Source organism: Roseivirga sp. AWQ4_251 (assembly GCF_056158225.1).
Genome location: NZ_JBSWSW010000001.1, coordinates 2,416,438 through 2,474,108, shown reverse-complemented (window position 1 = coordinate 2,474,108; position 57,671 = coordinate 2,416,438). Strand labels below are relative to the sequence as shown.

The following is a 57,671-nucleotide window of genomic DNA, read 5'->3' as shown; positions in this document are numbered from 1 at the left end:
AACGGTTTCGATGATGCGAGTTCTGCGGCAAACATTTCCTTTATTTCTAAGCAGGTATTCTAAAAGAGCAAATTCCTTTTTCGTGAGTTGAATTTCTTGCTCTCCTTTGAAAACCTGATAGGAGCGAGTGTCTAGGGTAATGGGGCCAAGTTGAAGTTTTAAGTGTTCTGTGTCGTCAGGCCTTAGTTGTACTTTTATGCGTTCCAGAAGTTCTTCAAAATGAAAGGGCTTTTTGATATAATCGTTAGCACCCGATTGAAGACCGAAAATGGTTTCCTGAACGGTGTCTTTAGCTGTGAGGAAAATGACTGGCGTTCTGCTGAACTTCTTTTTGAACTGCCTACAGATTTCAATTCCGCTAACACCCGGAACCATCCAATCGAGTAAAAGCAAATCGTAAACGCCTGAAAGCGCCATTTCAAGTCCATCGTTACCATTTTCAGCAACGTCTACAGAGAAAGTTTCTTCTTCTAAACCCTGCTTTACGAAATTGGCTATGCCAGGCTCATCTTCTACAATCAGAATCCTCATGCTCCAAATTTATGCTTTGTCTTCAGAGAGATTGAGTTTTAATGTCTTAAAGTTTGCTTAAAACTGAAACTAAACGGGTGTGTGCTAGTAGATTGGCACAACAATATCCATTACTGTGCCTTCAGAACTCGACTGAATATTCAGGCTTCCACCAGTAGAGCGAATGCGAGATTCTACGGATTTCAAACCAAAGGCTTTTTGTTTTCCGTCTTCCATTTCAACTTTAAAACCGACTCCATTATCGGTGATGGAAAGTGTGGCTAGTCCATCAAAACTATAAAGGGAGATTTGGGCTTCCGTAGCTTTTGAGTGTTTTATAATGTTATTGATGGCTTCTTGGCTGATTCTAAAAAGAATCAATTCAATATGTTGGGGCAAACGGTGATCGTCCAAATTATGTGTGAAAGTGAAGTCAATTACGCCATCGTATTGGTCGAGTAATTCGTTGATAGCCATCACATATCCTAAATCTTCAATGACTTTAGGCATTAACTCATGAGCAATACTTCGCGCTTGTTTTATGCCCATCTGAAGAATCTGAAAGCCTTTTTTAAAGCGGTTTTGATTTGATTCGTCAAGCTGGTGAAGGTTCTTTTGTAGCGAATCAAACTGCATAAATGAGGCTACAAGCGTTTGTTGCAAGCCATCATGAATATTTAAAGAAATGCGTTTTCTTTCTTGATCTTCTACCTTTTGGGTGATTATCATCAACTCTTGTTGGGCCTCCCTTTTTTCGGTAATGTCTAGCGCTAGAATGATTTTGGCTTTTCGCCCATTATGAAAGAAAGTGTTGCTTCTTAGGTCTACAAATATGATTTCGCCATTCTTCTTTCTGTGTCGAAATTCACCGTGGAATCGAGACGAATCCCTGTCGGGCCTGTTAATTACTTCCATCAGGCGTGGAACATCTTCTTCGGGGCGAATATCCTTTATCGTCATTGAAAGAAATTCTTCATTGCTATAACCATAATGAAGAATGGCAGCTTCATTTACATCTATGAATTTCAACGTTTCGGCATCATAAACCCACATGGGGTGCGGGCTCAAATGGAAAAGATCGGAATAACGTTGTTCAGACTGTTTGATGTCGATCAAACTCTTTTGACGCTCTATGCTGTAAACCAAGCTTTTATAGAGAATTAAAGCGTTTAGTTCATCTTTCAATAAATAATCCGAAGCTCCCATACTCAATGATCGAATCGAGAATTCAAGGTCGGTATGGCCAGTTAAAATGATTACAGGTAAGCTTTGCGCGTGTGCAATAGTTTCTTTGATCAGACTTTCACCTTCGAGATCAGGAAGGCTCAAATCCAGAAGAATAGCGTCAATTTCATGTCCATTACCCAAGATTTCCTGAGCCTCTTTAAAGCTTTTGGCACGCATGATATTTGGTGCCAAAATAAGCTCGTGCAAGTATTCTTGAATTAGAAAGAAATCTCCCGCATTATCTTCAACTACCAATAAGTTGTAAGGCTTTCTGTCTTTAATCATCAGGATATGGTGCTAGGCAACGAAACTACATTGACCCAAAAATTTTCTATTGAAGTTACAGCGCTAAGAAAACTGGCTACGTCTACTGGTTTGGTAATGTAGCAGTTGACATGATTTTTATAAGAGAGCATGATGTCGTCTTCAGAAGAAGAAGTGGTAAGCATGATCACAGGGATATGCTTGGTTTTTTCGTTCTTTTTTACGGTCTGAAGAACTTCATGACCATTTTTCAAAGGCAGATTTACATCCAATAAAATCAGATCCGGAGAAGTTTCATGCTCGTATTTATTTTTTTTGAAGAGGAAATCCAGAGCTTCTTTTCCATTTCTGGTTACAGAAATCTTATTCACTAGCTTGCTGTCTTCAAAAGCTTCCGTAGTTAGAATAATATCGCCCTCGTTATCTTCTACTAATAATATGTGGATTGATTTCATGCCCTGATTCCCTTGCCTACTTGTTTGGAAAGTTAAGGTTGTGCCGTTTTCTAAAACCAAACTTTCGATTTATACTGATAATATCGGTCTTTTTTATGAAAAACTTTAGTAAGTGTGAAGAGTTAAATTGATTATTTGAATAACCTCTGTTTTAATGAACTTATAACTAGTTTGGATTGACTTTTTTAATGGTAAAGACGAAGGTGCTGCCTTTTTGCACTTCTGATTCAACCCAAATTGTGCCCCCTAAACTCTCTGCGGTTTTCTTCGCAATGGATAGCCCCATTCCAGAACCCTTGTACTGGTCGCTTTGATTTAGCCTTTGGAATAACTGGAAGATTTTCTGCTGATATTCTTCTTCAATGCCCATTCCGTTATCTTTAACGGCTATTTGCCAAGAGTCTCCTTTATCCTCTGCCGTGATTTCTATTATCGGTTCTACATCTATTTTTCTATACCGAATTGCGTTGGCAATCAAATTTTGCAAAATCTGATTGAGAGGTGTGTGGTAAGTGTAAATGGTAGGTAAATCTTGATACAATATTTGGGTGGAAGTTTCTTCGATAAGTTTTTTCAGAAGCAGTTTGGTTTCGTCAATGGCCCTTTCTAAAGGAATTGGCTCTATGGGATATTCGTATTTTCCGACTTTCGAAAATTCTAAAACATCCAATATGATTTGTCTCATGCGTTTTGCGCCATCAACAGCAAAACCAATGTATAACAGCCCTTTTTCATCCAAAGCGTGGCTATACTTTCTTTCCAGTTGAGAAAGAAATGAAGTGACCATTCTCAGTGGTTCTTGAAGATCGTGAGAAGCAATTTGAGCAAACTGTTGAAGTTCTTGATTAGAGGCGGTGAGTTCTTTGGCCCGTTCTTCCAAAAGCTCGTTTAATTTTGCCAAATCTTTAGTCTTTTCATCTACCATTAGGCTTAGCTTTTGAGGCAACGCGGCTAAATGATAAGCTAGAAATGCTAGAGCCACAGCAAATAAAATTCCCAACAATGAAAACGGTAGCGTTTTAATGAGGTGTTCAGGTTCGGTAATTTTTACATAGACTTCCCAATCTCCTAAAGGAATAAACTCTTTGTAGTAAATGCCTGAATCATAGTTTTCTAAGTCAGGAAAGAACGCATTTGATTTTAGATTTTCACCATTGACTTTAATAAACTGGTATGTGAATTTGCTCTTATTGGCTTGTTCGGTAACCTGAATGGCATTCAGAAGGGTTTCTAATCGAATAAGTACTACTGAAAAACCCCAAAAATCGCCTTTTTTATAAATCGGAAATCTACCCACAATTCCTCTTCCGCCTTGAGTTAAGCTGAAAGGGCCTTCAAAATAAAGCTCTCTTCTTGCCAAAGCCTTTAGAGCCTCTTTTCTATGGACAGAATCCTTTAGAATATCTAAGCCAAGTGCGGCTTCATTTCCTTCTAAAGGGTAAATCTTTATAATGTGGCTACCTTTTACCAGTTCAAGAGCATCTATAAACTTATTACGTTGAATGAGGTCATGACTTATGCTGTCGAAGTTGTCGCCCATTAAGTCTTGCTCTTCCATAAAGGCGAGAACCCGAGTAGCAGTTATGCTGAAATCTAGTGAGTTTTCGAGTTGATTTTTAATGTGTTCTGCTTCATTACGAGCTTCCTGCAATTCATTGGCTTTTTCAACAGTATAAATTTTAAAAGCAATCAATTGCGTTATCAGCATCGCAATGATAAACACGCTCAAGCCGAGCCTTTTCGGCTTATACCAAGCGGACCTAGGTTGTGGTAGGTTCTGGTTCATGTTGTTTTAGCAGCGTAAAGTGAAAGGTGGAACCTTCCCCTGGTTGAGATTCAACCCAAAGTGTTCCTCCTAAATTTTCCACAATTTTTTTCACAATGGCAAGTCCCATACCGGTGCCGCTAAACTCGTCTCTATTATGGAGACGTTGGAATATCACAAAAATTCGGTCGAAATATTGCTTTTCAATCCCGATGCCATTGTCTTGTACTGAAATATGCCATTGAAGTGCATCTTCTTTAGCCTTAATTTGAATTCTAGGTTGAGTATCTTTTTTCTGATATTTCAACCCGTTGCCGATCAGGTTCTGTAATATTTGAACCATGGGCAACTTGTATGATATTACGGTTGGAAGATTTTCAAACTCAATAATGGCATCAGTTTCTTCAATTTTGCTCCATTGCAATTGACAAACCTCATCAACGATTTCATTCAGATTAATGAGAGAAAGTTTGTCGTCATGCTTTCCTACACGTGAGAATTCGAGCAGATCCAATATGATTTGTCTCATGCGAGAAGCTCCATCAACCGCAAAGTGAATGTATTGCTGTGCTCTTTCATCGAGATCAGCGCTGTATCTTTTTTCTAATTGGGTCAAAAATGAAGTCACCATTCTCAAAGGTTCCTGCAAGTCGTGGGATGCTACATAAGCAAATTGCTCCAATTCAGTATTGGAAATGGTGAGTTCTTTGGCCCGCTGTTCCAGCTCGTGATTCAATCGAGTTAAGGAAGCTTCGTGTTCTTTTCTTTGTGTAATGTCCTGAGTGGCTCCGATCATTCGAATCGCTTTGCCTCGTTTATCTCTTACAATGTGGCCACGGTCATATACATATGCATATTCTCCACTCTTTTTCAAGAAGCGATATTCATGTTCCCAGTAAAGAAGAGATTTGTCTTTTAGGGTAGAGAGTTGAGAAGCTGTAACTTCTTCAATGTCTTCTGGATGAACTCTTTCTCTCCAGAAAGCATCATTTTCATTGGCTTCGTTGTTGTCGTAGCCAAATAGATTGCAAAACCCTTGACCTGTTCGGTACACTTTGCCAGAAAGCATGTCCCAATCCCAAATGGCATCGTTGGTGGCAATGGCTACTTTTTCAAACCTTTCGTTGGATTCTTTCAGCTGTTCTTCCGCTAATTTTTTATCCGTAATATTTTTCAAATAGGCGGTTAGGCCACTTTGCGAAGGATATACATTGATTTCGAACCAAGTGTTTATTTGAGGGAAATAATCCTGAAACTGGATGGTTTTCATTTCATCCATTGCATTACTGAAATTGTAGAAAGAGAGTGGGAAATCCTCTTTTTTGAAAACATCCCATAAATTTTTACCCAGTATTTTGGAACGCGGCACCTTCGACATTCGCTCGGCCATTCTGTTCCAATAGGTAATTACAAAGCTTTTATCAACCGCAAAGAATGCATCATCTATACTTTCAAGAATCTGATTTTTTTCTGCAAAGGCCTCTTTCAGCGCAAATTGACTTTGTCGTCTTTCAATGGCAACGGAAAAATTAGAAATGACACTGTGTAGGAAAGAGGTTTCGTCTTTTTTCCATGTTCTTACTTGGGTTGAATCTTCCAAAGCTACAAATCCATAGAAATTGTCTTTAATATGAATCGGAATCAAAAGCATAGAATTGATTTGATTCTTCTTCAGCAACCTTTTTAGCTTGGCGTTTCTCAACTTATCTCTTTCCATGTCCACATGGTGTCCATCTAACATAGGAGAGAGCTCGTCTAAAAATGGCTTTAATGATTGCTTTGGAATGAATGGAAGCTGTTTAAAGCCATCCGATGTTGTCCAACGGTATTTCTGTTCAAAAATGAAATCGGTTTTGTTTTTAGGATCATCGATTTCGAAATAGGCAATTCTATTGACATTCAATGCACTACCAATAATTTCGAATGTTTCTTCCAGTGTCTCTTCCCAGCCACGATTCTGCAAGAAAATAGCAGTGATATCGGCAATTGAAACCAGATATTCAGATTTTCTGGCTAATTCAAGCTGTGCGATTTTTCTGAAATGAATGTTTTGAACACTTCCTACCAATCTCACGCATTGATCATTTTCCATTTCGGGAATTCCCATGGCGCGAACCCAACGCTCATTTCCTTTTTGAGTGATAATGGGGAATTCAATATCGAAAGAAGTACCTTCAGTTATTGAGTTTTCTACAATGCTGGCCATCTTCTCCTTGAAATGCTCGGGGAAGAAGTTGAATGCAGTGGAATAGCTTGGTAAATATTCTTGATCTACTTCGAATATCTCTTTGGCTATTTCCGACCAGGTTACCGAGTTGTTGATAACGTCATATTCCCAACCCCCAATGGCGGCAAGGCTGGATGCATTGTCTAATAATTGCTTAACTTTTCTTTGAACAGTAACATCGCGAATGGCTCCAATCATGCGGTACACTTCGCCATGTCTGTTTCGAATGGCAAAGCCTTTTTCTTCAACATAGGCATAAGTGGAATCAGATTTTCTAAGCCGATAATTGGCTTCCCAAACTTCTTGGTTTTTTGTGGCTAAAAACTTTTGTAGCTCTCGATCAACAACTTCTTGATCTTCAGGATGAATTAGGCTAAACCAGTCTTCAACTGTGAAATCTTCCCGATTTCCATCATGACCAAAAGCACGCTCAAAACCCGAGCCCCAATGCACTTCATTAATCATGGCATCCCAATCGTATATGGCATCGTTTGTGGCTTGATTCACAAAATCATAGCGTTCATTGCTAAGGGTAAGCTCTTTTCTTTTTTGATAGTTCTCTAAAATAATGCTCAGCAAAGGAGCGGATCTGCCAAAAGTTTCGAGTTCATTTTGGGTGGGTGATTTTGCATGTTTGTAGTAATTGGCAAATGTGGCAATCACTTCTCCTTCGGAATTGAAAATGGGTTCCGACCAACAGGCTTTTAAATCGAATTGATTAGCTAAACCCCGGTAGTTTACCCAGAAAGGATCGGTTTCGATATTAGAAACCACAATGCGTTTTTGCAAAAATGCTGCTGTTCCGCAACTGCCTGCCACAGGGCCTATTGGAGCTCCGTTTACTTGCCTTCTAAATTCGTTTGGCAAGCTAGGAGAGAGGTAATCCCAAACTTTTCCATCTCTTACTTTTAAAATTGAAGTAATAAGCCCTGAGTGAATGGTCTCTAAACCTTTGAGATACTTGTAAATCAGATTGTCTACATCTGAATCAGTTTTTATGGTTTCTTCCGTAAGTTCTTGTTCAAGTCTTTCTGTTTGTTGAATAATTACTGAATCACTAACGTTATGACAAACAACGATTACGCATTCTTCGCCTCTGTATATGGTTTTTTGAGCTGAAATATCCATATGCAATATTTCGCCAGCCTTATTCATGTGCCTATGTTCTCCAAATCTGAAGATGCCCGAGCCTCGTTTAATTTCTTCGTGGAGCTTTAATACTGTTGGGATTTCCTCTTCTGGCCGAATATCCAGAATAGTTAGCTCACTAAATTCCTCACGTGAATATCCGTATTGCTGAAGCGCCTGAACATTTACGTGCAGGATTTTCAGATCGTTTAACCGATAGATGACTTTTGAAAGTGGGCTCAGATTGAAAAGATCGCGGTAATTCTCCTCCGATTCTTTGAGCTTATCTTGAGATTTTACTCTGGCCGTAATGTCTCTGAAGTTGTAAACGATTCCCTCAATAATCGGGTCGTGAAACATATTCGTTACAGTAAACTCCATCCATCTCCATTCACCTTCTTTGTTTCTAACCCTAGTTAATGTTCCTGAAATCGGATTTCCTGGATTATTCAAAACCTCCATCATTTCTTTTTGAATGTGGGGGATGTCTTCAGGATGAGCCACATCAAAAAGGTTCATTTTATAGGCTTCTTCTTCGGTATAGCCCAAAACTGATTTTATTGAAGGAGAAACATATTTTGGACTTCCATCTTGTTTAAGGATCACTACTGAATCAGAACTGTTTTCTACCAGTGCTCTAAAATGGCGTTCGTTTTTCTTGAGTTTGTCTTCAATCCTTTTGCTTTCAGTAATGTCTACAGCAGTGACAAATGCACCCAGTATTTCCCCATTTTTATTGGTCATGGGGCTGTAATTTATCTTGATGTTTTTTTCTTCGCCTTCAAACGGAAATGATACAATGCTTTCGTGAGTTTTACCTTGGAAAACTTGTTCGTAAAGCGACTTTAAAACCTCTCTTTGTTGTGTTCGGGAATAGTTTAGAACACAATCCCCTTTGTTCACATCAATGCCAAAGTATTTCAAGTAAAGCTGCCCAAACTCTTTGTTGAAAGTTATGATATCTAGTGATTTGTCTACAATTAAGAAGGGTTCTTGGGTACTTCTGAATAATAGGTCAATTTCCTCTTTGAGTTCTTTCGATTTAGAAATATCCTGAATGATGCCGGTGGCAAAATCAGCTTCAAAAGTTAAGGCATGGCTTACCCAAGTATAGTTTCCATGGTTGGTTTTTAAACGGTATTCTAGCGTTTGGTCCTGCTTAGATTCTAGAGCACTTATGAAGCTGGCTTTGTCATCAGGGTGAATGATTTCGTTCCAAGAAATACCCAATAATTCTTCGGAAGAAACCTCCAATAATTTGTCCGCACTAGGGCTTATATATAAGAGATTAAGATCGAAATCCGATACCCAATATACTCCACCGAGTGCATTGGCGATTTTTTCAATCGATTTATTAGGCTCAAATTTCTGAATAGTTGAATGTTGCGTGTGGTCAACATCACCATTGTCATTCTTGGTTTTAGAAGTCATTCTAATACATTAGAAATATTATAATAATTAATAGCACGAGGTGCTAATCAGCAACAGCGGAACTTAGGAGGTTTATGGTAGAGGTGATCGGAATCGCAAAATAATATAAAAAATATTTTGGAAATCTTGTGAACCTAGAGTTCAGTTTAATTAAAATTTCAGGAAAAATAGATTTTTATTCTCATTGTAAAGAGAAGAGGGATTATGTAATCAGCGTCTCTTTAGGGGCGTTAGAAGCTCTTCTAGGCCATTTATTTTTATTTCGTAAATGGTGTGGAGTAGCATGCCCAATTTGCCATTCGGAAAACCTTCGTTATAAAACCATTCAAGGTAGCTTATTGGCAAATTGCAAAGAATAGTGCCCTTATATTTGCCAAAAGGCATTTTCATAGTCACCAATTCCAAAAGTAATTGCGGGTTCGCTTGCTCCATTTGCGCAAGGTACTAGTCGCTTTTTGATGTTTCTACAGAAGCTCAAAAAAATGACCATAAAAAAACCGATGACTCCTTAAAGTCATCGGTTTGAGTGTATATATGTATAGGGTGAATCAGGATTGGATTATTGACCCAATTCACCTCGTTTTGCCATTCTCTGCATTTTTTTGTTCGCATAAATTGCTACCTCAACTCTTCTATTGGCTTGACGACCAGTAGCAGAACCGTTATCAGCAATTGGTTGGCTTTCTCCATAACCTTGAATCTCTAATCGGGTAAAGTCTACACCAAGGCTTACAAGGTAATCTTGAACTGAAGAAGCTCTTTTCTTAGAAAGCTCTAAATTATACTCGTCAGAACCAGTGTTGTCTGTATGGCCTTCAATCAATACGTTTGTGTCATCGTATTTTTTGAGGGTTTCTGCCAATTCCTGAATGTTCTCTTTAGTTCTTACATTCAAATCAGATTGGTTTGTGGCGAACATTAAACCAGAATCGAAAGTGATTTTAATACCTTCTCCAACTCTTTCTACTTCCGCACCTTCCAAGTCAGCTTGAAGTTCTTCAGCCTGCTTGTCCATTCTTCTACCAATTAATGCACCGGCAGTACCACCCACTGTAGCCCCGATAATGGCTCCAACGGCAGTGTTATCTTTACCTGCGATTACTCCTCCCAAAACTCCACCAGCAGTTGCACCAATGGCTCCGCCTTTTGCTGTGTTACTGGCTTGGCAACCCATTAAAATTGAAACTGAAACTAATAAGGCTGTTATTACTTTAAGTGATGATTTCATATCTATTAAATATTTTGTTAGCTCAAATTTTAAGTTCAAATCGATTTGTTAATTCTTGTTTTTCGATTTCAAACTCTGAGCTCCAGATATTCAATAGCCGTACCAATGCCCTTTTTGAGAAGATAGAGCACTTTTTCGCTTGAAATTTCGTGGTGCTTTTTCCCAATTGTGTAAAAACTTACTCAAATTGAAAGCCAAGACATGAGAAGGAGTGGGGGAAAGGTGGTTGTGGGGTTGAAGCTTACTTTTTCTTTTTAGACTTGAATTTATCTTCATTTTCCTCAACTCTGAATTTCACGATTTCAGAAATTAGGGCATAAGGAATTGGCTGATCGAGCGGAAATTTAATGGTGCCTTTTGAGCGTTCGTATGGGGCAAGCTGCTCAGCAAAAGCATTGATGCCAGCAGAAGCAGGGTAAAGCCCAATGTGCGATTTCCATGCAGCATAATACACCAACATTCCGTGCTGTTTGAAAGCTGGCATTCCATAACTAATCACTTCTTGTGCATGGGGAGCTGCTTCACCAATGGTTTCTCTGATCTTATCTAAAATCTGCTTTACATCATCTGGAAAGGAATCGTGATATTCATCAATTGAAGTGAATTTTTTGGTTTCCATAATTTACTGCGTTTTAAGATTAGAGATAAGTTGATCTGTATTTATTACAGTAGCGAATTCTTGGTGGAGGCTGGCGAGTTCAGCTTCATGAATTGCTTCAGCCGAAATTCTTTTTCCTTCAAAATTTATTTTATCGAATGTGGCCGTGGCATCGGCTAATAATAACACTGTGAAGCCCAAATTGGCAGCCATTCGAACGGTTGATGACACACAGTGGTCTGTTGTGAGCCCTGCAATTACCAATTGGGAGATTGCTTTCTCTTCTAATTCTCTTTGAAAATGAGTGCCAATAAATGCGCTATTCACTGACTTTTCGATGATAAGTTCATCAGCAAAAGGCTTTACTATGTCTTTAATTTCGTTGCCTTGTTGACCGGCCACCAGCCTAGAATTAGGGTTGGTTGAATTGTGTTTGACATGATAAACAGGCCAGCTTCTATTTCTCCATAGTTTTAAAGCCTTGGCTGCATTTTGTTCCGCAAAAAGGTTGTTTCGGTGTCCGCCCCAATAGGCTACATCATCCATTCCTTTTTGAATGTCGATAAGCACCAAGGCCGTAGAAGAATCTAGTTGCATTTTGTCTTTTTGAATATTTCAAATTTATGGATTCCCTGATTTGAAATTAGAGGGCGATTGCGACAATCATGCGGGGTGTAAAAAAATGGGCTATCTCGAATTTGGATTTTAATCTATCGAGATAGCCCTTGAACTTTATCTTTTAATGGTGCGAGCAAAGAAGAATGGCCCCGCTCGATGGCCTGTATGAGGGGCAAATTTAACGGTCACTTTACTTTTTCCTTGAGTTAGATTTTCAGGAATATCGTATTGGACATCGATAAATGCCCCGTCTTTTTTTCCGCTGATATTTTCTGTGGCTATTTTTTCTCCGTCAATCAAAATGTCGAAAGTTTTTGAGCCTGTATAACCACCCCAATATTCAATCACTAAGGCCATTGGTTCATTCTTTTCTACCTTCATGTCGAAAGAAAGCCAGCCACCTCGTTCAGCTCCACGAGCATTTCTGCCTTGGAAATCTCGGGTTAAATTCAGTTTGTCTCCAGTGAAGTTGTGATTTCTTTCTGGCTGCATTTCTCCCGGTTGAAAAGCATCGAAAGTTTTCGCCTCAAGCTCTTTCTTACGGGCTAATTCTGCTTCGTATGCCGCTTGATGCTCGTCCCATTTTTTCTTATTGAACAAATCGAAATACACCGAATATCTTCTGTCGTTGGTTTGGTAGAAAGGTTTTAGCGTGATGTCGCGAGGTTTACCCAAATCTACTGTTTGGAAGGTGTTTGGCTGCCCAGAAACAGGTTTTACCCAGTCGGCTGGATTTCTCGATTCCGACATAAATACAGGTACATAATCCTTGTCATTTGCTTTTTCGTCATCCACTGGGCCAAGGTCCCCAGCCAACAAAACTGGCCCATTGAATACTGCGATACGATCAGAATCATCGGGCATGGATTCCATTCTAAGAGAGAAAGGGAAACGAACATCTACTTTGTCTCCATCGTGCCATTCTCTTGTAATTTCTAAGAAGCTCCCAGGTTTGCCAATCACTTTTTGCGTTTTGCCATTGATGTCAATTTCAATACCCTGATCTGCCCAATGTGGGTAGCGTACATAGAATGTGAATTCCTTAGGTTCTTTCAAATTGAAAGTAAAGTGAGAAGCTTCTTCTTCAGGGAAAGAAGTGTTTTGCGTCAATTCAAGTCCCATTTCTTTCCACGATAGGGTAGAAGCCATATACTGACTTGCATACAATTCGTGATCATTGTGGAAGTAAATATGACCAGCATGCTTGCTGTGTGTTTCCATGCCTGAACCCACGCAACAAGTAAAGCTGAAAGGGTATTGGTAATCTTTGTGGCCTCCCATTTCTAGGGAAAGATTATAAATTACTTTTCCGTTTTCAGGGTGTTGAGCAGAAAGAATGTGATTGAATAATGCCCTTTCGTAGTAATCGGCCACTTCTGCTCGGGGATTCCAAGCGAAGAGGTGCTTGGAAAGTTTAAGCATGTTGTAAACGTTACATGTTTCTGTTGTCTCATTGCTGAGTCGGTTTCTCAACTTGTCGGGTGCGCCAAAATACTCGTGATTTCCGTGCCCACCAGTAACATAAGTATGATGATTTACCACAGTAGACCAGAAGAACTCAGCTTCTTTTTGGCTATCTTCATTACCGGTGATTTCATATATCCTTGAAGCTGCTACCATTTTAGGGATTTGCGTATTGCCGTGTTTGTTGGGCAGAACATCTTTCCCTTCAGCCATATTATCATCAATCTCATCGTGATGAAAAACCTTGGCAATTTCCATGTATTGCTCCTCATTGGTGTCTTCATATAAGTCCATTAGTGTTTCTTGAATGCCCCCGAATTCACATTTTAGCATTTCCTGAGCTTGCTCGTGAGTAAGGGGAAGAACAATGGTACCTACCCAATCGGCAAAATTCTTTTCCACTTCTAATGCCTGTTCGTTGCCCAGTAATTCATAGGCGTCTCTTAGGCCAGCCAAAACTTTGTGGTGCGTATAAAATGGCGACCAAATTCCATTGAGATCGAAGCCTTGAGAACGGATGTTTCCTTTAGCAACTTCTTCTTCAAAAACCTTTTTGCCGTTAGTAAACGCGCCTAAATATTGTCCGCCATTCGCTTTTTGAATTTCAGCTAATTCAGAAACAATGTAATCGGCCCGATCTTTAAACTCTTTTTTTCCAGTGCTCTGATACATCAAAGCCAAGCCGCTAAGGTAGTGACCCAAGCTATGGCCAGCGAGTGATTCGCCTTCCCAACCTCCGTATGCTTCGGCTTTTGGTTTTAGCCCAGCCTCAGTTCTGAACCGCGATAGCAAGCGGTCGGGCTCATAGTTCAATAAGGTTTCTTCATTTAATTCAGTGGCATTTTTAAAAGGGCCATCCAAAAGCTTAACGGCCGTTAGGGGAAAGGGCTCAACGGATTCTGGATTCGCTTTTTGAACTGTGATGGGGTCGGAACCGCAGCTGAAAACTGCCAGACAAACCGCGGCCATTATGCCTAAAAATGATTTTCTGTTGCTCATAAGTAATGCTTTTCGCCTAAGGGTTTCGAACAACTTCCAAAGGTGTACAGGTAAATTGCTCTTTTAATTTCTCTTAAGATAACAAGATAAGTGTAAAAAATACACGTGTTTTGTTTCAATGGCTTATTTATTCATTGATAGTTGGTTAGAGATGAGCACAATGGTTTAGGGTTGGCATTATTATGCTTATGCCTTACCTTCAATTTTTGCCTCTCGGCAGAATTTTGCTTAAACACCTTATTTGGATATGAGAACTTCAACTATACTAGCGAGTCTAGTTTTACTTTTTTCAACCTTCTTTTTGCACGCACAACGTAGTGTTCAGCTTAAATCACCTAACGGGAAAATTAAGTTTGAACTTCAGTTTAAAGAAAAATACCCGCAATACACGGTTAGTTTTGATAAGCAGCCGCTCATTGCAAACTCTCCTCTGAGCCTTGAATTTGAAGATGGCTGGTTTGGTGAACATTTAAAAGTTGGAAAACCTGCTTTTCGCACCGTAAAGGAAAGCTACGACTTGGTAGTGGGGAAGGCTAGCCACATAGAAAGTGAGAGTAATGAAGTGGTTGTTACTTTGGAAGAAAAAAACGCACCTTTTAGAAAAGTCAATCTGGTGGTGCGTGCTTTTGACGATGGAGTGGCTTTTCGCTATGAATTTCTAAAACAGGAAAATAAAACTAGTTTCACGCTGATGGAAGAGAGAACAACTTTCAATGTTGTGGGAAATCCGACAGTGCAAACTTTGTTTTTGCCTTCTTACACAACTTCGCACGAAGGCTTTCATACCAGAGTTCCTTACAATGAGCTCAAAGAGCAGAACTTAATGGATATGCCCAATTTGTTCGAGTTCCCGAACCATGTTTTTATGGCCATTACCGAGGCTGCTATTCGTGATTATGCGGGCATGTATTTGTGGAAGGAAGATGGGATTTTGCGCGGAAAGTTGTCGCCAAAACCTGGGCAGGAGCGAATTAAGGTGGAAGGCGGTTTTCCTCACCGATCACCGTGGCGCGTGATGATTATTGCGGATAGAGTTGGCGGTTTGATCGAATCTAACATGCTCACCAACCTTAATGAGCCAAGTAAAATTGAAGATACTTCTTGGCTGAAACCCGGAAAAACCACCTTCACTTGGTGGAATGGCAATATGGTTCCTGACACTACTTTCGCGCCTGGCAATAACTTCAACACGAATAAATATTACATCGATTTTGCGGCAAAACACGGCATCCAATATCATTCAATTTATGGTTATGCCGAACAGCCTTGGTATTTGGATGACGGATTTGATTTTGGTACACCGGGCAAAAATGTAGATATAACCAAGTCGATCAAGCCTTTGGATATGAAATACATCAGCGATTATGCGCAAAGCCAAGGAGTTGATATTCATGTTTGGGTGAACTGGAAGGCGCTTTATGCCAAACTCGATGAGGCTTTTGCACAATTTGAGACTTGGGGAATTAAAGGCATGATGGTGGATTTTATGGATCGTAATGATCAGGAAATGATTCAGATTCAGGAAGAAATGTTGGCTAAAGCAGCGAAGCATCATTTGTTTATTCAGTTTCATGGTTCGAGCAAGCCATCAGGTTTGCACAGAACGTATCCTAATGAATTTACTCGCGAGGGAACCTTAAATTACGAGGTGTATAAGTGGGACAATACCATTAATGCCGATCATGATATTACCATGCCTTTTACCCGCATGTTGGCCGGTGCAACGGATTACCATTTGGGTGGTTTTCGGGCTGTAACTCCAGAGAATTTTGAGGTTCATTATACACATCCGCTTGTTACCAGTACGCGATGTCATATGCTGGCCATGTATGTGGTTTTGGAAAGTTACTTGAGTATGGTGGCCGACACACCGTATGTTTATGAAGGCCAACCAGGGTTTGAGTTTATAAAACAAGTTCCATCAACTTGGGATGAAACCTATGTTCCATTGGCTTCAGTTAATGAGTACGCTGTAATTGCCCGAAGAAAAAGGAAAGAATGGTATGTAGGTGCGCTCAATAACAGTTCTGCCAGAAACTTAGAACTGAAATTGGATTTTTTGGGAGAAGGTAATTTTGAAGCAACCATTTTTACCGATGCTAAGGACGTAGACCAAAATCCGAATCATTTAGAAAAGCAGGTTAGAAAGGTAACTTCCAACGATGTAATTGAACTTCCGTTGGCAGCTAGCGGAGGGGCAACCATTATGCTAAGGCCAGCAAACTAGAATTTTGAAATGGAAAAAAGAGCAAGGTTTAATAAAAAGCTTGCTCTTTTTTTATGCGTTACATTTGGGTTGAAACTGCCCAGAAGTTGCCATTAAAGTCTTTAAATGTACCTCTTTTATCGGGGTCATCATTTTTGTTTACAGGAGCTTCAACACCTTCGCAACCGTAGTCTAATGCGCGTTGGTAGGTTTCATCTACATTCGGAACATAGACATGCATCCATAGTGTGTAGCTCGGGTAATCTTTGGTAGCATCAGAAAACATAATGATTGTATCGTCAATCTGAACTTCCATATGCATAATAGAGCCATCAGGTCGCTCATATTTTCGCATCTCTTTGGCACCGAAAACCTGTTTTAGCATATCGGCCATTTTTTCAGCGCCATCTACCATTAAATAGGGTGAAGCTGAGTTATATCCTTCTGGTTTGTATTCTTTCATGGCGGCTTTAATATCTGGATTCAGTTTGGATCTTTTTATTCATTCTCAACATCCATTTTTTCATGATAAAGCCCCAAGCTAAACCAGCTAGAAGCCAGATCAAAGCCATAAAGAATAAGTTTTGAGGTATAATATCTTCCTTTAAAAGAAGAGGAAGAAGTATGCTAGTGAATAGGAACATAATAGCCCCGAAAACAATACCGTGTTTGATCCATTGGTTTATTTGTTTTTCAGCTTCAAGAGTATATTCAGGAATATCTTTGACATTATACCTTTTAGGTTGCTGGCTGAGCCATTTGGCTTTCCACGACTTTTTAAACCAACCCCAAATGGGGAATGTAATTGTGAGAATTAGCAATGAGAACAGATTTCTCTGAACTGGGATTATGCCTTTACATTCTGTACAATACAAACCGAACCAATTTTTAAATGCTAGTTTTTTAGAGTATTGTGTGCTAGGATGTAAGGTTCCGCAATGCGGACAAGGAATGATCGCTTTTTGAAGGGAAACTTTCGGATTACCACGTTCTACGAGCATAGTTTTCGGAATGGTTTGGCCCAAGACAAGTTCATTGAAAATGAGTCCAGGGTTGATTGCCCAGTGTAGAATCAGAGGGTTTTTCCAATTTATAATCTTGTATTTTTCCTTGTCGTATTCCATAATGGCTTCCGATTGTTTTATTGAAGCATTTTAAAGAAATATTCATAAATATTAAAGGTATTTTACTTTAAATGAACGAGTTTTATTTATTGCAAGTCTCTGATCGAGGAAGCTATTCTATAAGAAAGTGGTGTTGAAGTTCAAATGGATTACAATTTCTTTATTATAAATCACTGCCTGTAAGCCAGCTTAGCTGTTTTGTGATTTCTTCAATGGGCCAATCCCACCACTTTATTTTCAAAAGGTTGTCTATTTTTTCTTCTGAAAAACGTTTTCGAATTTCTTGAGCAGGATTGCCGCCCACTATAGTGTATGAGGCAACATTTTTTGTAACCGTGGCATTGGTGCCGATAATAGCTCCATCTCCAATGGTTATTCCCGGCAAAATTGTGGCGTTAAAACCAATCCATACATCGTTACCGATTATTGTATTACCCTTATTGGGATACTGTTTTCCTTCCATGGCCTTTTCCCAGCCTTCAAAAATCGCAAATGGATAAGATGAAACAGCATCAGTAAGGTGGTTTGCGCCATTCATGACAAACCTAACCCCAGAAGCAATCATGCAGAATTTGCCAATAATGAGTTTGTCGCCTGAATGATCGAACAAATACTTTACGTTCTTCTCAAAATTGTGAACATCCTCAAAATCATCGTAATAGGTGAAATCGCCAATTTGAATGTTTGGATTTTGAATGATGTTTTTGAGAAAGCAGAGCCTTTTGTAGTGTTTCAAAGGAAAGGTTGAATCTGGGTTTGCCATGTTGTTTTTGAGCAAAGAAATAGCTCAAAACTTTGGTTTTCGACCGAGATTATAAGATGCCACGCTAACCGTGAAATTTAGGACTCTTTGAGCCACTGCTTTGGGGTGAGACCTGTCTGTTTTTTGAAAAAATCGTTGAAAACTGACTTTGAATTGAAACCGCTTTCATAGGCAATGCCGAGCAAAGTCATATGCTTGTTAGCAGGATCTTTGGCCTTTTTCTTAAAGCTTTCAAGTCTGTAATGATTTACAAATTCGTTGAAATTCTTCCCAACTTTTTCATTCAAAAGCCATGATAACTTGTTGGCGTGAAGGTCTATTTTTTGTGCTAAAGATTTTAAAGAAAGTGAAGCATCCAGATAGATGAGCTCTTCGGTCATGATGGATTTCAATTGCTGAATGAAAGTTTCCGCTTCTTCATTACTCATCAGCGATTTTTCTTCCTGAATTGAGCTTGGGTAATTTAATAAAGGCTGAAGGTTTAGGGTTTTAAGTTGAGAACTCAGCGTTTTGAAGCGGTTCTCTTGCTGAATAGGAACTAAAAATGGATCGTGTTGAAAGCAGAAATATTGGCCGATTTGACTTTTGACTCCGTTTTCTAGAATGTCAAAAGCCGCATCAATATGGTTTGAGTAGATGCTAAAATAAAGTGTCCAAGGCTGGAACTCCTGAGCATAGTCTTCGTCCAAATCAAGTTCAACTTTTTGCCCTGCTACTAATTGCTGAAGTTTTATAAAAAGCTGACTGAATGACTGCTCAGGATATTTTTCAGCAAGTAGTTCTAGCTTCTGAGTTTCATTGGTCAAAATGCAACATGCCATTTTTACCTGAATAGCTAGCAAAAGATTTTCATCCAGTTCAAGGGCTTTGTCCATCCATTGATTAGCTAAATTATATTGCTTTGAAAAGTACAGAATATTACCCTTCATAAAATGATGATTGGCCGAAAGAGGATCGACCAGAAGGGCTTTATCTATAGCTTCCAAAGCTTGTTTGAAATGTCCGCTAACAATAAGTTGACCGGCCAAAGTGCTTAGGACTTCAGCATGATTTGGGCTTATTTCTAAGGCCTTTTGAAGTTCTGAATAGGCGAGTTCAAAATCCCAGTCGAATAGAATCGCAAAGTTGGAGAAGGAGAGGTGATACTCAGGTAAATTTGAATTTAGGCCCTTCACCATTTCTAAGAGCTGTTTTACCTTGGTTTTTGTAGCTTCTTTTTCCAGTGTTCCCCATGCAAACAAATAAGAATAGCAATGGGCCAATCCGCAATAAGGAAGTGCATAATTGGGGTCTAGCGAAATACTTTTATTGTAGAAATCAATGGCTTTTTCATAGTCCAATGGATTCCATTTTAATTGATGAAAGCGTCCTTTTAAATATAGAGTATAGGCTTCGGTGTTTTGTGTTGGCTGAAGAACCAGATGATCTTGAATGTTGAAGTGCCCAAAATTTTCACGGATTTGCTCAGCAATCAGTAAACTGATTTCATCTTGAATAGCAAAAATATCAGAGAGTTCTCGATCAAAGTTTTTTGAGAAAATATGGAATCCATCTTCTGCTTTAATCAATTGGGCTGTAATTCTAATGCGATTTCCCGATTGACGTATACTTCCTTCCAAAACGGTATTCACGCCCAGTGCTTTGGCAATTTCGCGTATGTCCCGATGCAGATTTTTGAAGGCAAAAGAAGAAGTTCTAGAAGTTACTTTTAAGCCTTCAACTTTGGTGAGCGCGTTGATGATTTCTTCGGTAATACCATCGCTGAAATATTCATTTTGCACATCACCGCTCATATTTGTGAAAGGCAAAACAGCAATTGACTTCAGTTCCATAATGGTGTTGAGGGGCTATTTGAAAATTAAAAAATCGTGGAGGAACTCCGTTCTGTGTAAAAATATCAAAATTCATGATATTCATTCGCCTCTACTTTGAATCCAATTAGAAATTCCTTTCCAAAATTCTCACCAGAGAATGTCCATCTAAGCATGAAAAGCTATCTTTGTAGCCTATGAGTAAGCAAAACTTCAAAAGACATACTGTTACGGCTGCTTTACCTTATGCGAATGGCCCAGTTCATATTGGGCATTTGGCTGGGGTTTATGTGCCGGCCGATATTTACGTTCGTTATCTCCGTTCAAAAAGAGAGGATGTTGCCTTTATTTGTGGTTCTGATGAGCATGGAATGGCCATTACCATGAGGGCTCGGAAAGAAGGTGTGAATCCGCAAGCAATCGTTGACAAATATCACGGTATGATTAAAGATAGCTTCGAACGACTTGGGGTTTCTTTTGATATTTACTCTAGAACTTCGAATCAAGTTCATCATGAAACAGCTCAGGAATTTTTCCGCACGATGTACGAGGCTGGAAAGTTCGAAGAAAGAACAAGTGAGCAATATTATGACGAAGAAGCCAAGCAGTTTTTGGCCGATCGATATATCATGGGTACATGCCCAAAATGTGGTAATCCTTCAGCTTATGGCGATCAGTGTGAGAATTGTGGTACTTCTTTAAACCCAACCGATTTAATTAATCCAAAGTCGACTTTAAGTGGAAATACTCCAATAATGAAGGAGACCAAGCACTGGTATTTGCCACTTCAGGATTATGAAAAATGGCTTACTGAATGGATTGTAGAAGGGCATAAAGACGATTGGAAATCTAACGTTTGGGGGCAATGTAAGTCATGGATTGATGGTGGTTTACAGCCAAGAGCTATGACCCGTGATTTAGATTGGGGCATAAAAGTGCCAGTAGAAGGCGCTGACGGAAAAGTGCTCTATGTTTGGTTCGATGCACCTATCGGTTACATTTCAGCAACCAGGGAATGGGCTGAGCAAGCGGGCAAAGATTGGGCTCCTTATTGGCAATCGGATGATACCAAACTGGTTCATTTTATTGGAAAGGATAACATCGTTTTCCATTGCATTATTTTTCCTGCAATTCTGAAAGCACATGGCGATTACATTTTGCCGGATAACGTGCCTGCCAATGAATTCCTAAACCTTGAAGGCGATAAAATTTCTACTTCTAGAAACTGGGCCGTTTGGCTTCATGAATATTTGGAAGAACTGCCCGAAAAGCAGGATGTATTGAGGTATGCATTGTGTGCCAATGCACCTGAAACCAAGGATAATGACTTCACTTGGAAGGATTTTCAAACCAGAAACAATAGTGAACTGGTAGCCATTCTTGGGAATTTTGTAAACCGAGCCGTTGTGCTTACTCATAAGTACTATGATGGGAAAATTCCAGCAAGAGGGGAGCTCTTCGATATAGATAATGAAGTGATTGAAGCGGTGAAAGCCATTCCTGCGAAAGTTGGGCAAGCGATAGAACGTTACCGTTTCAGAGAAGCATTAGCCGAAATGATGGAGTTGGCTCGTGTTGGAAATAAATATTTAGCCGATACTGAGCCTTGGAAACTGATTAAAACAGATGAAGAAAGGGTTGGTACTATTTTGAATATTGCGCTTCAAATTGCGGCAAACATTTCTATTGTGGCGGAGCCATTTATTCCTTTCAGTACTCAAAAATTAGGAGCATTCCTGAATTTTGAGAAACACGAATGGGAAAGTGCTGGCCGTTTGGATTTGTTAGCAGAAGGACATCAAATTGAAAAAGCACAGCTTCTATTCGAGAAAATCGAAGATGAGGTGATTGAACAACAGATACAAAAACTAGAGAATACAAAGAAACAGAACCAGATGGAGAATCAAACTGTAGAGCTTACCCCGATGAAAGACACAATTGTGTTTGATGATTTTATGAAGCTCGACTTGCGTATAGGGACAATTTTAGAAGCCAAGAAGGTAAAAAAATCGAATAAGCTTCTAGAGTTTCTTGTTGATACAGGTGTTGATAAACGAACCATTTTGAGTGGTATTGCAAAACATTATACACCTGAAGAAATGATTGGCAAGCAAGTTACAATTGTAGCTAATTTAGCGCCAAGACCAATGATGGGCACGGTTTCTCAAGGTATGATTCTTATGGCAGAAGATGCTGAAGGCAACCTAAGACTAATTCAGCCAAACGAGGCAGTTAATCCAGGTTCAACGGTAAGCTAATTGCTCAGCGGCATTCAAAATATCAAAACCTCCTTAATGGAGGTTTTTTTATGATCGTTGGAGATTGGTAGATATGTTAATTCCATGTTTTGAAAATCAAGCTAAAGGTAGCTCCATTGCCGGGTTCTGATTTCACGGTGAGGTCTCCTTTGTGCTTTTTCATGATTTGTTTGGAAAGGCTCAGGCCAATACCTGAACCATTTTCTTTGGTAGAAAAGAAAGGAATGAAGATTTGGTCCATTTTGCTTTCTTCAATGCCAATTCCATTATCCTTTACTTCAATAATAAACTGATTCCGAAGCGTATAAGCTTTTATTTCAACTAAGGCATTTTCCTGATTTTCTGTAGCATGGCGTGCATTGGTGAGCAAATTAATAAGCACCTGATCGACCAATTTTCTGTCCATGTTTATGTTCATGTAAGGCTCAGCTTTTACCTGAAGCCGCACATTTGATTTCTCAAACTCTTTACCCATCAGTATCGCGGTGTCATTTAAAAGCGCTGGAACATCAACTTTTTCGAGTTGAAGGGCTTTGATTCGAGTCAGTTTTCTGTAATCTTCTACAAAGTGTAAAAGGCCTTCACTTCGTTTTTGAATCGTTTTTAGCGAAAAACGAAGGTCTTCCAATGTTTCTTCAGAAAGATCTTCCAAAGGTTTAGGATGACCGTTTTCTTCCAGCAGCATAATCATGGTTTCGGAAAGGGAAGTTACGGGCGTAACCGAATTCATGATTTCATGGGTCAATATGCGGATCAGTTTGTGCCAAGCTTCAATTTCCTTTTGCTCAATCTCGCTCTTGATATCCTGAAAAGTGACAATGGTGTAGCGATAATTGAGAATCTTCAAGCGATTAATCTGTACCGAAACTTGCTGTTTTTCACCTTTTACAATCAGCTCAACCAACCTTCGTTCATTGTCTTCCATGTCTTCCAGCTGATGTGAAAATTGGGGAAGCAATTGCTGAAACTGTTTCCAATAATTGGGGGTAGAAATCTTTAGCGTTTCTTGAGCCGATTTGTTCATTAATTCAATGGAATAATCTTCCTTAATGGCCAAAACACCCACTTTAATGTTGTCTACAATAACTTTTAGAAACTTGAATTGAGCTTCTTTTTCAACAGAAACCCGTTTAAAGGCGTCAATAATTTCAACAAAAGCATCTTGAAGTTCCTGAAATGATTTCCCTCTCTTTTTTCCTTTAAATGAAATGGAAAAGTCAGAATAGCGAATGGCTAATAAAAGTTTGGCAACTTCTCGATTGGTATAGGTTATGAATCGAATCAGTTCGGCCACCTGAATGACGATGATGGAAAGCAGTATGATTTGGTTGAAGAACAGTTCAGTTTTAGCGAAAATGAAAGCGAGCGCAGTCATGGTAAGCATGAGCAGCACAATGCGAATGATAACCAGTAAGCTGAATCGTTTAGAGACCATAAAAATGCTGAAAGTTAAAGAATCGTTGATTTTAGAAGATTATAGTCCGTATTTCTGAAGCCTGCGATAAAGTGCTAATCTATCGATGCCCAAGTCTTTCGCGGCTCGGGTTACGTTTCCGTTGTTTTTGTCTAGGGCTTTTAAAATCAGGCGCTTTTCCATTTCGGAAAGGTCCAGTATGTCTTCTTCGTCTGCTTTTGGGTTTCTGTTGGGCTGAAGCAAAAAGTCATCTGCAGTCAGTTTATTGTCTTCTGCCAAAATTATGGCCCTTTCAATAGCATGTTGAAGTTCGCGGATGTTCCCTGGCCAACTATATTTTTTGAGCTTCCCAATCGTATTTTGGTCAATACGCATTTTAGACTTCTTGTATTTTTTGCCATACATATCCATGAAATGCTGAACCAAAAGATCGATGTCGTCTTGTCTTTCTGCTAGTGAAGGCATTCTGAGTTCCACGGTATTGATTCTATACAGTAAATCCTGTCTGAAAGAACCATCCTTTACCATCTCGTAAAGCGGCATATTGGTGGCGCAAACCAAACGAATATCGATCGGGATTTCTTTGCTAGAACCCACGCGGCTCACCCTTCTTTGCTGAAGCACAGTAAGCAGCTTTGCTTGAAGTGGGAGAGAAAGATTTCCGATCTCATCAAGGAAAAGAGTTCCGCCAGAAGCTAGCTCAAACCTTCCCGGTTTGTCTTCTTTCGCATCGGTAAAAGCCCCTCTTACGTGGCCGAAAAGTTCGCTTTCAAAAAGTGTTTCGCTAATAGAACCTAAATCAACATTGATAAAAACCTGATCTTTTCTTTCTGATTGGCGGTGAAGCGCTCTGGCTGCCAATTCTTTACCGGTTCCGTTTTCTCCCAAAATCAGAACATTGGCATCCGTTGGGCCAACTTTTTCAATAAGCGAAAAGACTTTTTGAATGGGTAATGACTCGCCTATAAAGTTCTCGAACTTTTGATCTATTTCACTCGAAAGGGTTTTTTGAGTGTTTTTAAGCCTGTCTACTTCCAGTTTACTTTGGCGCAATTGCAATGCAGATTGAATGGTGCCGAAGAGTTTTTCATTCTTCCAAGGCTTAGGTAAAAAGTCAGTGGCGCCAGATTTTACAGCTTTTACAGCAAGTTCAAATTCACCGTAAGCGGTGATTAAAATCACGATTACATTGGGGTCGATGGCTAGAATGTTGTTTAACCATTTCATGCCATCGGCACCGTCATTTTCGCCCTTTTTAAAGTTCATGTCCAGCAGAACTACATCAAACGCTTCTCGCTGAAAATGAAGTGGGATGTTTTCCGGATTGTTTTCAATTTGCACCAAAGTAAATTGCTGCTTGAGGTACATTCTAGCAGTATTTAGTACATCAATATCATCGTCAACTACCAGTATTTTAGCTTCAATTTTCGCCATAGAAAAAGTGTATCAAAAACAAACGGTTAAATGTATCAAAAACAAACGAATATATAAGGTTAATATTTTTAAATAGTAGGTAACTGTCACAAATTCAGTAATTTATAATTTTGGCATCAGGCTTGGTAAAGAGAGTTCGGAAAAGGTAAAAATATGCTCAAAAATTACATCATAACAGCGCTCAGAAATCTTATAAGAAACAAATCGTACACGGTGATAAACGTTTTTGGTTTGGCCCTAGGCATAAGTGCAGCTTTGGTACTTTTTAAAATAGTGCTTTACCAAAAGAGTTTTGATCAACACCATTCAAATCTGGATCATCTTTATCGCTTTGTAAAGAAGGTGGAAAGTGCGAATAAACTAGAATTGGAAGCTGGAATGCAAGATCCTGTGGCCAGATCATTCAAAAACGATTTCCCTGATTTGGGCTTGCCAGTTAGAAGCTTTGGTATCGGATCGAGCCAGTTGACAGTAGTTAGAGATGATGAAAGCTTTCAACATTTTGAGCAGAAGAACGGAATTGCATTTGTAGATTCTACCTTTTTTAAACTTTTCGATTACGAATTCAAATTAGGAAAACCAGAAACCGCTTTGACCAAACCGAAGTCGGTTGTGATTTCAGTGAATTTAGCCAAAAAGCTTTTTGGGGTTGATGAAGGTGGATTTGATCAAATCATTGGCAAGAAAATAAGACTCAACGATAAATTGGATGTTTTTGTAAGTGCTGTAGTTGCTAATCCGCTTAAAACCAGCTCTGTACCTTATGAAATGATGGTGGAATACGGTTCTGTTAGAGATGTTTTTGACTTTTATCAGCCCGACTCATGGAATTCAACTTCATCTAGTGCCAATGTTTATTTTCTTATGGCCGATGGTGTAAAGCCTGAGCAGGTGAATGACGCTTTGGCTACCATGGTGGCTAAATATATGGCCGATAGTGACGATAGAAACGTTTTTACGGTTCAACCTATGAGTGAAATACACTTTCACCCTGAATATAGCGGAAGTCCAGGGTCAGCGGTTTCTCCAGATTTCCTAACCATTCCAACTGCCATTGGCATATTCTTAATTCTTACGGCTTGTATCAATTTTGTGAATTTATCTACGGCCTTGGCTATTAAGCGATCTAAGGAAGTGGGTATTAGAAAAGTTCTGGGAGGACAGAAAAATCAGCTCGTTTTTCAGTTTCTAGGAGAGACATTTTTCATCACCTTCGTTTCAGTACTGATTTCATTGGGAGCTGCCGAGCTTATAATGACCAATATGGAATCTTTTGTAGGTTACAATTTGTCGCTCCAGCTTTTCGAAGATCAAAGTTTGGCGCTTATCATTTCAGGGATTGTTGTAGTGGTTACGCTTTTAGCGGGTCTTTATCCTTCTTTGATTTTAGCCAGATTGAAGCCCGTTAGTGCTTTGAAAAGTAAAGGTCAATCGGCACTTAGCGGCAATGTAAATACCAGAAGAGCCTTGGTAGTTTTTCAGTTTGTGATTTCTCAATTGTTGGTGGTTTGTACCCTGATTGTGATTTCTCAAATGAAATTTTTCGAAAATCAGGATATGGGTTTTCGAAAATCAGCCATCATCAACTTTCCGCTTCCTACCAATGAAAGTGAAAAACTGGAGCCTCTTAAAAATGATCTGTACAATTTTGCAGGTATAGAAAAAGTGAGCTTCAACTTCTCAAGTCCGCTTTCCGACAGCAATGTAGGTTCTACTTTTGGCTATGCACCTTTAGAAATGGAAGGCTTTTTCGAGGCTGCTTACAAAGTGATAGATGAAAACTATCTCGATTTATACGAAATCAACCTTTTAGCCGGACGTAATTTCACCAAGAATGATACGCTTGATGTGGCAATCATATCTAAGGCGGTAATGGAGCTTATGGAAATTGACAATCCTGAAGATGCCCTTGGAAAGAAAATCGATAGCGGGTTTGCTGGACCAAAAACAATTGTGGGCGTAGTGAATGACTTACACACGAGTTCACTGAAATATAAATTAGAGCCTGTCATTTTTGTGACCTACGGTAGGTATTTCTACGAAGGAGCAGTGAAATTTGAAGGTACTCAAGCCCAAATGAACGATTTAGTAAGTGTGATAGAAGAAGCTTGGACAAAGCAATACCCTAATGTGCTTTTCGATTATTCGCTGTTCTCAGAAAAGATCATGGAGAATTATGATAAAGAGGCGAGTATGATGAAGCTATTTAAGGTTTTTTCAGGTATTGCCATTTTGATTGGTTGCTTGGGACTTTATGGTTTGGTTTCATTTTTAGCCAATCAAAAGACCAAAGAAATTGGAATCAGAAAAGTATTGGGGGCTTCAGTAGGGCAAATCCTGAACATTTTCTCAAAGGAAATGATGCTCTTGATCATCATTGCTTTCCTAATCGCTACGCCTTTGGCTTACTATTTTATGAGCGCATGGCTTTCGGGCTTTGAGTATCGAATTAGCCTGAACATATGGGTTTTCTTAATCGCCATTGCTTTTACCTTAATCATTGGCGGAGTTACCACAGGGTTCAGGTCGCTAAGAGCAGCCCAAGCTAACCCAGTAGATTCGCTAAGAAGTGAGTAGTTATTGAGATAAACAGAAATAAGTTATATCGAAATATAGGGGAGAAGGAGGGCGAGCAAAAGCCTTCCGAAATAGACAGTACATTCAACAAAACGCCAGACACCAAAAGACATGTTAAAGAACCACCTCAAGTCCATTTTAAGAAGTTTAAGAAAGAATAAGGGTTATGCGGCCATCAATATTTCGGGATTGGCCATCGGCTTTGCGGCAGCTATTTTGATCGCTATTTATGTGAATCAGGAATTCACTTATGATAAGCATTACAAAGATCACGACCGCGTATTTCGTTTAAGCCACCCAACTTTTGCGCTGGCTTCTATCGCTCAGCTTAACTATTTGCAGAATCAAATGGCGGGAATGGAAGCATGGGTAAACATTATGCCGAATCCAACTTCTACCATTAAATATGAAGGAGCGGGTTTCATTCAGAAAGACACCTATTATACCACTCAAGATTACCTTAAGGTGTTTTCTCAAAACTTCATTTATGGAAATCCAAAGTCGGCTTTGAATGATGTGAATTCACTCGTTTTGACAAAGTCCATGTCGGATAAAATATTTGGTGATAAAAATCCATTGGGAGAAGTGTTGGAGGTTTCCACTCAAATTTCGACCGATAATTACAAGGTGACTGGTGTAATTGAAGATTTGCCTAACAATACTTCATTGAAGTTTGGTGTACTTGCTCGTTTGCCTAAATCGTTTGAGGATCAAGTCAAAAATAGCTTTTCATTCACCACAGGTTATTCCTTTTTTAAAATGGAGGGTGATGTTGAGGTTGAAGATTTGAAAGAACAAGCAGATCAAATCTTTGCAGAACAGCGTCACGAACAAGCTAATTCAGGTCAAGATTTTGCTAATTATCGCAAGCAGATTCAAAGTGAATTGCCAGTGGTAATGAGTTTGACTGATATTCATTTGCATTCTAATGCCCAGTTTGAAGCGTCTTCTCCTGGCGATATTAAATACCTCTATATTTTCTTGGGAATTGCTGTTTTTATCATCGTTTTGGCGGCTATCAATTATATCAATTTATCTACCGCTCAGGCTTCAAAAAGAGCGAAAGAGGTTGGTGTAAGAAAAGTATTGGGTTCTTTTAAGTCAGATTTGATCAGCCGCTTTTTGGCTGAGTCAATCATGTTCTCTTTAGGGGCTGTTCTTATCGGTTTGGGTCTTTCTGAGGCATCTTTAAAATTGATGTCGGCTTCTGGTTTTTCCAACTTCAGCGTAAGTATTTATGATTTCCCTCTTATTTTAATCGCAGTGGTTTTCGTAGCGGTAATTACAGGAGTGCTTGCCGGTATTTATCCCGCTTTGATTCTTACTTCTTTCAAGCCTTCCTCGGTTTTAAAAGGCGATTATCGTTCCGGAGATAGTAGCAAAACGTTTAGAAATGCTTTGGTGGTTTTTCAGTTCGTGGTTTCGCTCAGTCTGGCTGTGTTCTCTGTTTTCGTATATCAACAACTCAATTATGGCTTAACCAAAGATTTGGGATTTGATAAAGACGGAGTAATTGTTTTGGACAACTCTAAATTTCAGTTAGGAAGGAATGATGAGAACGTTGATGCCTTTAAAAATGAATTACTTCAAATCCCTGCTGTCACGAATTTTTCAGGAGGCCATTATAGCATGATTGGCACTTTGCCTTTTACAAGCGTGATGGAAATAGGGGGAGAGGAAACGCTCTACCGCGCTCAGCATAAATATACCGACAGCGAGTTTTTGCCTACTATGGGTTTTAATCTAATTGAAGGCAGAAATTTTGAGGAGTCGATCGATCAAGATCGTTCTGTGGCGATTGTAAATGAGACTTTTGCCAAAATGGTTGGCGATGGTTTGTTCGAAAAGCATTTCAATGCCGGCAACAATGGCCGCGATGTCAAAGTGGTGGGTGTAGTGGAGGATTTTCACTACGCAGATTTCACCAAAGAAATTGGTCCAACTGTTTTCTTCCTTAGAGATTATAAATCTCAGTTTAACGTTCGTATTCAAGGAAATGATGTGCAGAACACCTTGGCTCAAATCAAGTCCGTGTATGCTCAATTTACGGATGAGCCTTTAGATTATTACTTCTTCGATCAGAGCTTCGATAAGCTTTTCGATACCGAAAAACGCATAAGTCAGATCATTACCATTTTTACAGGTTTAAGTCTCTTTGTGGCTCTTTTAGGAATGATCGGTTTGATTAGCTACAAGCTAGACCAGAGAATCAAAGAAATTGGTGTGAGAAAGGTGCTCGGAGCTAGCGTGTTTCAGATTCTTAGACTTTTCTCACTAGAAATGGTCAAGCTGATTTTTATTGCTCTTTTAATTACCGTTCCTCTTGGGTTTTATGCTACCGAAAGCTGGCTCAACAGCTTTGCTTTTCATATTGAAATTGGCGTATTGCCGTTCGTGTTAGTTGCTTTCGTTGGCCTTGGAATCACACTACTGATTGTAAGCCTAAGAACCTTGAAAACAGCTTCTATGAATCCTGTAGATACTTTGAGAACGGAATAGCCTTATATGATTAGGTTGTTCAAGGCCTTAAATCGATCCAGGTACGACATAAAAAAATATTGATATGTTAAGAAACCATTTTTTATCAGTGTGGCGATCTCTCAAGAAAAGCCCAGTTTTTACAGTTGTTAATATTCTCGGATTATCGGTTGGAATTGCAGCCTTTATTTTGATAGCGGTTTTTGTTAGAGATGAAATTACATTTGATCGCTTTCACCAAAATCATGATCGGATATATAGAGTTCTAACGGTCAATAAGGAAGGAAATCCACAACCTTTCCCTACGGCAATGATGGATCTAATCCCTTTATCTGTTCCAGAAGTTGAGAGGATTGCCAGAGTTCAGGTTTTAGGAGAAACTCTTATGGATTATGAAGGGAGTAAGGTTTTTGAAAAGGAGGTTTATGGTGTGGATGGCGATTTCTTTAAGATTTTCGATTTCTCCTTGAAGTATGGTAATGAATCAGAGGCTTTAGTGGCTGAAAATAGCGTTGTCATCTCCCGTTATATGGCACTCAAATATTTTGGTGAGGAGGATGTAGTTGGTAAGCATTTTCAAATGGCCGATAACAATAGGGAGGGAATAATCACTGGGGTTTTGAATGATATTCCTCAAAATTCAAGATTTCAATTCAATATCATTGTGCCGATTAGAAATATAAATAGTGGAGGCTTTAAATGGGCTGGACAAGGAGAGTTGTATGCTTTGATGAAAAATCCCGTTGACGAACAAGAGTTTGAAAGTAGGCTGTTAGATATTTCTGTTCAGAATGGTTTCGAAAATAAGTTCGATTTAAAATTTAAAGCTGAGAATTTTTCAAAGATTTATTTGGAAAGCGAGTTTTCACAAACGGCTTCTGGTGTTAAAGGGAATAAGGACTTTGTTTACATATTTTCAATTATAGGTTTGTTTTTGCTCCTTTTGGCTGTAGTTAATTATATCAACTCTGCTACAGCAAAGTCGCTTGCCGCAGTTAAACAAATCGGGATTAAGAAAATTATTGGAGCGAGTAAAGCATACTTAAGTTTTCAATTGTTTTTAGAAACAATGGTTTTGGTAATTGTTTCTGTGGTAATCGCTGCTGCTATAGCTGAATACTTCCTTCCCACACTTAACACACTATCGGATAAGAATCTTGGATTGAACTATTTTTCAGATGGATTTATACTTTCCTTTTTGATCTTACTAATTCCTTTGGTTACTCTGCTTGCGGGACTTTATCCCTCTATTCTATTAAGTAGACCTAAGGTTTTACCTTTGATAAAGGGAGAAAATAGTATTGGTCGTGGAGCCCTCCGCAGGTACCTTGTAGTGTTTCAGTTTAGCATAACCTTAACTTTGCTTTTTGGAACTCAGTTGGTTAAAAAACAGATTGATTTCTTCTTAAAAGAAGATATTGGACTTGATTCTTCTGGGATTATTACTACACATATAGCAAGGGGAGTGCCTTACAGTCTTATAAAGAGCACTTTTGAAAATATCCCAGGAGTTCAGGCGGTTACCTCATCGCCTTTTCCTTCCAATGGAACAGTGAAAATGCCTTTGCAATGGACACTGAATAATGAAAATAAAATCGATGGAGTAGCCTATCAGGAAGTAGACGATAATGCACTTAAAGTTCTAGATGTTCATTTAATAGGCGGTCGAAATTTTATAGAAGGCAGCCAAGAGGACGAACTAGGAGCTATACTCATTAATGAGGCAATGATTGAGGTTTTGGGTTTTGAAAATCCAATTGGTGAGAAGGTGAAACTGCTGTCTCCCAACTATAAAATGGTAGAATATAATATTATTGGGATTACAGAAAACTTGAGGTTTAACCTTAAGCAAGAAGCTAATCCGGCTGTAATTATGCAGGCAAAAGGAAGGGTTTCTTCAGTTAACGTTAAACTAAATGAGGATGTCAAGGCCCAGACTATTCCTCTTTTGAGCAAAGCTTGGGACAAGATATCACCTAATACTCCGTTTGTTTATTCCGTAATGGCCGATGAGATCGAGGCAAACTATGAAAAGGAGCAAAAATTTGGTCTTGTGGTTCAGGTTTTTACTTGGATTGCCATGCTCATTGCAGGACTAGGTTTGTTTAGTTTGAGTGCTTTTATAATTCTTCAGAAGTATAAGGAAATCGGTGTAAGGAAGGTTTTAGGAGCTACTGTGTTGGGTTTATGCTTGCGTTTTCTTAGGTATTATTTCGGATTGGTGGGAGTCTCCTCAATTATTGCTATTCCCATTGCATATTATCTTCTCAATTCTTGGTTGGCGAATTTTGCTTATCGAATTTCAATTGGTGTAGATGCTTTTCTGATTGGAATTAGTGTTTCAATGCTTTTAGTGGTGTTTTCTGTTGGTTATCAATCTGTTAAAGCTGCTATTGCAAATCCTGTAGATACCTTGAGAACGGAATAGGATAGATACATCAACTTTGGTGGATTAGGTTTCTGCCAAGGTTGTAAACTCGTTTTTTCACTCTGTTTGTTCTACAAGTCGGCCTTCTTTGTTTGTTGCTTGAGCTTTGAGATTGGCATAAGCTTTTTTAATAAGGCTTGGCAAAACCCCAATTCCTAAAAGTGCCGAACCTAAAATAAGGAGTGTAGGAAGGTTGGCAAAAGTAGATCCAGTTGAAAGAATGCCTAAAATCAAGATGGTTGAAAAAGGTAGCGAACAGGCTAAAATTAGAATGGCAAACTCTGTGTCGAAAGTCCTTTTCTGATCAGGAACGTCCTGCGAACTTTCTTTGGCATCGAAAGCTGACATATGAGCAAAGGGCCAAAAACTGGCCGAGCTCAAAGGGAAAACCACGGCTAACAAAATAGCCCCCGGCCCCGTTAGGCCGAGGACTAAAATAATCAGCGCACTCAGAAGTATTGAAATGCCTGCTCTGCAGCTGAGAACGGCAAGTACTTTTCCCAATCCTTTTCTGCTCAATTTGACGGCCAGGCCAATAAACATCAACACCAATGGCGTCATGATGGCGCTCAGTCTTACAAAGGAGTCCGAAAGGAATGTTGGTAGATTTTCAAGGTTGAAGCCAAAGGCTAAAAGTCCGATGGCTAAAAGAATGATTACATTGATGGGTTCTTGCAATAGCGATAATGCCAAGCTTTTGATTTTGCCTTTTGAATCTGAACTATCTCCGCTGTTGTTGGCGTAGTACCAGTTCATGGCCATAATGTAAAGGAAAATCAAAACGAAGATTTTGTTGCCGACATCGGCCAAAGCTGCATTCGCTAGTTGTTCTTCGCCCAGATATTCTAGAATAAAAGGAAAACACGATAAACCTGGCGCCAAAGAAGGTACTAACATCATTAAGGTTCTTCCTTTTGGTGAATGTCTTTCAATGTCAAAAAAACGAAGAATTACCGGAGTTAAAATGAACAATATAAAGTTGAAGGCTAAAGCAATAACCGGCAAAAACAATAATGACACATTGATTTTTACGCCCATAAGTGCCACAAAAATGGTGGCAGGCAGCGCAACGGCCAGTATAATGTTTTTAATGCCATTGACCTGATCTTTGCTTTTGAACTTACTTTTTAGCAGTAAACCAATGGCAATAAATAAGAGGCAGGTCAGGGTTTTTGCTAAAGCAGAATCCATGTATTTCGAGCGTCTTTTTTGAGTTTGAAAGCCTGATTAACCAATCACTTTTTCGAATGCATCCGTAAATAATTTCATTTCTTTCATGGTGCCCATGCTCACTCTACACCATGGGCGATCGTAGATGTCGAACGTACGAACTCCGATTCCTTCTTCGCTCATTTTGTTTAGGAATGGTCTTCCGGAAAGTTCTTTCAAAGGGAAAATCATAAAGTTGGTATGTGATGGAACCGGCTCAAATCCCATGGCGGTAAGCCTATCAACTGTGAATTCTCGAGCTTCTTTGTTGAGCTTTCTTGATTTTTCCTGAAAAGCAAGGTCATCCATACTAGCCGTTGCTGCGGCAATACTGGTGTTTGAAATGCCCATTCCGCCTCGGGTGATTTCGTTGATGGATTTTAAGGTTTCTGGCAAAGCACATATGTAACCCACTCTGAGACCTGCCATGCCATGAATTTTGGAGAAAGTTCTAGCTACGATAACGTTTTTGTCTTCGGCAAGAAGTTTAACCATGCTTTGACCATCCGCGCCTTCTACAAAATCTAAATATGCTTCGTCAACGAAAACGGGCACTTTGTCGGCTACTCTAGAGCAAAAATCGTAAAGTGCTTGATAGGAAGTGATTGTTCCCGTTGGGTTATTCGGGTTACAGATGTAAACCATTTTGGTGTCGCTGTCTATGGCGGCTTCCATTGCGTCTAAGTCGTGTGACCAGTCAGCTTTTAGAGGAACGCTCTTCCATTCTCCGCCTACAGATTTCACCACATTCATTAACGACATGTAAGAAGGGTCAGCAGAAAGTACGGTACCTCCATTCATAAAAAGTACAAGAGCGGTTTTTTCCAATAAATCCGAAGATCCTGGCCCCATCATGATGTGGTTGGCTGGAACTCCTTCTTTTTCCGAAATTTTAGAAACTAAGGTGCTCAATGTTCCCCATCCGTAACGGTTTCCGTCAGAAATCACTGTTTTCAACGCTTTCATCGCCTCGGGTGATGGGCCATATGGATTTTCATTGGCGTTTAGTTTGGCCAACATTTTTGGAGGAGTAACCGTGGCAATGTGTTCTCTAAAAAGAGGAGTGTGAATGATTCTTCCTTGATTATCGAACATAGGGCGACTTGCCGTATCGGCCCAACCCATATTAGGCAGCAATGAAGCGCCACCAATTGTTAGTAATCCAGTTTTCAACCAATTTCTACGATTCATTTGCTGCGACATAATATTGTGTGATTTAGTGAAGTCGGAATTTCCTCTTGTTTTAGCGTGATTTGATTTCTAAAGGTATTGAAGAAAGCCCTTGATGTGAAACATTATGTAATTTGATACTTATTCGGTTTAAAAACAAACGTGAAATCGAATGCATTTTGTTTTATTGGTTAATAGTGGTTTAAAATTGAACTGATATTAATGTTTAATCTGGAATTGTGTCTCGATGTGGTTCTTTTCCGTTGCTGTCAATCTTCTAATTAATTCGTGTAAAACTGTATTAAAAACAAACACTTGGATGTATTGAAAACAAACGATTTTAAACGTTTGTAAATTCTATATTTGATTTAAGTTATTGATAATCAATTGTTTGTTTGTTTGGCATTAGGTTTGAATCTGCGCATTGGACTTTTATGTATTTTGTTTTCCATTCCAGCGCAAACTTTATGTCGTAATCATGATTAAAAGCTACTTTGTACTTACCCTAAGAAGACTTAAAAAGGATCGGTTTTTCGCTTTTCTCAATATCACAGGCCTAACCATTGGCGTGGTTTGCTTTATTCTTCTCGCGCTTTATGTTCAGAATGAACTTTCGATAGATCAATTCCACAGTAAGTCTGATAGGATTTATGTCATAGGTGAAAACGTAAGGAGTGTTAACGGCCCAGAGAAATCTGCGAGATACAGAACGAGCTATGCTGCACGATTGAAAGACAGAATTCCGGAATTGGAACAAATGGCTATGGTTCATCAAGAAGGAGATGAAATACTGGTTAAATCAGGTCAAGAGGGGTTTTATGAAAGAAATGTTTTCTGGGGGAATAATGAACTGTTCGAAATTTTCGATTTCCCCATTATTGAAGGAAAAGCAAATCTTGATGCACTTGATAAGGCTGTAATTACTGAAAGCATGGCTCAAAAGTACTTTGGCGATGCTAACCCGATTGGTCAGCTGTTGGATGTTGATGGATTTGGCAAATATGAGATTACAGCAGTAGCGAAGGATATTCCGAAAAATTCGAGCATTCAATTCAATATCGTTCTATCAAACGTGAAATCGGTAAAGGAGGCTGAATTAGCCTTTGATTTACAGGGTGGTAGTATTGTAACAGCCTTCGTTTTGATGCCTGAAAATACTGAGTTGGAAGCAGTGAACGAAAAAGTAGCGACTTTGATGCTCAACGAATGGCCAGAACACTCTGTTAAAAAGGACGAAAATGGAGAACTCATTCAATCCATGTATTTTTTCCCTTTTAAGGATATGTATTTGAGGTCAAGGTTTTCATGGACTCAGTTTCCTGTAAGTGATATTCGCTACGTTTACTTATTCAGCAGTATTGCTCTGCTCATTTTAGTAATTGCCTGTTTAAACTATATCAATCTTGTTACAGCGCGTTCTATTCAAAAATCTAAAGAAATTGGGTTAAGAAAAGTTTTTGGCGCGGATAGAAAGCAGATTTTCAGGCAGAATATGTTTGAGTCTTTCCTCTATACATTTTTGAGTGTTATGATCGCTTTTGCAATTGCTGAAAGGCTTTTGCCCTATTATAATAATCTGATCGAAAAGGAGCTAAGCCTATCTTATCTCAGCTTGGAGTTTCTTGTTTTTGTTTTTGGCCTTAGCTCAATCGTGGGTTTTGCTTCGGGTGTTTATCCCGCATTGCGACTGAGTAGTTTCAAGCCCATTGCTTCGTTGCATGGGGCGAGTAAAGCGAAGGAGAAATCTGGGGTTCGAAGAGGACTTGTGTTTTTTCAGTTTTTGGTAGCTCAAGCCTTAATTATCGCCACGGTGATCATCCAATCGCAGCTCAGTTATTTGCAAAACACCGATTTGGGCTATAATAGAGAAAACATTCTGTTTATACCTACTTATAAAGAGTTGGGCGAAAAGGCGAAGGTTTTTAAAGATGAAGTTGCCAAAATTTCGGGTGTCAAAACATTATCATTATCCGATGAAATTATCGATGCGAGTGGGATTGTTTTTGGCACTTTGAAAGAGATAGGAGGAAATGAAGAAGCTTCAGATGAAGAGTATCTAATATCATATTATTTCAATGTTGATGCTGATTTTTTAAAAACAATGGGCATGAGAGTTGCTTCTGGACAGAGCATTGATGAAATAGCTAAAATTAACTCAAAAGATAAGATTATAGTATCGAAGGCTACGGTTGAAAAGCTGGACTTAAAGGATCCTATTGGAAGAAGAATCAACCTTTTGGGAGGAGAACGGGAGATTGTGGCAGTCATAGACGATTTCCATAATGAAACGCTCAAAAACGAATTAATGCCAGTCGTTTTTGTGATCAATGATAAAGCCAGTGGATATTTAAGCGTAAGGTTCGAATCAGGACAAACCCGAGAAGCCCTTTCTTCCATAGAAGATTTGTGGTATTCTATGGTAGATGACAGACCTTTCAAATTCAGGTTTTACGATGATTACTATGATGCGAACTATCGTAGCGAAACGCGCTTGGGCAAAACCTTCAATGTGTTTTCAGGTATTGCCATAGCAATCTCAATTTTCGGTTTAGTGGGGCTTTCTGCCTTTGCGGCTGAGCAGCGTTTAAAGGAATTTGGTATTAGAAAAGTATTGGGGGCTTCAGTAAAACAGCTGATTGCGCTTATGTCCAAAGAGTTTGTTCTCCTCATTATATGCTCATTTTTGGTCGCATGCCCAATCGCCTACTTCGGTTCAAATGATTGGCTCGATAGCTTCAAATATCGCATTCAGGTTACGCCTTTCACATTTACAATTGGCTTATTGGTCACTTTGGTCATCGCCATTTTATCGGTGTCTTATCAGTCACTAAAAGTAGCAAAGGGAAACCCAGCAGAAATACTCAGAAACGAATAATCTCAACAACACAATGGTCAAAAACTATCTTAAAATTCTTCTAAGAAACTTCGCCCGAAATAAGGCTTTCACACTTATCAATATCAGTGGCCTTACGCTAGGTATTACTTGCAGCTTAATTATGTTCCTGATTGTGAAGCAGGAATTGAGCTTTAACCGCTATCACGCTAATCTGGATTCGATTTATCGCATTGGCCATGTCGATGTGGAAGATGGCCGTGAATACACTCAAGGTGGAGTTCCGCTGGTTATGCCAGAAGCGATTAAGAATGAAGTAGTAGGGGTTAAGGAAGTAACCTTGATTGCACATGAGAGGTATGGGTTGATCTCGGTTACCGATCAGTCGGGAAATGTGAAATATTATGAAGAAGATCCTGAACTGGTTTATATAGAACCCAATTTCTTTAAAATCTTCGATTGGAAGCTTTTGGATGGAGAGGTTGAGCAAAGTTTTACTCAGCCCAATATGGTTGCCTTGAATGAAACTTTAGCAAAGAAATATTTTCCGAATGAGTTGGCAGTAGGTAAAACCATTCGCTTAGATAAAAAGACGGACCTCAAAGTTGTGGCTGTTTTAGAAGATGCTCCTAAAAACTCCGATTTCCCATTTGGCATTTTCGTTTCCATGGAAACCAAGAAAAGCGTTGAAAAATGGAGCGATAATTTATGGGGAAGCATTTCCAGTGACAATGTGGCTTTTGTTCAATTGGAGAATAATGTTACGCCAGATCAAATTGAAGCTCAGTTTCCGGCTTTTATAGAAAAGCATTGGGATAAAGAAACGAGTGAGTTTAGATCTTTTTTATTGAGCTCTTTGCGAGAATATCATTTTGACAATCGCTTCAATACATTCAGCCAGCGAACAGCCCCTAAATCCATTCTTTATACTTACGCCATCATAGGCTTGTTTTTAATTGTAACGGCTTGCGTTAACTTCATCAATATGTCTACCGCAATGGCGGTTAAGCGAGCTAAGGAAGTGGGCATGCGCAAAGTATTGGGCAGCAGCAGAAGGCAATTGATGTTGCGCTTTTTGGGTGAAACTTTCGTAATCACGCTCTTGTCTCTGCTACTATCTATGGGGATTGCAGAAAGACTTTTGCCTCTGGTAATTAATGATTTTATGGGGATTGAAATTCCGTTCTCTCCATTAAAGGATGTTGCGCTTTTAGGCTTCTTGTTAGGCACTTTAGTCGTGGTGTCGGTTTTGGCAGGCGTTTATCCCGCTATTGTACTTTCAAAGGCCAAACCAATCAATGCTTTAAAAGGCACCATGACTTCAGGAAAGGGAAATTTATTCTTACGTAGGTTTTTAGTCTTCTTTCAGTTCTTCCTTTGCCAGGTACTTATTTTCGGAACCATTGTAGCGGTTAGGCAAATGAATTTCTTTATGTCTACCGATATGGGTTATGATCAAGAAGGAATTGTAAACCTTTACTTACCGCCATCGAACAAAACCACTCTAGACGCATGGGCTTCAAGAATACAAGATATACCGGGTGTTGAAACTTTTTCTTTCAATTTCAGACCTCCGTTTTCAGGTTCTATATCGGCTACTAATGCTTATTACTATAAAACTGATAGTGTTAGAGACGAGCTGACAACCCAACTTAAAATGGCGGATGAAAATTATTTAAGAACCTATGGTCTTCGCTTATTAGCAGGTAGTTGGTTGCCAAAAAGTGACACCCTAAACGGTTTTGTTGTAAATGAAGCCTTCTTAAAAAAGGTCGGAATAGAAAGCCCTGTGGATGCAATCGACCAAAGAATGCGTCTTGGTGGTAGAACTATGGGGACGATTGTAGGCGTGGTAAAGGATTTTCATACGGGAACTCTGGAAAGCGAAATTGATCCCGTAACGCTGTATAACGATGTTCGCAACTATCGCACTTTGGGTGTAAGGGTGAATATGCTGAGAGCTTCTGAGGTGCTTAAGTCTCTTGAAAAAGTTTGGCAAGACATTCATGAAGAGTATGAATTCGATTATCAGTTCGTTGACGAAAATATTGCAGAGTATTATGAAAGTGAGCGAAAAATGTCGGAGATGCTCACTGTTTTTGCAGCCATAGCCATATTTATTGGCTGTTTGGGCTTGTACGGTTTGGTTTCATTTATGGCCAATCAAAAAGCCAAAGAAATAGGAATCAGAAAGGTGCTCGGAGCAACGGTATCGAATATCATGACGCGCTTTTCTATGGAATTTGTTGTATTAGTAAGCTTAGCTTTTCTGGTAGCTGCCCCATTGGGGTATTTTCTTATGGAAAGCTGGCTGAATCAATATGCGTATAGCATTTCAATCGGCCCCATTATTTTCTTGGTAAGCATTGGTGCATCCTTACTGATTGCTTTGCTAACAACGGGTTACAGATCTATGCGCGCTGCTACGGCAAATCCAGTTAGTTCATTGAGAGACGAGTAAAATGTTAAGTCATTTTCTAAAAGTAACCGTACGATCATTGGCGAAAAGAGGCCTACTTTCTTCGCTCAATATTGGTGGCTTAAGTATTGGGATTGCCTCGTTCTTGGTCATTGCTCTTTATGTTTTTCAAGAAACTTCCTACGAAAAGAGTTTTGCCGATAATAGTAGAATCTTCAGGCTTGAAGAGCATTTTTTAAGTATGGGGCGGCTGGCCTGGACTACCAATAATCTTCAGTACAAACTCAATGACATCCCTGAAATTGAAGAGTATACCAAGCTGAATGTAGAAAGAAAGGTAAAGCTGCAAGTAGAAGATCAAAAAGTGGAGGTCAACAAACTTCTCAGGGTTGATCCTTCATTCTTCAAAGTCTTTGATTATCCTTTGCAAGGGAAAGTTGAAAATGCAATACAAGGGCCTGGTGATGCTGTGATTTCCGAAGCTTTTGCCAAAACACTTTTCAGGAATGAAAGCCCATTGGGAAAAACCTTTAAAACGGAAGGAGATGAGGTTTTTGTGGTTAAAGGGATTGTAGAAAATCCTCAACTTAAATCTCACTTGGATTTTGATGTAGCGGTGTTCAATAATCAAAATCAGGCATATTCTGACGGTGTATGGTTTGGAATCGGTGGCTATACTTATGCGAAAACTGCCAAAGGAACTTCAACGGAGCAGTTGAAGGCAAAATTGGACGATCTCACTGAGCGATTTGTGTTTCCAGTAGTCTATACCCAAAGCGATCTTACTTTCGATGCTTGGCTACAAGGTGAAAACAAGGTGGAGTTTTTTGCCAAGCCTATTGCAGATATTCACCTCAATTCTAAGCTTCAGTTTGAAGTAGGGGGCAATGGTGACAAGCAAACTGTTATCACTTTGGGCATTGTTGGCTTGTTTATATTGATTATTGCTGCCATTAACTTTATGAACCTGAGTACAGCAAAAGCTTCGCAGCGAACTAAAGAAATTGGTGTCAGAAAAGTTTTAGGATCGAGGAAGTCTAGCCTTATTTATCAGTTTCTTTCTGAGTTTATTTTGGTTACTTTTTTTGCTGCGTTAATAGCAGCTGGCCTTTCAGAACTGTTTTTGAACTTGATTAATCAGCAGTTGGGTTCGGTAATCAGTGTCTCGCTTTTGAGCTATCCCAAGCTGATTTTATACCTCTTTATAGGGGCTTTGGTGTTGGGTGTGCTTTCTGGGCTTTATCCTGCATTCTACCTTTCTTCCGTTAAAATGATTCCGCTTTTGAAGGGAATGCAATTGGCCAGAGTACTCAACATGAACTTTGCCAAGCTGATGAGAAACGGGCTGGTAGTGCTTCAATTCACGCTTTCCACAACGCTTATTATTGCTGCCATTTTTATTTACGGTCAGCTAAATCATATGCGAACCATGGATTTGGGTTTTGCCAAAGAACAGGTTTTCGTAGTGAAAAACGCTTCTATTTTGAAGGATGACAAACAGGCTTTCAGAAATGAAGTTTTGAGATTGCCTGAAGTTACAGATGCAAGTTTTTCGTTTAGGCTTCCTGCCGATGGAGCATCAAATATTACATCCACAATGTTGGATGAGGAGACTTCTTTCTCTTTTCAAGGATTTCAAACAGACCAGCATTTCAGTAATACCCTTGGCTTAGAAATGAAAGCTGGAGAATGGTTGAACGAGAATATGCCTTCGGGCGATTCACTGGTGGTTCTTAACGAAGCAGCCATTGCTGGTTTGGGTTTGAAAGATCCAATCGGTAAATCTTTTGACGGTTATCGGATCATTGTTGGTGTGGTAAAGGATTTCAACTTTGGTATTCTGAAGGAAGAAATTGGGCCTGCCATGTTCTGGAAAAGCGAAGAACATTTCTCCAAATTGGCTATTCGTTTAAAAGCCGATGTAAATCCGACCGAAGCTATTGCTAAAATCTGGAGCCAGTTTACCAACGAAGAATTGGAGCTTTATCCCTTAGATCAAAATTTTGCAGCTCAGCTCAATTCCGAGAAACAAACCGCAGATGCCATTCTCGTTTTTACCATTCTTGCGATTCTGGTGTCTTGTTTGGGCTTGTTTGGTTTGGCAGCATTTACGGCCGATCAGCGTTTGCATGAATTTGGTATTCGCAAGGTATTGGGTGCCAAGGTTACTGATATTGTGAAGCTCTTTAGTTTCGACTTTGTAAAACTGATTGTGTTGGCATTCTTGTTTTCGGTGCCTATTGCCATTTGGGGAGTGAATCAATGGCTTCTAGGTTTTGCGAACCGGATTTCCATTACAGCGGGAGCGTTTATTGTAGCGGGATTTTTAGCGGTTGGTATCGCTTTTCTCACTGTACTTTTTCAATCTCTGAAAACAGGAAGACTCAATCCTGTTGACACGCTTCGAAACGAATAATTAAAAAGAATTTTAGCTCAAAACTGAATCAAACATGCTGAAATATAATCTAGTTTTTGCCCTTAGGAGTTTCAGAAAATCAGGCACCATACACTTTATAAATTTGCTTGGGCTAACGCTCGGGTTGAGTGTTTTTTTTCTGATTTCACTTTATATCTATCAGGAAAAGAGCTACGAAAGTGATTTTACACATAGGGATAGAATCTATCAACTCAGCCACACCATGATAGGTTATAAGATGGCGATGGGTGCTCCTAATTTACCCTATGTGCTCCATGAAATACCAGAAGTAGAAATGTTTACCAGTTTTAAAAAACGGAATTCAACTCCTCTTCTTTTAGAAGGAAAGGAAGGGATTGCTACTGTGTTGTATGTTGATTCAGCTTTTTTGAATGTTTTCGATTTTGAGCTTCTTCATGGCGATAGAGAAACGGTTTTAGATCAGCCTAATTTTGCCGTAGTCAGCGAAGATAAAGCCAAAGAACTTTTTGGTTCTGTGGATGTGGTTGGTAAACTTATAAATATCACGAAATACGATAGAGATAGTTCATACCAAGTTCCCGTAATTATAAAAGGAGTAAGCAAGGCTCCTCAATTTAAAACGCAATTAAACTTTGACGTACTTGTTTCCGAACAGCGGCTTGCGGGAAAAGAGCTTACACTTGATGATTGGCAAAGTTCGAGTTGTTATAATTATGTGGTAACTGCTCCTAATACTTCAATAGCCAAATTGGACCAGCGTTTATTTGATTTGAGTTACAAATATGTTTACCCTAAAACAGTAAAAGGAATTGGTTTAAATGAAGATGAATGGAGGGCTGAACCACTTTATTGTGGTTTTTATGCTGAATCAATATCTGGTTTGCGTTCAGAGTCTAAGACAAGCGGAAATTTAATGCCGACCTTAGATAGCACCCAACTTAGGACACTCTTTATCATCGCATTTGCTACACTTGTAATTTCAATTTTCAACTTTGTAAATATTTCTACTGCCAGAGCCTCCGTAAGAATGAGAGAAGTAGGAATAAAAAGAATAATGGGCTCCAGCAAAAGTTGGTTGATTTTTCAGTTTATATCCGAATCCTTTTTGCTCATTTTGCTGTCATCTATACTCGCTTTGGCCTTGGTAGAAGCTATTGTAAAGCTTAAGCCGACTTCTTTGGGTATAGTTGTGGACTATTCAGTGCTACATTCTCAGGAATGGATTATTGGATTGGTGCTATTCATTTTTGCGCTTACACTTCTTGCAGGTATTTATCCAGCACTTTATCTCTCTAGTGGTAAGCTTATTTCGATTTTAAAAAACGGTTATTCCAAAAATAGTTTCAACGTTCTCAATGCCGCTGGCTTAAGAAGGTTCGCTACAATTCTTCAATTTGTATGTTCTATAGGCTTAATAGCTTCGGTGATTACTATGTTTCTGCAAGTTGATCATCTTAAAACGCGAGATATTGGCTATGATAGTGGTAATGTAATTGTTTTGGATAATACATATGGGCTGGGATTGTCGAAAAATACTTTCAAGAATGAACTGCTTAAGTCTTCTTCTGTACACGCTGCGGCTTATGCAAATCGACTTCCAAGCTCGAATGAGTTGAGTAAACCACTGATGGTTCCTATCAATGACAGTACGGAAATTCCTTTCAGTACTTTTGAAGTGGATAATGCCTTTTTTGAAGCAATGTCTATGAAGTTTATTGCAGGGACTTCATTTAAAGGAGAGGCTTCGCATACAAGTTTGGAAGAAAGCAGCGGTCGGTATTTTCCAGTAATTATGAATGAAGTAGCTGCCAAACTTATGGGTTTTGAGAATCCAGTTGGAGAAGTTTTTTACGAAAAAGGAAAAGTAGTAGGAGTAGTTCAAGATTTTGTTTTTAGTGATTTAAGGCAAGAAGTTGGCCCTGTAGTTTTTACAAGAAAATCGAGCGATAAAAAACATACGTTTGGCTATCCCTTAGTGGTTAAAACAAAATCAGGATTGGCAGACATAGCTGAAATTCAGAAGGTTTGGTCGTCTTTTTCTGAGAATGAGCTAAAGTACCATTTATTAGAAACTAATTATTCAAAGTTATTACAGATTGAAATACAGGGATTTAAGGCGGTTTTGGTTTTTTCGGTGTTTGCAGTAATCATTTCTTGTTTAGGGCTTTTAGGCCTGGCCATTTTTATTGTAGACCAACGCACTCATGAATTTGGTGTCCGTAAGGTATTGGGTGCCTCCGTTTTTGATATAATGAAGCTCTTCGGAGGTGGTTTTGCCAAGCTTATGCTCATTGCTTTTCTGCTTGCCCTGCCAATTTCAATTGAACTTATGAGGAATTGGCTGTCTAATTATGCCGACCGAATCGACTTGAACTTTTGGGTTTACCTGCTTACAGCTCTCATTATTAGTGTCGTTGTTATGGCCACAATTCTTTTTCAATCCCTAAAAGCTGGAAGACTCAATCCTGTTGACACGCTTCGAAACGAATAAATTTATTTAAATGCTATCAAATTACTTCCACATTATTTTCCGAAGACTTAGAAAAGAAAAACTCTATTCGTTAGTCAATATTTTTGGACTTACCGTTGGTCTTTCTTCGTTTCTATTGATTGCTCTTTATGTTCGTGATGAGTTAAGCTTCGATCAATTTCATGAAAAGAAAGAGGCTCTTTATCGCGTATATCAAACTAATCTTGAAACCTCAAAAAGAAGAGGCTATACGCCACCTGATTTTGCTGAATATCTAGCCAAAGATATTCCTGCAGTTGAGGGATTCGTAAGAATGACAAGTTTAGGAAGTAAAAGTTTACTTCAGTATGATAACAAAGGAATTTATGCTGAGAAGGGATTTTATGTGGATGCTAGTTTTTTTGAGCTTTTCAGCTTTAAACTCATCGAAGGAACTGCCAAATCTGTTTTTTCCAATCCTCATAATGTTGTGCTCACTGAAGAACTTGCAAAGAAGCTTTTCGGCAAACAAAACCCTGTGGGTAAGACCTTCAAATTGAATAAAGAAAAGGAATTTCTGGTTACGGGGATTTGCGAGAACCCACCCAAAAATAGCCTTATTCAATTCGAATTTTTGATTGCCAAAGGAGATGAAGAAATGCTTGATACTTCGAGTGATGGTACTCTTACCAATTTGGCTACATTTTTATATCTGCCTCATCAGCCGAACCTTGAGAAACTAAAGGAGCAAATGAATGAATCGGCCAAGGGAACACCTTATTATGAGATTTTCTTGGAAGGGGATGAATTTGACTTTCTACCGCTAGTGGATCAACGTTTAAAAAGTGGTTTTGAATATGGGCCATTTAAAACTGGAGATATTAAGTTTATTTACCTTTTTATAGGAATAGGTACTGTGATATTGCTTTTGGCTGTAATCAATTATGTGAATATGGTTACTGCCAGGTCTATTAAAAGAGCTAAAGAAATTGGTTTAAGAAAGATCATTGGCGCTCAAAAAACTCAACTTATTCAGTATCAACTGCTAGAGTCCGTAATGGTGACAATGTTTTCTTTGTTGATCGCTTTTGGTGTGACTGAAAGATTGTTGCCTTATTTTAATCAACTTTCCGACAAAGCCATTGAGCTGGATTATTTTGGTTATGAATTCCTCTTGGTGGTTCCTGTATTCGGTTTGTTTTTAGGATTATTGACAGGGCTTTATCCTTCATTCTACATTGCCAGATACAAGCCTTTGGCTCTTATTAAAGGTAATCAGGGAACGGCTGTAAGTAAAAATGGGCTGAGACGGGTTTTGGTTGGCTTTCAATTTTTAGTGGCAAGCATAATGATTTTAGTAACTGTCATTATGCATTCTCAAATGAAATATATCAGCCAAAAGGACCTAGGTTTCGATCAACATCAATTGGCCTATATTCCTTTGTTCGAGGATTTGAAAGGAAGTTCTCAGGTACTGAGAAATGAAATATTGACCATGCCTAATGTGGCTTCCGCTACCATTACCGGTTGGATGTTCGGAGATTACAGTACAACCTCGAGGTATGCCGGTGTTGTGGATTGGGATTCTTCTGAAAGACCGCCTTATAGCATGGTAACTGTAATTGATGCAGATGAAAGTATTGTAGAAGCTCTTCAACTTAATGTAATAGAAAAGAAGGCGGGTTTTAATTTTGATCAGCTAGACTCAACCAATATGGTGGCAACCGCTTCTCTTATCGAGAAACTGGGTTGGGAGGGAAGCTCCATAGGTAAATATCTCTATGATTATTCTGGAAAGAAAAGGGAAATTGTAGCCTTGGTGAGTGATTTTCATTCGGCTTCGATGAAAACGGAGATGGCTCCCACAGTAATTGAAAATAGTGACATACGGGGCAGTGAAAATTTACTGATAAGATTCAACAATGGAGAAATTGATAAAACCTTATCGGCTATTCAAGCTAAATATGAGAGTTTATTAAACAGGCCTTTTGAGTATCAATTCATGGATGTAGCTGTAGACCGTTATTATCAAGAGGAATCTAAACAAGTAGCACTGTTCAATACTTTTTCGAGCTTGGCCATATTCATTTCCTTATTGGGCTTATTAGCGATGACAACCTATTCGGCAGAACAAAGAAGAAAAGAAGTAAGTATTCGAAAAGTACTTGGCGCCTCTCTTAAGCAACTGATCTTTTTAATCAATAAGGAGTACTTGTGGTTAATTATTATTGCTTTTACCATAGCCACTCCTGTTGCCATTTATGCCATTCAAGATTGGCTTACTCAGTTTAAATATAGAATAGCAATTTCACCATTGATTTTTGTGTTCGCCTTGCTTGGTTTTGTGGCCATCAATCTAGTCACCACACTTTTCTATTCATTAAAAGTGTCAAGAGCTAATCCTGCTGATACATTAAGAGAAGAGTAAATAAATGGAAATGGAGGTTTCTTTGTGAACAATATTAATTGCAAAGAAACTTCTATTCGCTTTTGGCTAATTTCGAAATCATACCATTGAAAATGAAGCCGTGAAACGGGTAGACTGAAGCCCAATAGAGTCTGCCCAATAATCCTTTCGGTCGAAAAGTCGCGGTTTGCGTTAAACACTCATTTTCTATTCGAAACTCCAGCCAAGCTTCTCCGGGAAGCTTCATTTCAGCAAAGAGTAGAAGTCGCCCTTCATTTTTATTCGCATATAGTACGCGCCAAAAATCAAGTGTATCACCCGAGTTGATTCTGTTCAAGCTTGTCCTGCCTCTTCTCAAACCCACGCCACCAATCATTTTATCCATAAAACCGCGAATTTTCCACATCCAGTTGCCGTAATACCAGCCTGTTTCTCCGCCTATGCGCCATATCCTTTCAATGCAAGCCTCTTTATTGTCGTATGTTTTTTTTCTGAAATCTTTGAAACAACCAAACTGAGGTACATTTAAGAAGTCAGAAATTTTATAGTCTAATCTGCCGCTGATGGTAGAGTCTTTCCAGCTTGAGATAATTTCGTTTTGTTCAATGCGCTCAAAGGCCTTTTCAATGGCTTCTCGGTAACTCAAGGGCTCACTGGCCAGCAGTTTCATCAATCGATCATCTTTGGCGATCACTTCAATCTTCATACTATCGACCAAAGAAGAAGCTAAATTGTAAGAGGTGGAGGTAACAAAGTAGAGCCAATACGATGAAAGCCGGGGCGTCATTACGGGTACTGTTATAATGAGACGTTTCAGCTCTCGTTCAATAGCAAAACCCAGTAGCATTTGTTTATAAGTGAAAACCTCATTTCCAGCTATATCAAAACTTTGATTAAAAGTTTGAGAATTTCCAATTACACCAGTTAAGCATTTGATCACATCGCGGATAGCAATCGGCTGGCATTTTGTCTTAAGCCATTTGGGCGCGATCATTACAGGGAGTTTTTCGACTAAATCCCTGATAATTTCGAAAGATGCACTTCCTGAGCCAATGATGATTCCCGCTCTTAAAGTTGTAAGCGCATAAGAGCCTTTTCCTAATTCGTTTTCTACCTCTTTTCTGGAATTAAGGTGTTTTGAAAGACTTTCTGAGTTCACGATTCCTCCGAGGTAAACCACTTGCTTGACGGCTGTATGTTCAAGTGCTTCTCTAAAGTTTATGGCCGATTGTTTCTCTAGCTGGTCGTAGTTTCTGGAGGCGGTCATCGAATGAACCAAATAGAAGGCTACATTGATGTCAGAAGGAATATTGTCAAGCGAAGCTCCGTCAGTTAAATCGTTCTCGATGATTTCAATTTTGGAAAGAAGAGAAGGGTTGGGATTGAACTTGTTTTGGTCGCGAACGCAACAAACCACCTTATGGCCTTCCTTTACCAACACGGGTAAAAGTCTTTTCCCTATGTACCCGGTTGCTCCTGTGAGTAATATTTTATAAGATTTTCTCAAACTTTTTGCTGCTCAGTAATCTTCATTTTAAAAATAATGCTGAACCAAATTGTTTAAAAATTGGGCAAATCTTTCTCTGGAATTTCTATTCAAATCTTGCATCGAATAAGCCCATTTTCTTTCGCTTTTAGCAGAACAAACCCTAACTTATAAGAGCTCAAAAGGAGCTGTTGGAGTCATAAGTGTGGTCGATAGAGTATAGATTATATAAATACGTATCTCAATGATATAACTAATATAAATCCGAAATTTAATCTCGTAAGTAAATCAATAATTAAATCACATTATGGAACAGAATAACCCTCACGGCCATTCACACGATGCCAAGCTGCACGATGTAAATTCAGGCGATGCGAACAAATGCCCCTTCATGAGTGGCAAATTAAATCACAGCGCTGGCGGTGGAACTTCAAATCGTGATTGGTGGCCAAACCAATTAAAGTTGAATATTTTAAGACAACATTCATCACTTTCTAACCCGATGGATGAGGATTTCAACTATGCTGAAGCATTTAAATCTTTAGACCTAAATGCGGTAAAACAAGATCTTTTCGATTTAATGACCGATTCTCAAGAATGGTGGCCAGCGGATTACGGACATTATGGTCCTTTCTTTATTCGTATGGCCTGGCACAGCGCAGGTACTTATAGAATTTCTGATGGCCGAGGAGGTGGAGGTTCTGGTTCGCAGCGTTTTGCACCATTAAACAGCTGGCCAGATAATGCCAATTTGGATAAAGCCCGTCTGCTACTTTGGCCAATCAAGCAGAAATACGGTAAGAAAATCTCTTGGGCTGATTTGTTGATTCTTGCAGGAAACTGCGCACTGGAATCAATGGGTTTTGAAACTTTCGGTTTCGCTGGAGGTAGAGAAGATATTTGGCATCCGGAAGAGGATGTGTATTGGGGTAAAGAAACCGAGTGGCTAGGAGACAAGCGTTATTCTGGCGATCGCGATCTGGAAAATCCTTTGGCTGCCGTTCAAATGGGGCTAATTTACGTAAATCCTGAAGGCCCAAATGGAAATCCTGATCCTGTAGCTGCCGCTCGTGATATCAGAGAAACTTTCGGCCGAATGGCTATGAACGATGAGGAAACGGTAGCATTAATTGCTGGTGGTCACACTTTTGGTAAAACTCACGGTGCTGCCGATCCTAGTAAATATGTGGGAAGAGAGCCAGCAGCAGGTAGTATTGCTGAGCAAAGCTTAGGTTGGTCTAACTCATTTGGAACGGGCAATGCTGGTAGCACAATTACCAGTGGCTTGGAAGGTGCTTGGACTACAACACCAACCCAATGGAGCAATAACTTCTTCGAGAATTTATTTGGCTATGAGTGGGAATTGACGAAAAGTCCAGCAGGTGCTCATCAGTGGACGCCTAAGAATGGTGCTGGTGCTGGTTTGGTTCCTGATGCTCATGACGAATCTAAAAGCCATGCTCCATTTATGTTGACCACAGATTTGGCTTTAAGAATGGATCCTGCTTATGAAAAGATTTCGAGAAGATTCTTCGAGAACCCAAGTGAGTTTGCCGATGCTTTTGCTAGAGCTTGGTTTAAATTGACTCATAGAGATATGGGGCCTAAGGCTAGATATTTAGGACCAGAAGTGCCAGCCGAGGATTTGATTTGGCAAGATCCAATTCCTACAGTAGACTATGAATTGATTGATGAAAGTGATATTGCTGCACTAAAGTCTAACATATTGGCTTCAGGTTTGTCAATTTCAGAATTGGTGTCTACAGCATGGGCTTCGGCTTCAACTTTCCGTGGTTCTGATATGCGTGGAGGTGCAAATGGTGCACGAATCCGTCTTTCTCCGCAGAAATATTGGGCTGTAAACAATCCTTCTCAACTTTCTAAAGTTCTTGACACTTTAACAAGCATTCAAGAAGAATTCAACTCTACACAAACTGGTAATAAGAAGGTTTCTATTGCTGATCTTATTGTGCTTGGCGGTTGTGTTGGAATTGAGCAAGCTGCTAAAAATGCAGGTCATGAAATCACAGTTCCGTTTACGCCAGGTAGAGCAGACGCATCGCAAGAGCAGACTGATGTAGAAGCATTTTCTATTTTAGAGCCTGCAGCCGATGGTTTCAGAAATTATGAAAGAAGTAGATATGCAGTTTCAGCTGAAGAAATGTTGATCGATAAAGCTCAGCTTTTAACCTTAACTGCTCCTGAAATGACGGTTTTGGTTGGTGGAATGAGAGTGCTGGACACTAATTATGATAATTCCACTAATGGTGTATTTACTGATCATGCAGAAACTTTGACAAACGACTTCTTCGTAAACCTACTTGACTTAGGTATTAAGTGGAGAGCTGTTTCCGAAGCTGATGATCTGTTTGAAGGTAGAGATAGAAAAACAGGTGAGGTCAAATGGAAAGGCACACGTGTAGACTTGATTTTCGGTTCTAATACTGAATTGAGAGCATTAGCTGAAGTCTATGCACAAAGTGATGCTAAAGAGAAGTTTATCAAAGACTTTGTTGCCGCTTGGGACAAAGTGATGAATTTGGACCGATTTTAAATCAGCCTAGATAATAATGAAAAACAAAAGCAGCTCAATTGAGCTGCTTTTGTTTAAAAAGGTCTTTAAAACCTATAAACCATAGAGAGGCGAGCCGAACCATTAGAAAGACCAAAGAAGAATTGATTTCTGGTGACCTTACTTTCTGATAAATCGTTATTCACGGTAGTATTTACGCTATGAGAATAACCAACATTAGGAAGTATTTCAGCACCTAAAAAAAGATTATCGGCTATTTTAAAATTCGATCCTAAGACAAATTGAAGTTGGTTGCTGTAAACAGAGGCTTTGGAAGAATTTGCACTGTTATTGGTTTCACCTTTTGCTCCACTATAAGAGAAAGCTAAGTCCAGGCCATACCTCAATACAAAATTTTCAGAAATTGGTTTTCTGCCTTCTTTACCAATTTCAAAACCAATACCCCCTTGTTTATTATTTGAATTGGTATTTGCGGACTTTGTATCCGTAATTGAACCAGAGATAAAAACGGTTCCAAATCGCCATAGGCTTTTGTCGTTGCCCACGCGATAGGTCATCCCAAAATTATCTAAGTTATTAAAGGTAATCCCTGCCTCATGAACTTTAGGAGTAGGGGATTGGGCTGATGCCATTACTGAAATGAAAAGGCATACTGCAATGATTGTGAGTTTTTGCATGAATTTTAGTTTTTAGGTAGTTTAACTAAAGAATTGTCAAATTCGCTATACTCAATAATTGTGCCTTCTACGTGGTTTTTCTAATATTAAATTTGCTTTCTTGAATAATTATAGTCTTCAATGTCAAAAGCGCAAACTCAAATATCCAAAATGCAAAAAGGCTCATTGTTTAGAATGAACCTTGTAAGTGAAATATTAAATAGTTTTTGATGTTTAGCCTATTTCATCAAGGCAAGTAATTTCCTCCTCTTTATCCTTAAGCTTCAAAAGCATTTCAAATTTTTTGAGAACAGCCTTACTTTCATTACAGTCTACTTCTTGATTTGGAGTATCAACCGATTGGGGATTTTCTTCAGAGGAAGATTTGGTGGTGAATTTCTTTTCTAAACATTTAATTGATTCTTGGTTCACGAAATAGAAACGTTTTTCTACGATCTCATCCTTAGTTCCATTTTCAGATTGTGAGCCTTCGTCAAAGCTCCAGCCTACTTCATCATAAAAAGCAAAAAACAACTGGTTGTCTTTGATGTAATATTGGTCAGTGGCTGAAAAATGGCTGTATTCACTATAAGAATGCACAATCATTCTGACTCCGGTTTTATCGGATAAATAGGTTACTTTCCCATTTTTCTCACCGTAGCAGTCATAAGAAAAGGAGGCTGTGTCTAATTGTTTTTTAGCGCGTTGCGAAGTAATGAAGTCGAACTCTGATCGGATATCTTCAATGTTTCTAATGCTAGCAACACCTCCTTCGGAAGATGAATTTAGCTCAGTTTCTTGCTTGGAATTGCTAACGGTTTCTTGTTCAGTTTTCTTTCCTTGGCAGGAAAATAGGAATATAACGATTAAAGCTGCGAACGAAATTCTGATCATAATCTGAGTTTATTAATTATACCAATTATGCCAGAGTTTGTTCTGGAGCAGGTATAGAAAATGATGATGTAATGGTGGAATGACTGAAACTATCAATCGATAGCGGCAACGCTGGTCAATTCACTTTTTTTGGAATCGTAAATTTTATAGAGTTTACGGGTGAAGTCATCGAGTTCCGCTGATACTAGCTTGATGTTCGATACAATCTGTTCCTTTTCGTGTTGGTTGGCTTCCGAAAGATCTTCAAAAAGATTTACCAAACCTAGTAGAGTAGCCACTGGTCTTCTAAGTACATGCGAAATATCGAAAGATATTTTCTCCAAAGTATTCTCATACTCCTTCTGCAAACTAATATCCTGAATGGTGCCATACCACATAATATCACCATTGGGCTGTTGTTCGAGTTTAGCCTTTCCACGGTGCCAACGTGTAATCTGATCTTTATTGATGACCCTATATTCAAAATTCCAGTCTGTCATAGTTTCAACAGCAAAAGCCATTGACTTTTTAACAATCGGGAGATCTTCAGGATGCACATTATCAAAAACAGATTCAGGGTTTTGTATGATGTACTCGGGTTCTAAGTCAGGGTGAATAAAAGAGAGGCCGCCACTTGCAAATTCGAAGTGGTTTTTTCCATCCTTTGTAAGCCTGTAAAGATAAATAGCACCATGAAAATTGGAGGTAAGCATTTGTAAACGATGGGCATTTGACTCAATTTTCTCAGCGAGATCAGACATCGTTTTCCGGGTGTTCAAATGATCCATAACCCTTTTTGCCAGGAGTTTTAAAACTTCAATCTGACTATCGGAGATCTCTCGAAATTCATTATCCAGCACACAGAGCGTGCCTAACACATTGCCCTGAGGGCTGATTAATGGCGCACCCGCGTAAAATCTAATGTTGGTTTTGCTGGTGACCAAATCGTTGTCTTGAAATCGATTATCCAGATGTGGATGACTCACAACCAGTACTTCTTCAGGATTAGCGAGTGTGTAATGGCAGAAGAAATCTGACCGTGTGGTTTCGCTTACCGAAAAACCAATTGTTGATTTAAACCAATGTCTTTCTTCATCGATTAACGAAATCAGAGAAATCGGCATATCGCAAGACAGTGCTGCGATTTTTGCAATTTCATCAAGTTCGTTTTCTGGTAAAGTATCTAAAATCTGATAGCTTAAAAGATCTTTCAGTCTTTCGCTTTCATTCACAAAATCGTTCCCCACAGTGTTCATTGCGAAATCAAAAAAATGGCCGGTACATAGTGTTTAAGTGTATTCACCAAATGTAATAAAATTTATAAGATTCAAAGGATTAAAAATGTGTTGTATGGAGTTTGCGAAAGAGATTATCGATATTTTGAGAAGTAAGATTTCGCCAAACTTTTCCTTGGTGTAAAGGTTCTTCAACTAAAGAAAAACTACGCTTTGGCTCCTCTATTAGCTTTTACCAATCATGGAATCTTCTGCGAACAGGCCAATGTCTATATAGACCCTTGGAAACCTGTAAAAAGGGCGATTATTACCCATGGTCATTCTGATCACGCACGTTACGGTCATCAGCAATATCTCACGCATCGTTTAACCGCTCCTGTGATCCATTATCGATTGGGAGCTGATTGTAAAATTGAGACAGTAGAATACGGTGAGACTTTTTCCATAAACGGAGTGAGGTTCACTCTTTTTCCTGCTGGCCATATACCTGGTTCTGCTCAAGTTCGGGTGGAATATAAAGGTGAAGTGTGGGTTGCAACTGGTGATTATAAGTTAAAACGAGATGAATTGTCCGAAGCCTTTGAGCCTATTTCGTGCAATACCCTAATTACTGAATGCACTTTTGGGCTGCCCGTTTTTAAATGGCCCTCTGATGAAGAATTGAAAACAGAAATCAATGCTTGGTGGAGGGCTAATAAAGAGCAAGGCCTAACCACAGTAATTGGAGGATATGCACTAGGGAAAGCACAACGCATTATTTCTATGCTTGACGAGGTGAATGGAAGGATTTTCACCCACGGTGCTGTTGAAAATATGAATGAAGTTCTTAGAAATGCTGGAGTGTCGGTTCAAAATACGATTCGGGTAACTCCGGAATTAAAGAAGTCAGACTTTATGGGGAATATCGTTGTGGCTACGCCTTCTGCGATCAGCGGGCCTTGGATGAACCGATTTAAACCTTATTCTACTGGAATTGCCTCTGGTTGGATGGCACTGAGAGGAGCAAGACGAAGAAGGTCGGTAGACCGAGGTTTTGTGCTGTCCGATCACTCAGATTGGAACGATTTAAATGAAGCGATCAAGTTGAGCGGAGCAGAGCGAGTCATTTGCACACATGGGTATACAGGGATTTTTTCTGAATGGTTGAAGAGCCAAGGTTTAGACGCTACTGTAGAAAGCACAGAATTTGAAGGTGAGTTGGCTGAAATAGGAGAGGGAAGCGAAAAGGAGACAGAATGAAGAATTTTGCTGCTCTTTTCAAAAGGCTGGACGAAACCACCAAAACCACTTTGAAAGTAAATGCGCTTGCCGATTACTTCGCAGCAGCTAATGATGCCGACAAACTCTGGACAATCGCTCTTCTTTCTCACAGAAGGCCAAAAAGAACAGTCAACACCCGATTGCTCCGGCAGTGGAGTAGCGAAGCTGCAAACATTCCACTTTGGCTTTTTGAAGAAACATACCATATAGTTGGAGATTTGGCCGAAACCATCACGCTCTTGATCGAACAAAATGCAGCGTCAGATTACAGCTTAACTTACTGGATTGAAAAAGTTATTGCATTAAAAGATCGGTCAGAAGAGGAAAAAAGGACCTTCATCTTAAATGCTTGGAGCCAGTTGGATACTACTGAAAGATTTGTTTTCAATAAAATCATTACGGATAATTTTCGAGTTGGTGTTTCCCAAAAGATTATGGTAAAGGGCTTGAGCAAAGCCACGGGAATTGAAGAAAATGAGCTTATGTTTCGGATTTCAGGTGATTGGACCCCTCAAGAAATCACTTTTGAACAACTGCTTTTCCCCAAGCATGATCAGCTCGATTTATCAAAACCCTATCCTTTCTATTTGGCTTATGCCTTGGAAAAGGAGCTTCCTGAATTGGGAAATCCCGAAGATTGGCAAGTGGAATATAAATGGGACGGAATTCGTGGGCAGCTTATCCATCGTGATCATGAAATCTTTCTTTGGTCGAGAGGTGAAGAATTAATTACGGATAAATTTCCTGAATTAGAAGCGCTGAAAAATGTACTCCCAAATGGAGTTGTTATTGATGGGGAAATTTTACCATGGAAGAATGACGGGGTTATGGGCTTTAACGATTTGCAAACGCGCATTGGAAGAAAGTCCGTCAGTGAAAAGTTGAAGAAAGATGTCCCGATTATTCTGATGGCTTATGATCTTCTCGAATTTGAAGGAAAGGATTTCCGCGAGCAACCACTTCAAGAAAGAAGAGCCTTTTTGGAAAAGCTGGTAAAAAAGCTCAATCATCCGAATTTACTGCTTTCAGAAAAGGTGGATTTTAAGAATTGGGCTGAACTTAATAATGAAGACGCTAGAGCATTGCGTGCTGAAGGCTATATGTTAAAAAGCAAATATTCAGTGTATGAAGTTGGTAGAAAGAAAGGGAATTGGTGGAAATGGAAAGTCGACCCATACACGGTTGATGCTGTTTTGACTTATGCCATGCGTGGCCATGGAAGGCGCGCTGGCCTTTATACCGATTATACTTTTGGTCTATGGCATAATGGTGAACTGGTGACTTTTGCAAAAGCTTACTCTGGTTTAACCGATGCAGAAATCCGCCAGGTAGATGCTTTTGTAAAACGAAATACGATAGATAAATTCGGGCCAGTTAGGCAGGTAACACCAAAGCTGGTTTTCGAAATAGCTTTTGAAGGCATTGCTAAAAGCACTCGCCATAAATCTGGCTTCGCGGTTCGTTTCCCTCGCATTCATCGCTGGCGACAAGATAAATCCATAGAAGAAGCTAATACCTTACAAGACCTCGAACAGTTGATAGAGGTTGAATGAGTTGTGTATAGAGTCTAAGTTCATGCTTTTCGGTATGAAAACACCATTCACCACAAACAAAAAATCCCAATCGGTTAAGATTGGGATTCTAATTCGTTATAGGTTTTTACTTTAAACTCTTTCAGCTACCCAGTTTTTAGCATTCATAAAGGCCTGAATCCATGGGCTAAGTACATCTTTTCTTTGCTCTAGTGGATAATGTGCCCAGTTCCAAGGGAAGATGGAACGCTCAAAGTGAGGCATAATAGCCAAGTGTCTACCATCTTTACTGGCCAAACCAGCTACATGATAATCAGAGCCATTTGGTGAAGCAGGATAAGACTTGTAAGAATATTTTGCAATTACGTGGTACTCATTTTCCTGTTCAGGAAGCGAGAAACGCCCTTCGCCATGTGCTACCCAAATTCCCAGTCTTGTTCCTGCCAATGAACCCAGCATCACCGAGTCATTTTCAGGAATAGAAACATTCACAAAACCAGATTCAAATTTGCCTGCAATGTTGTGATGCAATTTCGGATGTTGTTTGTGCTGAGGGTAAAGAAGCTCTAATTCTCCCATCAACTGGCATCCATTACAAATTCCTAATGAAAGCGTGTCTTTGCGAGCGTAGAAGTTGTCTAGTGCAGCTTTTGCTTTTTCATTGTACAAGAAAGCACCAGCCCAACCTTTTGCCGAACCCAAAACATCTGAATTTGAGAAGCCACCTACAAAGGCAATGAAATTCACATCGCTAAGATCTTCAGCTCCAGAAATCAAGTCTGTCATGTGAATGTCTTTTACATC

General features: G+C 39.3%; 35 protein-coding genes and 1 pseudogene (2 of these 36 only partly in view). 13 read left to right on the top strand and 23 right to left on the bottom strand.

What is annotated here, in order from left to right:
* The 10 genes from ACXACJ_RS10775 to ACXACJ_RS10730 form a co-directional block, all read right to left on the bottom strand.
* On the bottom strand, positions 1 to 531 hold the 5' portion of the coding sequence (locus ACXACJ_RS10775; RefSeq protein WP_475134374.1) for a response regulator transcription factor. 138 nt of this gene lie to the left of the window's left edge; only the first 531 of its 669 coding nucleotides appear in the window; its start codon is at positions 529 to 531; the stop codon falls past the left edge of the window.
* Between the two features lie 84 nt (positions 532 to 615).
* The gene (locus ACXACJ_RS10770) at positions 616 to 2,022 is read right to left on the bottom strand and encodes a PAS domain-containing sensor histidine kinase (protein ID WP_475134373.1); all 1,407 of its coding nucleotides are present in this window, start codon (positions 2,020 to 2,022) and stop codon (positions 616 to 618) included.
* Positions 2,022 to 2,456: a response regulator gene (locus ACXACJ_RS10765; protein WP_475134372.1), complete on the bottom strand. Its 435-nt coding sequence runs from the start codon at positions 2,454 to 2,456 to the stop codon at positions 2,022 to 2,024. The genes ACXACJ_RS10770 and ACXACJ_RS10765 overlap by 1 nt, the downstream gene beginning before the upstream one ends.
* Before the next feature lie 166 nt (positions 2,457 to 2,622).
* A complete protein-coding gene (locus tag ACXACJ_RS10760) occupies positions 2,623 to 4,242 on the bottom strand; it encodes a sensor histidine kinase (protein WP_475134371.1) in 1,620 nt (539 codons plus the stop codon).
* Positions 4,217 to 9,007: a PAS domain S-box protein gene (locus ACXACJ_RS10755; RefSeq protein WP_475134370.1), complete on the bottom strand. Its 4,791-nt coding sequence runs from the start codon at positions 9,005 to 9,007 to the stop codon at positions 4,217 to 4,219. The genes ACXACJ_RS10760 and ACXACJ_RS10755 overlap by 26 nt, the downstream gene beginning before the upstream one ends.
* 210 nt (positions 9,008 to 9,217) lie before the next feature.
* The gene (locus ACXACJ_RS10750; protein WP_475134369.1) at positions 9,218 to 9,439 is read right to left on the bottom strand and encodes a DUF3820 family protein; all 222 of its coding nucleotides are present in this window, start codon (positions 9,437 to 9,439) and stop codon (positions 9,218 to 9,220) included.
* A 127-nt stretch (positions 9,440 to 9,566) separates the two neighbouring features.
* On the bottom strand, positions 9,567 to 10,235 hold the full coding sequence (locus ACXACJ_RS10745; RefSeq protein ID WP_475134368.1) for a YiaD family glycine zipper/OmpA-like lipoprotein: 669 nt from the start codon (positions 10,233 to 10,235) through the stop codon (positions 9,567 to 9,569).
* A gap of 241 nt (positions 10,236 to 10,476) precedes the next feature.
* On the bottom strand, positions 10,477 to 10,854 hold the full coding sequence (locus tag ACXACJ_RS10740) for an iron chaperone (RefSeq protein ID WP_475134367.1): 378 nt from the start codon (positions 10,852 to 10,854) through the stop codon (positions 10,477 to 10,479).
* A gap of 3 nt (positions 10,855 to 10,857) precedes the next feature.
* A complete protein-coding gene (locus ACXACJ_RS10735) occupies positions 10,858 to 11,430 on the bottom strand; it encodes a cysteine hydrolase family protein (RefSeq protein ID WP_475134366.1) in 573 nt (190 codons plus the stop codon).
* A 135-nt stretch (positions 11,431 to 11,565) separates the two neighbouring features.
* Positions 11,566 to 13,914 (bottom strand): beta-L-arabinofuranosidase domain-containing protein, encoded by a 2,349-nt coding sequence (locus ACXACJ_RS10730; protein ID WP_475134365.1) that lies wholly within the window; start codon positions 13,912 to 13,914, stop codon positions 11,566 to 11,568.
* A 247-nt stretch (positions 13,915 to 14,161) separates the two neighbouring features.
* On the opposite strand from ACXACJ_RS10730, the gene ACXACJ_RS10725 reads away from it, so the two are divergent.
* A complete protein-coding gene (locus ACXACJ_RS10725; protein WP_475134364.1) occupies positions 14,162 to 16,141 on the top strand; it encodes a glycoside hydrolase family 97 protein in 1,980 nt (659 codons plus the stop codon).
* A 58-nt stretch (positions 16,142 to 16,199) separates the two neighbouring features.
* Here ACXACJ_RS10725 and ACXACJ_RS10720 read toward each other — a convergent pair whose 3' ends face one another.
* The 4 genes from ACXACJ_RS10720 to ACXACJ_RS10705 all read right to left on the bottom strand — a co-directional run bounded on the left by ACXACJ_RS10720 (position 16,200) and on the right by ACXACJ_RS10705 (position 19,839).
* On the bottom strand, positions 16,200 to 16,583 hold the full coding sequence (locus tag ACXACJ_RS10720; RefSeq protein ID WP_475134363.1) for a VOC family protein: 384 nt from the start codon (positions 16,581 to 16,583) through the stop codon (positions 16,200 to 16,202).
* Positions 16,584 to 16,590: 7 nt separating this feature from the next.
* The gene (locus ACXACJ_RS10715) at positions 16,591 to 17,244 is read right to left on the bottom strand and encodes a hypothetical protein (protein ID WP_475134362.1); all 654 of its coding nucleotides are present in this window, start codon (positions 17,242 to 17,244) and stop codon (positions 16,591 to 16,593) included.
* A gap of 163 nt (positions 17,245 to 17,407) precedes the next feature.
* On the bottom strand, positions 17,408 to 18,007 hold the full coding sequence (locus ACXACJ_RS10710) for a CatB-related O-acetyltransferase (RefSeq protein WP_475134361.1): 600 nt from the start codon (positions 18,005 to 18,007) through the stop codon (positions 17,408 to 17,410).
* Positions 18,008 to 18,084: 77 nt separating this feature from the next.
* Positions 18,085 to 19,839 (bottom strand): helix-turn-helix domain-containing protein, encoded by a 1,755-nt coding sequence (locus ACXACJ_RS10705; protein WP_475134360.1) that lies wholly within the window; start codon positions 19,837 to 19,839, stop codon positions 18,085 to 18,087.
* A 176-nt stretch (positions 19,840 to 20,015) separates the two neighbouring features.
* Between ACXACJ_RS10705 and metG the strand changes: the two genes are divergently transcribed.
* Positions 20,016 to 22,076, top strand: a complete 2,061-nt coding sequence (metG, locus tag ACXACJ_RS10700) for a methionine--tRNA ligase (RefSeq protein ID WP_475134359.1) — start codon at positions 20,016 to 20,018, stop codon at positions 22,074 to 22,076.
* A gap of 76 nt (positions 22,077 to 22,152) precedes the next feature.
* On the opposite strand, the gene ACXACJ_RS10695 is transcribed toward metG, so the two are convergent.
* Both ACXACJ_RS10695 and ACXACJ_RS10690 read right to left on the bottom strand, forming a co-directional pair.
* On the bottom strand, positions 22,153 to 23,511 hold the full coding sequence (locus ACXACJ_RS10695; protein WP_475134358.1) for a sensor histidine kinase: 1,359 nt from the start codon (positions 23,509 to 23,511) through the stop codon (positions 22,153 to 22,155).
* 39 nt (positions 23,512 to 23,550) lie between these two features.
* The gene (locus tag ACXACJ_RS10690; RefSeq protein ID WP_475134357.1) at positions 23,551 to 24,924 is read right to left on the bottom strand and encodes a sigma-54-dependent transcriptional regulator; all 1,374 of its coding nucleotides are present in this window, start codon (positions 24,922 to 24,924) and stop codon (positions 23,551 to 23,553) included.
* 153 nt (positions 24,925 to 25,077) lie between these two features.
* On the opposite strand from ACXACJ_RS10690, the gene ACXACJ_RS10685 reads away from it, so the two are divergent.
* From ACXACJ_RS10685 to ACXACJ_RS10675, 3 genes are all read left to right on the top strand, one after another.
* The gene (locus ACXACJ_RS10685) at positions 25,078 to 27,501 is read left to right on the top strand and encodes an FtsX-like permease family protein (RefSeq protein WP_475134356.1); all 2,424 of its coding nucleotides are present in this window, start codon (positions 25,078 to 25,080) and stop codon (positions 27,499 to 27,501) included.
* 111 nt (positions 27,502 to 27,612) lie between these two features.
* Complete coding sequence (locus tag ACXACJ_RS10680; RefSeq protein ID WP_475134355.1) at positions 27,613 to 30,000, top strand: ABC transporter permease; 2,388 nt, start codon at positions 27,613 to 27,615, stop codon at positions 29,998 to 30,000.
* A gap of 64 nt (positions 30,001 to 30,064) precedes the next feature.
* Positions 30,065 to 32,407 carry an ABC transporter permease gene (locus ACXACJ_RS10675; RefSeq protein ID WP_475134354.1) on the top strand — a complete coding sequence of 781 codons (2,343 nt, stop codon included), beginning with the start codon at positions 30,065 to 30,067 and terminating at the stop codon, positions 32,405 to 32,407.
* 57 nt (positions 32,408 to 32,464) lie between these two features.
* Here the strand turns inward: ACXACJ_RS10675 and ACXACJ_RS10670 are convergent, their stop codons facing one another.
* Both ACXACJ_RS10670 and ACXACJ_RS10665 read right to left on the bottom strand, forming a co-directional pair.
* Positions 32,465 to 33,598 (bottom strand): AEC family transporter, encoded by a 1,134-nt coding sequence (locus ACXACJ_RS10670; protein ID WP_475134353.1) that lies wholly within the window; start codon positions 33,596 to 33,598, stop codon positions 32,465 to 32,467.
* Between the two features lie 36 nt (positions 33,599 to 33,634).
* Positions 33,635 to 34,819 (bottom strand): pyridoxal phosphate-dependent aminotransferase, encoded by a 1,185-nt coding sequence (locus ACXACJ_RS10665; RefSeq protein ID WP_475134352.1) that lies wholly within the window; start codon positions 34,817 to 34,819, stop codon positions 33,635 to 33,637.
* Between the two features lie 445 nt (positions 34,820 to 35,264).
* Between ACXACJ_RS10665 and ACXACJ_RS10660 the strand changes: the two genes are divergently transcribed.
* The 5 genes from ACXACJ_RS10660 to ACXACJ_RS10640 are packed head-to-tail and all read left to right on the top strand — an operon-like array spanning position 35,265 to position 47,313.
* On the top strand, positions 35,265 to 37,661 hold the full coding sequence (locus tag ACXACJ_RS10660; RefSeq protein ID WP_475134351.1) for an ABC transporter permease: 2,397 nt from the start codon (positions 35,265 to 35,267) through the stop codon (positions 37,659 to 37,661).
* Positions 37,662 to 37,674: 13 nt separating this feature from the next.
* Positions 37,675 to 40,080: an ABC transporter permease gene (locus tag ACXACJ_RS10655; RefSeq protein ID WP_475134350.1), complete on the top strand. Its 2,406-nt coding sequence runs from the start codon at positions 37,675 to 37,677 to the stop codon at positions 40,078 to 40,080.
* 1 nt (position 40,081) lies between these two features.
* Entirely contained in the window at positions 40,082 to 42,454 is a 2,373-nt protein-coding gene (locus ACXACJ_RS10650; RefSeq protein ID WP_475134349.1) for an ABC transporter permease, read from the top strand.
* A gap of 34 nt (positions 42,455 to 42,488) precedes the next feature.
* Positions 42,489 to 44,927, top strand: coding sequence for an ABC transporter permease (locus ACXACJ_RS10645; protein ID WP_475134348.1), 2,439 nt, complete (start codon positions 42,489 to 42,491; stop codon positions 44,925 to 44,927).
* Positions 44,928 to 44,937: 10 nt separating this feature from the next.
* Positions 44,938 to 47,313, top strand: a complete 2,376-nt coding sequence (locus ACXACJ_RS10640; RefSeq protein WP_475134347.1) for an ABC transporter permease — start codon at positions 44,938 to 44,940, stop codon at positions 47,311 to 47,313.
* A 52-nt stretch (positions 47,314 to 47,365) separates the two neighbouring features.
* Here the strand turns inward: ACXACJ_RS10640 and ACXACJ_RS10635 are convergent, their stop codons facing one another.
* Complete coding sequence (locus tag ACXACJ_RS10635) at positions 47,366 to 48,799, bottom strand: SDR family oxidoreductase (RefSeq protein ID WP_475134346.1); 1,434 nt, start codon at positions 48,797 to 48,799, stop codon at positions 47,366 to 47,368.
* Between the two features lie 286 nt (positions 48,800 to 49,085).
* On the opposite strand from ACXACJ_RS10635, the gene katG reads away from it, so the two are divergent.
* Positions 49,086 to 51,332, top strand: coding sequence for a catalase/peroxidase HPI (katG, locus tag ACXACJ_RS10630; RefSeq protein ID WP_475134345.1), 2,247 nt, complete (start codon positions 49,086 to 49,088; stop codon positions 51,330 to 51,332).
* 65 nt (positions 51,333 to 51,397) lie between these two features.
* Here katG and ACXACJ_RS10625 read toward each other — a convergent pair whose 3' ends face one another.
* The 3 genes from ACXACJ_RS10625 to ACXACJ_RS10615 all read right to left on the bottom strand — a co-directional run bounded on the left by ACXACJ_RS10625 (position 51,398) and on the right by ACXACJ_RS10615 (position 54,096).
* Positions 51,398 to 51,988 carry a hypothetical protein gene (locus tag ACXACJ_RS10625; protein ID WP_475134344.1) on the bottom strand — a complete coding sequence of 197 codons (591 nt, stop codon included), beginning with the start codon at positions 51,986 to 51,988 and terminating at the stop codon, positions 51,398 to 51,400.
* Positions 51,989 to 52,201: 213 nt separating this feature from the next.
* Entirely contained in the window at positions 52,202 to 52,861 is a 660-nt protein-coding gene (locus tag ACXACJ_RS10620; protein ID WP_475134343.1) for a hypothetical protein, read from the bottom strand.
* A gap of 92 nt (positions 52,862 to 52,953) precedes the next feature.
* The gene (locus ACXACJ_RS10615; protein WP_475134342.1) at positions 52,954 to 54,096 is read right to left on the bottom strand and encodes a GAF domain-containing protein; all 1,143 of its coding nucleotides are present in this window, start codon (positions 54,094 to 54,096) and stop codon (positions 52,954 to 52,956) included.
* 192 nt (positions 54,097 to 54,288) lie between these two features.
* On the opposite strand from ACXACJ_RS10615, the gene ACXACJ_RS10610 reads away from it, so the two are divergent.
* On the top strand, positions 54,289 to 55,314 hold the full coding sequence (locus ACXACJ_RS10610; RefSeq protein WP_475134341.1) for a ligase-associated DNA damage response exonuclease: 1,026 nt from the start codon (positions 54,289 to 54,291) through the stop codon (positions 55,312 to 55,314).
* On the top strand, positions 55,311 to 56,888 hold the full coding sequence (locus ACXACJ_RS10605) for an ATP-dependent DNA ligase (RefSeq protein ID WP_475134340.1): 1,578 nt from the start codon (positions 55,311 to 55,313) through the stop codon (positions 56,886 to 56,888). The genes ACXACJ_RS10610 and ACXACJ_RS10605 overlap by 4 nt, the downstream gene beginning before the upstream one ends.
* Before the next feature lie 111 nt (positions 56,889 to 56,999).
* Here ACXACJ_RS10605 and purL read toward each other — a convergent pair.
* Positions 57,000 to 57,671, bottom strand: a pseudogene (gene purL, locus ACXACJ_RS10600) (phosphoribosylformylglycinamidine synthase); it runs 3,027 nt beyond the window's last position.

Coding starts and splice junctions, on each gene's coding strand:
- ACXACJ_RS10770 (WP_475134373.1), bottom strand. CDS start 2,022: ATGATTAAAGACAGAAAGCCTTACAACTTATTGGTAGTTGAAGATAAT.
- ACXACJ_RS10765 (WP_475134372.1), bottom strand. CDS start 2,456: ATGAAATCAATCCACATATTATTAGTAGAAGATAACGAGGGCGATATT.
- ACXACJ_RS10760 (WP_475134371.1), bottom strand. CDS start 4,242: ATGAACCAGAACCTACCACAACCTAGGTCCGCTTGGTATAAGCCGAAA.
- ACXACJ_RS10755 (WP_475134370.1), bottom strand. CDS start 9,007: ATGACTTCTAAAACCAAGAATGACAATGGTGATGTTGACCACACGCAA.
- ACXACJ_RS10750 (WP_475134369.1), bottom strand. CDS start 9,439: ATGGAGCAAGCGAACCCGCAATTACTTTTGGAATTGGTGACTATGAAA.
- ACXACJ_RS10745 (WP_475134368.1), bottom strand. CDS start 10,235: ATGAAATCATCACTTAAAGTAATAACAGCCTTATTAGTTTCAGTTTCA.
- ACXACJ_RS10740 (WP_475134367.1), bottom strand. CDS start 10,854: ATGGAAACCAAAAAATTCACTTCAATTGATGAATATCACGATTCCTTT.
- ACXACJ_RS10735 (WP_475134366.1), bottom strand. CDS start 11,430: ATGCAACTAGATTCTTCTACGGCCTTGGTGCTTATCGACATTCAAAAA.
- ACXACJ_RS10730 (WP_475134365.1), bottom strand. CDS start 13,914: ATGAGCAACAGAAAATCATTTTTAGGCATAATGGCCGCGGTTTGTCTG.
- ACXACJ_RS10725 (WP_475134364.1), top strand. CDS start 14,162: ATGAGAACTTCAACTATACTAGCGAGTCTAGTTTTACTTTTTTCAACC.
- ACXACJ_RS10720 (WP_475134363.1), bottom strand. CDS start 16,583: ATGAAAGAATACAAACCAGAAGGATATAACTCAGCTTCACCCTATTTA.
- ACXACJ_RS10715 (WP_475134362.1), bottom strand. CDS start 17,244: ATGGAATACGACAAGGAAAAATACAAGATTATAAATTGGAAAAACCCT.
- ACXACJ_RS10710 (WP_475134361.1), bottom strand. CDS start 18,007: ATGGCAAACCCAGATTCAACCTTTCCTTTGAAACACTACAAAAGGCTC.
- ACXACJ_RS10705 (WP_475134360.1), bottom strand. CDS start 19,839: ATGGAACTGAAGTCAATTGCTGTTTTGCCTTTCACAAATATGAGCGGT.
- metG (WP_475134359.1), top strand. CDS start 20,016: ATGAGTAAGCAAAACTTCAAAAGACATACTGTTACGGCTGCTTTACCT.
- ACXACJ_RS10695 (WP_475134358.1), bottom strand. CDS start 23,511: ATGGTCTCTAAACGATTCAGCTTACTGGTTATCATTCGCATTGTGCTG.
- ACXACJ_RS10690 (WP_475134357.1), bottom strand. CDS start 24,924: ATGGCGAAAATTGAAGCTAAAATACTGGTAGTTGACGATGATATTGAT.
- ACXACJ_RS10685 (WP_475134356.1), top strand. CDS start 25,078: ATGCTCAAAAATTACATCATAACAGCGCTCAGAAATCTTATAAGAAAC.
- ACXACJ_RS10680 (WP_475134355.1), top strand. CDS start 27,613: ATGTTAAAGAACCACCTCAAGTCCATTTTAAGAAGTTTAAGAAAGAAT.
- ACXACJ_RS10675 (WP_475134354.1), top strand. CDS start 30,065: ATGTTAAGAAACCATTTTTTATCAGTGTGGCGATCTCTCAAGAAAAGC.
- ACXACJ_RS10670 (WP_475134353.1), bottom strand. CDS start 33,598: ATGGATTCTGCTTTAGCAAAAACCCTGACCTGCCTCTTATTTATTGCC.
- ACXACJ_RS10665 (WP_475134352.1), bottom strand. CDS start 34,819: ATGTCGCAGCAAATGAATCGTAGAAATTGGTTGAAAACTGGATTACTA.
- ACXACJ_RS10660 (WP_475134351.1), top strand. CDS start 35,265: ATGATTAAAAGCTACTTTGTACTTACCCTAAGAAGACTTAAAAAGGAT.
- ACXACJ_RS10655 (WP_475134350.1), top strand. CDS start 37,675: ATGGTCAAAAACTATCTTAAAATTCTTCTAAGAAACTTCGCCCGAAAT.
- ACXACJ_RS10650 (WP_475134349.1), top strand. CDS start 40,082: ATGTTAAGTCATTTTCTAAAAGTAACCGTACGATCATTGGCGAAAAGA.
- ACXACJ_RS10645 (WP_475134348.1), top strand. CDS start 42,489: ATGCTGAAATATAATCTAGTTTTTGCCCTTAGGAGTTTCAGAAAATCA.
- ACXACJ_RS10640 (WP_475134347.1), top strand. CDS start 44,938: ATGCTATCAAATTACTTCCACATTATTTTCCGAAGACTTAGAAAAGAA.
- katG (WP_475134345.1), top strand. CDS start 49,086: ATGGAACAGAATAACCCTCACGGCCATTCACACGATGCCAAGCTGCAC.
- ACXACJ_RS10625 (WP_475134344.1), bottom strand. CDS start 51,988: ATGCAAAAACTCACAATCATTGCAGTATGCCTTTTCATTTCAGTAATG.
- ACXACJ_RS10620 (WP_475134343.1), bottom strand. CDS start 52,861: ATGATCAGAATTTCGTTCGCAGCTTTAATCGTTATATTCCTATTTTCC.
- ACXACJ_RS10615 (WP_475134342.1), bottom strand. CDS start 54,096: ATGAACACTGTGGGGAACGATTTTGTGAATGAAAGCGAAAGACTGAAA.
- ACXACJ_RS10605 (WP_475134340.1), top strand. CDS start 55,311: ATGAAGAATTTTGCTGCTCTTTTCAAAAGGCTGGACGAAACCACCAAA.